We start from the raw sequence: 56,661 nt of genomic DNA on the forward strand, positions 1-56,661 counted from the left end.
CGTGAGGCGAGAAAGACCAGCGCCGGCACGTCTAGGCTTTCAAGCTCCACCCCGGCGCCGATCGCCACCACCGCGGTGGTGGCGTAGATGATCAGCGCCTCCCAAGCGTTGGACTGGGCCGCCTGCAGCCGCGCACCGACGCCTTCAAGACGCGCCTGCTGGGCACGCGGGTGGCGATTGTCCAGGTGGCCGAACTGGCGCACACGCCAGGCGGCGCCGATCCAGGCCAGCAGGATCGGCAGCAGGGAGGCAACAAAGAGGGTGACGAGAAAGATCGACATGGGAGGCTCCGAGGGCGAATTGTCCCCAGCATGGCACAGGGAATGGCTGACAGGCGAAGGGCCAGGCGTCAGCATGGCGGTAGTTGCCTGACACCGGGCAATACCGCATCCCCGAGGTTTCCTTCATGCCAGCGAGCCGAGCCCACGACGTCACCCACGCCCCCGATGTCCACCCTGCCCGTCATGCCGTGACCAGCCGCGCCCTGCACGCCTCGCTGGCGTTCACCATCGGTCTTCTCTACCTCACTGCCTATGGGCGCAAGTGGGCGACCACCCAGCTCGAGTCTGCCAACTGGTACCTGCTGGTGGTCCACGTCAACCTGGGGCTTTTGAGTGTGGTGCTGTCGCTCGGGCTGCTGGTGGCCCACCTGTGGCTGCCGCAGCCGCCACCCCTGGGTCTGCCACGGGTGACTCGCCTCGCCCACCGTGGCCTGCTCGCTGTGCTCCTGGCGCTGCCCGTGGCGGCCTATATCGGTACCGGCTTCGACCTCAGGGTGCTGGGCCAGTGGACACTGCCCTCGTTTCAGCGCCTGCCATTGGCGGCGTCGCTCGCAGCCTTGTTCGAAGTACCGCTGATCACCCTGATGGAGCCATTTGGCCGCTTTCATCGGGACTGGGGCGCCGATCTGCTGCTGCCCTTTTTGCTCGGTGGCCACATCACGGCGGCCCTGTTTCACCATCTGGTATTAAAGGACGGCGCCCTTGGCCGAATATGGTCGCTGCGCCGTTGAGCGATGCCCCATGCTCCTCGCAACCGCGGCAGACATGCGAAGAAGCCCGCGCAGTCACCTGCGCGGGCTTTTGTGCTTCGGCCTGGAGAGCGGTCTTCAGGCCTTGGCGGGCCCCTTGCGCAGCGGCACGTCAGGCACCGCCTCCATGCGCTCGCGCTCTTCTGTGATCAGCTCGAGTGCCTGGTCTTCGCTGAGCTCGGAAGCCGGGGTCAACAGACTGACCACAATACCGGCGGCCATGGCCAGGCCCACCGCCGGGATGCTCGGGTTGCCCCAGTAGTCACTCCAGCTCTCCACCGAGATGACCGTCAGCGAGGTGGCGGACGCCACCACCAGCGAGGCAATCGCGCCCTGCCAGTTGTAGCGCGACCAGAAGCGTCCCAGCACGCCGCACACGAACATGCCCGCCAGCACGGTCGCCACCATCTTGGTGATGTAAGCGATCACGTTGTCGGAGGTCAGGGCGAAGGCCAGCGCCAGACTGATGGTGCCGACCAGGCCGAACCGCGACAGCATGACCACGCTCTTGGCCGACGGCGCGCGGCCCTTGACCAGCACGTAGAGATCGCGGATCAGGGTGGTGACACCGGCGATGGCGTCACTGCTGGCGCTGGACATGGTCGCCGATAGACCGGCCACCAGCAGCAGCAGGCCCAGCCACAGCGGCAGCACCTCGGTGGCCAGATACGGGAAGGCGAAGTTGCTGTTTTCCAGGTCGGGGTTGAGGGCGTAGGTCGCCATGCCGATGATCGCCGGCACGATGGAGAACAGCATGTAAAGGCAGCCGGTCACCAGGAAGGAGCGGCGTACCGAGCCCACCGAGGCGCCGGAGTAGATGCGCTGGCGGAAGGACGGGGTCGCCAGCACGCCGACGGCGATCACCGTGATCAGCGACAGGGCGGGCACCAGGCCGACCTTGTCGATGGCCAGAAAGCTGGTCGCCGCGGCGTCCATGGAGGCGGTCATCTCGGAGAAGCCGCCGACCTCGACCACGGCCACCGCCGCCATCAAAAAGAAGCCGACGAACAGCACGATGGCCTGCACGGTGTCGGTCCAGACCACCGCCATATAGCCGCCGATGACGCAGTAGACACCGAAGCCCAGGGCCACCACCATCTTGGCCTGCCAGGCGGGGATATCCGCCATCCAGGCCAGATACAGGCCGCCGCCGAGGATATGGGCGCCGAGCCAGCCGATGCAGGCAACGTAGATGAACAATGCCACGACATTGCGCACCAGGCGGTTGGCCCCGACGTAGAACGACAACTCTTCGCTCATGGTCATGAAGCGGTAGCGGCGCACACCGGCGAAACACAGCGCCAGCAGCAGCACCCCGATCGAACCACCCAGACCATAGAGTGCGCCGCCCCAGCCGTTGGCGTAGCCGAAGCCCACCGCCCCCATGCTGGAACCTGTTCCCACCATGGTGGCCACGGTGGTACCGATGGTCAGGAATATCGGTACGCTGCGCCCGCCAAGGAGAAAGTCATCGCCGGTGCCGCGATCGTTCCGCGACATCCACCAGCCGAAGCCGATCATCAGGACGATGTAGACGCAAAAGGTAGCAAGGAAAAGATGACTGTTCATACAGACCTCTTATACTTGTCGTCTCGGTCGTTGCCGCGATCGAGACAGTGAACGTGAACGTGAACGTTTGCTGTGCCTGGCGTCGGGTCCTTGCCGGGATCCGGCGCCTTCCTGTCGCTACGATGCGGGCATCCCTGCCCCGGTCGAGTTGCCGCTCGACGCAATATCCCTGGTTTAAGCGCGGTCGGCGCGGTAGCAGGTCAGGTCCACCTCGACCTTGCAGTCCACCACCAGATCCTGAACGCTGCAGATGCGCGCCGGCGGGTGATCCTTGAAGTACTCGGCGAACACCTTGTTGAACGACTGGAAGTAGCGCGAGTCAGTCAGCACGGCGGTGACGTGGACCACGTCCTCGATGTCGTAGCCCGCCTCGCGGGCGATGGTCAGGGCATTCTCGAAGGCCAGTCGGCTCTGCTCGACGATGCCGCCTTCCACCACTTCTCCATCGGTCATCGGGGTCTGACCGGACACCTTCAGCCAGCCGCCGGCTTCCACAGCGCGGGAGAAGGGAAGTTTCTGGCCGCCGGTACCGACGCCGCCTTCGGCGCCATAACGCTTGATCGTCATGTCAATGTCTCCTGAAAAATACTGATGCAATAAACGTGGCTAGAGTGGCGTGGCCGCAAGGCGCACGCTTCGGCGCAACATGCGCCCGGATCGTTGGCCCGACGCCTGACCGTTGGCGTAGGCCGTCGTGCCGTTGACCAGCACCCGAAGGATGCCGCTGGCGGGCGTCTTCGGCTGGTCATAGGTGGCGCTATCTTCCAGGCGCTCGAGATCCAGAAGGACCAGATCGGCGAAGGCGCCTGGACGAATCACACCGCGGTCTTCCAGGCCAAAGGTGGCGGCGGAAAGACCGGTCATCTTGCGTACCGCCTCGGCCGGCGGCATCAGTGCCAGGTCGCGGCTGTAGTGGGCCAGCACGCGGGGAAAGGCGCCCCACAGGCGCGGGTGCGGATGCGGGTCATTGGGTAGGCCGTCGGAGCCGACCATGGTCAAGGGGTGCGCCAGCACCTGGCGCATGTCGTCCTCGCTCATGTTGTGATAGACCGCGCCGGCGGGCTGCAGGCGCCTGGCCGCGTCCATCAGTGACAGCCCCCAGTCGGCGGCGATGTCGGCCAGCGGCCGACGCGCCTGCTCCGGATGCGGCTTCGACCAGGTGATGGTGATGTCGATCTCGTCGGTGACCTGCCCCAGATCCAGGGTCGAGGAACCGGCGGTATAGGGGTAGCAGTCGCAGTGGACACGCTGGCGGCTGGCGGCCTCGGTCAACTGCGCCAGGGCCCGTGGCGCCTGGCCCCAGTTACCGGCACCGGCGCACTTCAGGTGCGAGATCACCAGCGGTGCACGGGCCTCGGCGGCGGTGGCAAAGGCCTCGTCCATCGCCTCGGCCTGTCCGGCGAACTCGTCACGCAGGTGGGTGGTGTAGATGCCGCCCGCCTCGCTGACCGCGCGCACCAGGGCACCGACCTCGGCGCTTGGCGCCTGACGGGCGTTGCGATAGGCAAGCCCGGTACTCATGCCGATGGCCCCCTCGGCCAGCGCCTGTTCCAGAGCAAGGCGCATGGCGGCGATCTCGTCATCGCGGGCCGGGCGCTCGAAGTCATCCATCACCAGTGAGCGCAGGCTGGTATGCCCCACCAGCGCCGCCACATTGACCGCCGGGCAGGCCGTCGCCACGGCATCGGCGTAGGCGGAGAAGCTGGGGTAGGCGAAATCCTCGGCGTCGCCCAGCAGGTTCATCGGATCGGGCACCTCGCTGCCGCGCAGCCTGACCGGCGAGGCGCTGATGCCGCAGTTGCCGACCACCACCGTGGTCACCCCCTGGCTCAGCTTCGGCAGCATCTCGGGGGTGCGCACCACATTGGTGTCGTCGTGGGTGTGAACGTCGATGAATCCCGGGGTCAGCACCAGCCCCTCGGCCTGCACCACCTCGCTGGCCTCGTGCCCGGCGAGATCCCCCACCGCCACGATACGATCCCCCTTGACCGCGACATCCGCGATACGAGGATCTGCGCCGGTGCCATCCAGCAGCGTGGCGCGACGAATCAAGAGGTCATGGTGCATGTCAGTCTCCCAGCGGCTGGCGATTGTCGCCGCCGCGATGGTCATCAAGTGCAATCTTCAAACGCCTGAGCTTGGTGCGTGCCTGGTCGCGATGACGCATGGCCAGCTCCAGCGCCAGCACGTCGATGGCGGCCATCAACGCATAGCGCGACGCCGAAGGGTGAAGAATGAAATCGGTCTCCCGGGCGGCGATGGGCAGCACCACGTTGGCGGCGGCGGCAAGCGGAGACCCAACGGCGGTGATGGCGATCACCTGGGCCCCGTACTGACTGGCGATCTGGGCCGACTCGACCATCTCCGGCGTATAGCCGGACACCGACAGCACCACCACTACATCCTCGGGCTCCAGGGTGGCGGCCACCATCCTCGGCAGCAGACCGTGAGGATAGGCGCTGACCGCATAGCCCAGGCGCATCAGGCGAAACTGCAGCTCCTGGCACATCACGCTGGAGCCACCACCACTGCCGAAGGTCAGGATCTGGCGGGCATTGTCGAGTCGCTCTACCGCGCCTTCGATATCGGCCTCGAACAGCAACTCGCGGTTGAGCGCCAGGGTCTGGGCGGCAACGTCGTAGACGATGCTCGATCCCCGGGCGGGATCGGCGTCCTCGATAAAGCGACGACCGGCGGCCAGGGCACGGGTCAGGCGCAGCTTGAGGTCACGCACGTTGTCGCAGTCCACCGAGCGGGCGAAGCGGGTCACGGTGGCGTCACTGACGCCTGATCGCCGGGCGATCTCGCTGATGCTGGCCTCTGCCACGAAGTCGATGTCGTCGAAGATCAGCTCCGCCACCTTGCGCTCCGACTCGCTCAGGGAGCGAACCACCGCGGTGATGCGCGACAGGATATCGATCTGTTGACTCACGGCTTGCCTCCCTCCGTTGCGACGTTGCCAGATCACGAAGCCTGTCCAGGGCCCTCGTCATCTGCGGTATCCTTACGCTATGTTAGTTTCTAACAACCATCCACCGTTTTTTGAAAATTTCCGACAATGGTCGTAGTCAGATCAATCTTCGAACATTGCCAATCGTCCGGCGCGGCGTAACATGAGCCGCGTTCCGCCTTCAGGAGAACTTCCATGGCCCACTCCCCCTCTTCTTCCTCCTTCGATGCCAAGGGCTGCCACAAGGGCACCCTGGAAACCGGCGACCGGCTGCTGGCCGACGTCAGCCTGCCGGCGGCGGTGATCCACCAGGCGCCGCTCGCCCACAATCTGGCATGGATGCAGGACTTCGCCCGCCGCCACGGCGCCGAGCTTGCGCCCCACGGCAAGACCACCATGACCCCGGCGCTGTTCCGGCGGCAGCTCGAGGCCGGCGCCTGGGGCATCACCCTGGCCACCCTGCCCCAGTGCCGCGCCGCCTTCGCCGAGGGCGCCCAGCGACTACTGGTGGCCAACCAGATGGTCGGTCAGGCCAACATGGCCATCGCCGCCGACCTGATCCGTGCCGGCGCCGAGCTCTATGTCACCGTCGACAGCGCCGAGAACCTGGACCAATTAGGCGCCTTTTTCGGGGCGGCCGGCATCTCCCTGAATATCCTGATCGAGGTAGGCGTCGAAGGGGGAAGGTGCGGACTTCGCGATGATGACGAGGTAATGGCGCTGGCGCGCCGGGCGGCTACCCTGCCCGGCATAGCCCTGGCGGGTCTGGAGGGGTATGAGGGCGTAGTCCATGGCGACGATCCGGTGGCCGGTATCCGTCGCTACGCCCAGCGCCTGGTCGACGGCGTCAAGCGACTGGCCGACGAAGGCCTGGTCGAGCGCGACAAGCCCATCGTCACAGCCTCGGGTTCAGCCTGGTACGACCTGATCGCCGAAGAGTTCCGCGACGGTGGACTCGAAGGCCGCTTCACCCCGGTGCTGCGCCCGGGCTGCTACGTGGTCCACGACCACGGCATCTACCGCGAGGCCCAGGCCGGCGTGCTGTCCCGGCGCCAGGACCTGCACCAGGGGCTTGAGCCGGCGCTGGAGGTGTTCGCCCAGGTGCAGTCGCTGCCCGAGCCGGGGCTGGCCATCGTGGCACTGGGCAAGCGCGATATCGGCTTCGACCTGGCGCCCGAGGTGCTCAGGCGCTATCGCGAAGGCGGACAGGCCAGCGAGCGTCTGTCGGTGGAAGGTTGGCAGGTGGTCAAGCAGATGGACCAGCACACCTTTATCCAGTTGCCCGACAGCGCTCGCGACGTGCGCATCGGTGACGTCCTGGCCTTCGGCGCCTCACATCCCTGCATGACCTTCGACAAGTGGCGCCAGCTCCATCTGGTCGATGACGCGCTCAGGGTCGTCGATACCTGGGCGACGCGCTTCTAGACATTCTGACAAGCGAACGACCAAGGGGGGGGCGGAGGCCATCCACCCGCCCCGCTCCTGCAATCTTTGCCGCAGCGCTGACGGCACGACCGATCGACGCCCTTCGCCTCTGCGCTCAATTTTCTGGCCACGCCCCCGACATACACTGACAGCGACCACCGGGCATCGCTCGGATCAAGAGGGCTGACAGCAAGGGAAGCCGATGGCCAAGAATGTCGCGCTGTTCTTCGATGGCACCTGGCAAGTGCCGGACATGGACCTGGAAGACGGTGACACCAACACCAACGTCAGCCGGCTCTACCAGGCGGTGGCCGACAATCCCATGGCCGAGGGCGGCACCGTCAAGCGCTACTACCATGGCGTCGGCAGTGACCTGCACTGGTACGACCGCCTGGTGGCAGGCGCCACCGGACTCGGGCTATCGGAAATTCTGGTCGAGGCGTACGTCGAGCTGGTCGAACTGTTGCGCCCGGACGACCGGCTGTTTCTGTTCGGCTTCAGCCGAGGCGCCTACACCGCGCGCAGCCTGAGCGGGATGCTTCACACCAGCGGTCTGCTGCACCCCGAACACCGGCAGTTGGCGGGACGCGCCTACGCGCTTTACCGCGATCGAAGGCGTGGCCCGCAATCCGCCGAGGCTCGACGCTTCGCCTCGCGCTACGCCTGGGTACCGGAGATCCACATGATCGGTGTGTGGGACACCGTGGGCAGCCTGGGGATTCCACTCAGGAGCTTTGCCGCCTTCAACCGCCGCCGGTTCGAGTTCCATGACACCCGCCTGAGCCCGCTGGTGCGCCACGCCTACCAGGCGCTGGCGATCGACGAGCATCGCAAGGCCTTCGCCCCCACCCTGTGGTCACCGCAGACCACCACCGCCACCCTCGAGCAGGTATGGTTTCCCGGCGCCCACTCCAACGTCGGCGGCGGCTACCGGGACCGCGTGCTGTCGGACGTCAGCCTGGACTGGATGATGGGCCGCGCCTGCGATCAGGGGCTGCCGCTGCTGCCTGACAGTCGCCCCTTGCTTGGTTCACCACCGCGCGAGGACGACATCGTCGACTCCTACCAGAGGTTTCTTTCGCGCCTCTATCGACTGATCTCGCCCCGGCGCTATCTGCGGCGCATCGGCTTTGCCTCCTTCGGCAACGAGACGCTGCACCCGAGCGTCGCCACCCGTCGTCTTGCCCTGCCCGGCTATCGCCCCGCCAACCCTATCCACCCGCGTCTTGCGGCGACGCCGCCATCCACTTAGGGCTTGTCTGAAAAGTGCCTGCGCTCGGTAATACGGCGTTAAAAATCGGATCAACATGCTCATTTACACCCCGTAAACTGCGCTTTCTCACCGATTTTTGCCTTGTCTAACCTTCGCTCGTCGACTTTTCGGACAGCGCCTAGACACTGACAGCCCCCGAGTGATGGCGCGAGCGCCTGCCACGGATACGACAACGCCCACTCGCAAGGAGTGGGCGTTCGCGGTGGCCTGAGGCGCTCTCCCTCGTCGGGGGGCCGAGGCCGGCGCTGCGCTTGCAGGACGAGTCTGGCCTCGAGAGCGCGCTAGTTCGAGGGGAAGTTGAACTGCGCGCTTTCACTGTCCTGGCTCCTCGGCCAGCGCTGGGAGATGGCCTTGCGCCGGGTGTAGAAGCGCACGGCGTCGGGGCCATAGGCATGCAGATCGCCGAACAGCGACTCCTTCCAGCCGCCGAAGCTGTGGAAGGCCACCGGTACAGGCAGCGGTACGTTGATGCCGACCATGCCGACCTCGATGGCGTCGGCGAAGCGACGCGCGGCCTCGCCATCCCGGGTGAACACGCAGGTGCCGTTGCCATACTGGTGGGCGTTGATCAGCGCAATGGCCTCATCGAAGCTGGCGACACGCACGACGCACAGCACCGGTCCGAAGATCTCGTCGCGATAGACGCTCATCTCGGGCGTGACCCGGTCGAGCAGGCTCGCACCGAGGAAGTAGCCCGGTGACGACGCGACCAGCGGATGCTCGCGCCCATCCACCACCAGCTCGGCCCCGGCGTCGACGCCCTGCTGGAGATAGCCCGCCACCTTGTCACGGTGCCCGGCGTTGACCAGCGCGCCCATATCCAGGCCGCGCTCGGTGCCGGCACCGATCTTGAGTTCCCGGGCCTCCTGCGAAAGCCGTTCGACCAGGGCATCGGCGGTGTCATCGCCGACACACACCGCCACGCTGATCGCCATGCAGCGCTCACCGGCGCTGCCGTAGGCGGCCCCGATCAGGGTGCTGGCGGCGTTGTCCAGATCGGCATCGGGCAGTACCACGGCGTGGTTCTTGGCGCCACCGAGCGCCTGCACGCGCTTGCCATTCTCGGCGCCACGCTGGTAGATCGCCTTGGCCACCGGGGTCGAGCCGACGAAGGACACCGCCTTCACATCCGGCGCATCGATCAGCGCCTCGACCACCTCCCGGTCGCCGTGGACCACGCTGAACAGGCCGTCGGGCAGACCGGCTTCGGTGAGCAGCTCGGCCATCTTGAGCGCCGCCGACGGCACCTGCTCGGAGGGCTTGAGAATAAAGGCGTTGCCGCAGGCCAGCGCCATCGGATACATCCACAGCGGCACCATGGCCGGGAAGTTGAACGGCGTGATCCCGGCCACGATGCCCAGCGGCTGATGATTGGACCAGGTGTCGATGGCCGGCCCGGCGTTGTGGGAGTACTCGCCCTTGAGCAGCTCCGGCACGCCGCAGGCGTACTCGACGTTCTCGATACCGCGCTTGAGTTCGCCCATGGCGTCTTCAAGCACCTTGCCGTGCTCTTCGCTGACCAGCGCGCAGATCTCGTCGGCGTCACGCTCGAGCAGCGCCTTGAAGCGGTACATCACCTGGGCGCGCTTGGCCGGCGGCGTGTCGCGCCAGGCCGGCTGGGCGCGGCGGGCCGCCTCGATGGCACTCTCGACGGTAGCAGCGTCCCCCAGGGCGACACGACCGACCGGCTCGGCGGTGGCCGGGTTGATGACATCCAGATGGCGCTGCGACGGCTGTGACTCACCGCCGATCCAATGATTCACGTCTTTCATCAAAACTCTCGATATGACTTTCTGAAAAGGCGTCAGCGCCGGGCGGCCATCTCGCATGGGGCCCGGCGCAGCATGGTACACAGATGATGCGGCTCAGAACTGGCGGTCGAGCAGCGCCTCGTCGAAGGGATAGCGGGACAGCTTTTCCACACCGCTGTCGGTGATCAGCACTTCTTCTTCCAGCTTGACCCCGTCGGCGGCACCCACCTCGCCGATGTAGCTCTCCACGGACACCACCATGCCGGGTTCGAGAACGCCATCCTTGGAGAAGCGATCGAAGTCCATATGGTGAGCGACCAGCGGGGTTTCACCGTGCATGCCGACGCCGTGGATGATGGAGGGATAGCGACGGTCGAGGAAGCGCTCGGGGATCTTCCAGGCCTGCTCGGCGATCTCGCGATAGCTCATGCCCGGCTGCAAGATGCCCATGTTGTGGTGCACCTGGTCGTAGGCCATGCGATACAGCTCCTTCTGGTAGGCGCTGGGGCGATTCGGGCCGACGTGGAAGGTACGCGAGAAGTCCGAATAGTAGCCGTGACAACCGATGGTATCGGTGTCCAGCGCCACCAGCTCGCCCGGACGAATGACCCGGTCACTGGCCTCATTGAACCAGGGATTGGTGCGCGGGCCGGACGACAGCAGACGGGTCTCGATGAACTCTCCGCCCTGGCGGATGACGTTGCCGTACATGATCGCGAACAGCTCGTTCTCGGTGATGCCCGGCTTGATCGCCGCCTCGACCTCGGCCACCGCAGCCTCGCTGCCGGCCATGGACTGGGCCAGACAGGCGATCTCCTCGGGGGTCTTGATGCGCCGGCAGTGCAGCGTGTCCTGCATGCAGTCGAAGACCTCGAGGCCCTGGGCCTCGAGTGAGCGCGCCAGGTTGAGCGCACAGCGATCCAGCCCGATCTTGCGGTTGCCGCGTCCGTGCTCTTCGATCAGTTCGGCGATCTCCACACCGAAGGGGTCCGAAGAGAGGTTGTCGCGCTGGTTGACGGCGGACCACACCACCTTGGAGGTGCGCGATTCATCGATGGTCTCGAGCCAGGTAGAGACGTGGGCGCTGCCCGGGTACTCGAACAGGATCACCGGCCCTTCCAGGGGCACATAGATGTAGCGGGTCGAGTTGCGCAGGAAGTAGCCGAACATGTTGCGCGAACCGGTGGCATAGCGCTGGTTGTTGGGGTCGAACAGCACCATGGCGGCGTAGCCTTGCTCCGCCATCGTCGCGCGCAGCCGCGCCAGGCGCCCGGCGCGCAGCTGCCTGGGATCGAAGGCGGTGGGGATGCTGTCGCCGTTGGCCATCGGCGCAGAGGGCACGACCGGAATATGGTCCGGCTCGTTGTCGGTCAGGTTGTCGAAATCGACGATGCTCATGTCAGGGTCCTGTTCGAATATGGCGGGGTCGCAAGGGGCACAGGCCGAGCCTCTACGTGCTCGGCTTCGATGTCATCGGCGTGGGCTCAGTCGGCCAGCGAATCGCTGCGATTCATGCCTTCCTTCAACAGGGTCTCGTGAATCGGCGCCATGCGCCCGAAGATGCGCTGGGCACGCTCGGGGCGACCGATGAAGCCGGGTTCCTTGGCGTAGGCGAAGATCACGGTGTGACGCTCCTTCTGGCCTTCCACCGGCGTCACCCGGTGCAGCGAATAGCGGCCGAAGAACACCTGCAGGTCACCCGGTTGAAGGTCCAGCGCCTTGAGCCGCGAACGATCACCGTCCAGCACCTGCTCGACCTCGTTGAAGTTCTCACCCTCGGGGCTGCGGATGCCCGGGGCATACTCGAACCGGCCACCGCCGTGGGACTGGCGGGTCATCATGGTGACGATGAACTCGTTGGTGTCGTAGTGCCAGGGATGCTGGCAGCCCTCTCTCAGCACGTTGACCACCAGGTCCGCCAATGGGTCGGCGTACTGGTGAATCTCTTCCATGCCCACCACGGTGGCGATAAAGCGCTGGAAGTCCGGGTGCTGGTAGACCTGGCGAATGATGGTGTCTTCGCCGATGCGATCGCCGGCGACAAAACCGTTGGTGCGATCGTCGAAGCGATTGAGCGGATGGCGGGCCGGGCGCTCGGGATCGCCGGCATTGTTGTAGGGGTTGGTCTCGGTCTGGTTGTAGTGCGCCTCGGGCGACAGCCGCTCGGTCTCGCGCTCCAGCCGCGCCAATGCCTCCTCGGGGACAAAGTTCTTGAGTACCACACAGCCATCGTCGGCCAGCTGTTCGTGACAGCGCTGGATCAGCGCCCGTCCGGACTCGCCGTCCAGGTCATGAATCGGGTAGTGCTCAAGGTCGATCAGACCGTCCAGCGAGGAAGTGGTGGGCGCATCGGTGGCCTGCATGAGGAACTCCTGCCTGTCTCAAGTGATGTTGGACAGGATAGAGAGCGCCTCTTCATAATAGAAATGAATGGTTGAGATATCACTTATTTCAAAGGCTCATCGATTATGGATACCGACCTGCTCCGCGCCTTCGTCACCGTGGCCGAGTGCCAGGGCTTCAGCGCCGCCGGCCGCGTGCTGCACCGCACCCAGTCCGCCGTCAGCCTGCAGATCAAGCGACTGGAGGACCAGATGCACAAGTCGCTGTTCGAGCGCACCAGCCGCAGCGTGCTGCTGACGTCCGACGGTGAACGGCTGCTGCCCTATGCGCGACACATGCTGACGCTGGAGGACGAGGCCAGGGCGGCACTCGGCGACCGCCAGCACGGCGAGAAGATTCGTATCGGCACCTCCGAGGAACAGGCCAGCGCCTACCTGCCGGAACTGCTGCCCCGGTTCGCCGAGGCCTATCCGCATACCCGCATCGAGGTCATCTGTGGCATCAGTGCCGACCTGGTGGACAGCTTCCAGCAGGGCCTGCTCGACGTGGTCCTGTCGATCCGCCACGGACCGACGCAATCGGGCCAGTTGCTCGGCTGGGAACCCATGGTGTGGGTCGCGGCAGAAGATGCCGATCCTACACGTGGCAGCCGACTGCCCCTGGCACTGAATCCCGAAGGCTGCATCTTTCGCGCCCACGCCCTCGCCGCCCTGGGGCGTCAGGAACGCGCCTGGGAACTGCGTTACTCGAGCCAGTCCCCCACCGGCATCAACCTGCCGGTCCAGGCGGGGCTCGCGATCACCGTCAAGACACCCCGCAGCGTACCGGCGGGCTGTCGGATTCTCGGCGAGGAGCAGGGCCTGCCGGCGCTCGGCCAGGTGGAAATCGAGATGCACCGGCGCCCCGGACATGCGAGCGACGCCTTCAACACCTTCTGCCAACAGCTCGAGGAGGTCGTCACCCACAACGACGCAGTCGCCGTGCCCGAGTTTCAGGACCAGGCCTAAGCCTGGCTCGACCGCGTGTCGGTCGAATGCCTGAGTCGCAATATCATGATCGTGACGGATTAATGGTTTGATTACCTCGTCATTACAGGCGAACTACCCCCTGATCCCTATATCGCCACAAGGAGAGATACGCCACACTTCAATAACCAGGATTCTCCGATGGTCTCGCCTGCCCGGCGGTGCCCTTGTCCTGGTCCGGAGATGACAGTGACCACGCCATTTGACGACTCCCTCGAACCTCGGGCTTCCCAGTTTTCATCGGTTGGAATGGATGGAATGGAGCTCCTTGAACAGGAACTCGAACACCTCAGAGCTCGGCATCTAAAGCTTCGCGAAGAGGTCGCAGCCATTCGCCACTATGCCGGCGACAACCTGCCCGCCAAGGCCGGCCTCGTCATCGTAAAGATGCTGGAAGACGCCTTGAAATCCTGACCGTCTTCTCTTCCCGAGAACCAACATTCTTGCCGCTGCCAATGCATCTTCTTGCTCGTTTATCGGGGAAAGGGCCTCGACGACCTTGCCGCTTTGTCGCGCCTCGGGATTACCCGCCAGCGGGCAATAGTGCGCCTCTGGCCTCTCCTTTTCTTGCCGCTGCCATAAGGTATAGTCACGGCTATATGTCTTTGTTTTGGCTTAAACTTGCAGCCTTGGTAAAGAGTTGCATCTGTCAGCCTGCGCGCTAATATCGCCATGCAAATTCGCTATCGTGTCCATAGCCAATGCCCGGAATATCGGTCGTAACGCTGCGCACGAGGCTCTTTCAGCGACATCACGTATTTTCAACAGGCAACCGCCGGATTCGCACCTTCATGACGCCCACTTCGACCCTGCTGCTCGCCTTCTCGCTATCTTCCGATGCCTTTGCCGCCTCGGTCAGCAAGGGTGCCTGCGTGCGTCGGCTGCGTTTCGTGGTGGCCCTGCAGACCGGCCTGCTGTTTGGTCTGGTGGAAGCCACGACGCCAATTATCGGCTGGCTGCTCGGCACCAGCGCCTATGACACCATTGCCCACTGGGATCACTGGATCATCTTCTTCCTGCTGCTCGCCCTGGGCGGCAAGATGATCCACAGTGGCCTCGCTCCCGCCCCCAAGGACTGCGCCAGCTGCGATTGCGGCACGACCAGCGATCGCACCCGCTGGTGGCTGATCATCGCCACCGCGATCACCACCAGCCTGGACGCCATGGCGGTGGGCGTAGGTCTGGCGTTCATGAACGCCAACATCTGGGTGACGGCACTGGCGATCGGTGGCGCCACCACCCTGATGGCGACCCTGGGCATGCTGCTGGGACGCCGGCTCGGCAAGACGGTGGGGCCGCGTGCCGAGATCCTCGGGGGGCTGGTCTTGATCGCCATCGGCGCCACCACCCTGTATCACCACCTGCTCGCCTGATCCTCTTGCCCGGTCGACCCTGTCGCGATCCCGGGCAGGTTAACTGCCAATGACTCGCTCCTAGCGCTCATCCATGCCGGCAACACGCCTGCTCTAGCAAAGTTCGTCCACGATCTCGCCCGTTTTGTCGATAGTCTGGTGCACTATTGCCGGTATCAGACGGCTGGACACCTCATGATCCTCAAGCCCAGCGCACAGGCGGCTCGATTGCCACGATGGATAGCGGTAACCGTTCTGGCCGTTCTGCTGACCGGCTGCGCTGAGCACTCCCCTTTCTCGCCAGCAGCATCCGCCACCAGACCAGCCACCGAGATGACGTCAGCCCCCCTTGCGGGTCACGGCTTCCAGTCGTCGGTACAGATCGTTCAGCGTGATCAGATTTCCGGCGACCGACAGCACCTTTCGGCCAGCCCGGCGCTGCCCAGCGCCTCCCGTTCCGCCGAGCTGGTGGCCGGGGGGATCGGACGGATGACCGCCAACCAGCTCACGACTCAAGGAACCGCCGTGGCCCGTGCTGTCGGTGCCAACGGATGGGCCAGCGCTACTGAGTCCGCCCTGGCAAGCACCGGGGCCTACCTTGAGGGACCACTGGGGGGATCTCTGGAAGCGGTTGAGGGTGTGCTCGACAGCGTCGCTGCTCTGCCGTTACTGCATCGCTTCGATGACCGGCTGCAGCGGGTGCTGTCACTGGACCGCTATCGACGTCGCCTGACCAGCACGCTGGGCATCGGCCAGCAGGAACTCGATCTCGAGGAGCCATGGGGTGATCTTGAGCAGTCACTGACCACCCGAGTGGCTAGCGCTATCCAGCTCGGCCTGGAACCGATCCTGATCACCTCCGACTCCTTGCTGTGGCCAAGCCTGGCGGCGGACCTGATCGTCGCCGGAGGCGATGCGCTGTCAGACGTCAGCGCCACCACCGGCAACGCCCTGGTCGACGCCTCCGCCAGTGGGCTGAGTCGTGCCGGCCAGTGGGTCGCCCTGGCCGGTCAGGTGCTGGGAGGCCAGCGTGATGAGACCAGCCTGCAAGGGGTGGCGGCGCGCACGGCGCTGCGCCATGGCGGGATCAGCCACAGCGGCATCCCCCGGCTGGATGAGCAGGCCGTCGTCGGACTGGTCGAGAGTATCGGAAACGATGAGCGCAGCACGCTCACGGCAGCGGCGGACCTGGGCCGAGGCAGCCTGAGTCAGATGCTGGCCACCGAGGCGGTGGGCCTGACCGGTGAGTTCGGCGTCATGGTCACGCGTCCCGGCGACATGCTCGACGACCGGGTGACACTCGCCCTGGCCCCGGCCCAGCAACTGGGCGACATGTCGGCCAATCTGTCATCGCTGGTAGGCGACACTCGCACCACCCTTGAGGAGGTCGGACGGCTGGTCGATGCCGGCCAGGACCTGTCCGGGCGTTTGCAGGGTCTGGTGCTGGCGGACAGCCTGGACAGTGGTGTCACGACCCTTGGGCGCGTCGATCAGGGCCTCGACAGGACCGGCAACCGGCTGCTGCCCCTGGCCGACACCCTGGTCGAGGGGCTGGCGCAGGCCGATACCCGCATCGAGACGCTGGCTGATCGCTTGGGAGGCACGCTTGACCCCGTCACCAGCGCCCAGCAGGACGGCGTCAACCGCCTGGCGGACGCCGTGGTGCAGGCGCCGATGTCCAGTCGCCCGTTAAGCGAACTGGGAGACGCCGTGGTCGCACTGGGCGACGGCATGCGCCTTGCGCCGATCGCCGCCGGGCTCGACTGGATGATGGTGGTGCCGGTACCCGGGCGCGAAGGCCCGCTCGCAGGCGACACACCTGCCGACTCGTCCACCGCCGGCACAGACACCGACCAGAGTCCCGGCCACCCCACCGTCGACGGCCACGCCCTCGCCGGCTCCCGCGCTGACCATATGCCCTGAGAAGCCGTTGCCCTTCCAGCATCATCACAGCGCCGCCGGCGTGCAAGGGTCACCCTCTCCACCAGGACGACCCCGGCTATTGAGGCGCTGCCTATTGCCGTGCTGCCTATGCCAAATCTCCCCAGGGCGAATGGGCCAGAGCGCTGGCCGGCGTCGGCGCCAGCGGCAGCGGCAGCGGCAGCGGCAGCGGCAGCGGCAGCGGCAGCGGCAGCGGCAGCGGCAGCGGCAGCGGCAGCGGCAGCAGGGTCGCCTGGAAGGCGTGATAGATGTCCGCCGAGCCGGCGTCGATGATCGTCCTTGCGCAACACACAGTCATCCGGTGCAGCGAAGTTGACGGAGTGCGGCATGGCGCCCCCGGGGTGACGATGATGGTGGCGAGGCGAGACCAAAGTGCTACACGCCCAGGCCGGACAGCACCTACTAGCTATGCTAGCATGACTACCATACAAGCCATACCAGACCGGAACTCAAAGGCTCAACAGTACAAGAGCTAAAAAGCTCAACGACAGGTAGGTGCCCCCATGCTGACCCCCGCAATCGCTGAACTCTGGGAACAGGATGCTACCGGAGGATCGGTGCGTCAGCGGCTCTACCGCGTGCTTAGACTCGCCATCATCCGGATGCAGTTCGCCCCTGGCCAGGCACTGTCCGAGAAGGAGATTTCCGACGCCTTCTCGGTCAGCCGACAGCCGGTACGCGAAGCCTTTATCCGCCTGTCCGAGGCAGGCCTGGTCGACGTTCGACCACAACGCGGCACCTACGTCGTGGGCATCTCGCAGAAGTCGGTGCGTGAAGCGCGCTTCGTCAGGGAGGCGGTCGAAACCGCCGTCAGCGCCTCCGCCGCCAGGCAAGGGCTCGCCGACAAGGTGATCTACGAGCTGCGGGATCTGATCGAGCGACAGGTTCGCTGCGCCAGCAGCGGCCAGTATGACCAGTTCTTCATCCTCGACGAGGACTTCCACCGCGTGCTCGCCCTTGGCGCCGGACACGAGACCGCCTGGCGCGTCATCGAAGAGGTCAAGGCACAGCTCGACCGGGTGCGCTACCTCAGCGTGCCTGACACCACGCCCTTCGAAAAGCTGGTCCAGCAGCACGCCGACATTGTCGATGCCATCGAACAGAGAGACGAAGACAAGGCCCGCCAAGCCATGCTGGTGCATCAAAGCGAGATCCTGATCTCCCTGCCCCAGATGGTGCAGCGCTTTTCGCCGATCTTCGAGGACACCAACGGCTGATAGTTATCTAACCGGCAGACGTCTCTCATGGGCAAGGGCCACCCGCCCCCTGCCCTGCGGCCATCACCGTTCCGCCCTGTGACAATATTGAGCACAACGGCAAACGCACCTGCAAGGCCATCGATCACCTTCATCGCCCCGCGCACAGCGAGCGAACTGGCAGACTGGACCAGCGACCAGGTCGACTGCACCGCACCGGGGCTGGCCGCCTGGGTACGCTACACCTCCGGCGTCTCGCTCGACGACCGACGACATGAGGTGAGTGACCCGCTGGCATCGCGCTTCATCGAGCTGCATGAACGTCACTGCGATGACCCTGAAGCGCTGGTGGCGGCCTTTCTGGCCCAGCAAGACATCGTCCCTGCGGCCCTGGCAGCACAGCAGGGATTTGCCGATGCTGTCACCGATGGCTACCGCCGACTGATCAATACCGGGCTTGCGGCGTCACTGAGCACCCTCTAGCCGGACCCGAGAAAAGGAGATTTCCATGCAACACACCTGGCGCTGGTTCGGCCCCAAGGACCCGATCCGACTCGAGGAGATTCGCCAGACCGGCGCGACCGGCATCGTCACCGCGCTGCACGAGGTGCCCAACGATGAGGTCTGGTCCCGGCAGGCCATCGCCGAGCGCAAGCAGATGATCGAGGACGCTGGCCTCGAATGGTCGGTGGTGGAGAGCGTGCCGGTGCACGAGGCGATCAAGAAAGGACTGCCCGAGCGCAACGCCCTGATCACCCGCTACTGCGACACCCTGCGCAACCTGGCGGCCTGCGGCATCGATACCGTGTGCTACAACTTCATGCCGGTGCTCGACTGGACCCGCACCGACCTGCGCTGGGCGATGCCGGATGGCGCCCTGGCGCTGCGCTTTGACCAGACAGCCTTTGCCGCCTTCGACCTGTACCTGCTCGCCAGACCAGGCGCCGAGAACGAGTACAGCGACGACGAGAAGACCGAAGCCAGGAGCTACCTCGATAGCCTGGACGCCGAAGCCCGCCAGTCACTGGTCGATACCCTGATCGCCGGCCTGCCCGGCGCCGAAGAGCACTACACCCTGGAGCGCTTTCGCGAGGTACTGGCCGGATACGCCGAGATAGACGCCGCGCGCCTGCGCGAGCACCTCGGCTACTTTCTGAAAGCGGTCATCCCGGTCGCCGAAGAACTCGGCATCAAGATGGCGATCCACCCCGATGACCCGCCCCGGCCGCTGCTCGGCCTGCCCCGGGTGGTCTCGACGGCGGCGGACGCCGAGTGGATCCTTGCGGCCGTCGACAGCCCCGCCAATGGCCTGACGCTGTGCACCGGGTCCTACGGCGTGCTCGCCGCCAATGACCTGGCCGCCATGGTTCAGCGCTTTGGTCCCAGCATCCACTTCGTGCATCTGCGCTCGACCCGGCGCGAGTCCCCCGACCCTCGCTCCTTCCACGAGGCGCCGCACCTGGACGGTGACGTCGACATGGTCGCGGTCATCAGCGCGCTGGTCGCCGAGGAACGCCGTCGCGAGCGCGAAGGCGGCCGACGCTTACCGCTGCGCCCCGACCACGGCCACCACATTCTCGACGATCAGCACCGCGCCACCGCCCCGGGCTACCCGCTGTACGGCAGGCTGCGCGGCCTGGCCGAGCTGCGTGGCGTCGAGACCGCGGTACGCCAGCTCACCTGACGCCCTGGCGTTCTACCAGCCGCTGCGCTGGCGGCGCTCGCCGCAATCGGCATCCGTCGCAGTGGCTGTGGCCCTTCACAACGAAAACGACCAGGCGGGGAGGCGCATTCCCCGCCTGGTCGGCTCAGGACACCTTCAGCCCGCCTGGTCGGCTCAGAACACCTTCAGCCCACCTGGTCGGCTCAGCGCCAAACCCTGCGCAGAGCACCCCTAGGTCGGCAGATACTCCTCGCTCCAGCTCTCCGACACGACGCCTTCGGCGATCAACCGATCGATCTCCTCTGGGCTGTGCCCCAGCTCTTCGAGCACCTGACGGCTCGAGCTGCCGTACTTCTCCGACGGCGCCAGCGGATAGATGCGACCTCGCTTGGGACGGATGGCGTACGGATCGAGCTGCGTGATGACGTGACCGCTGGGGTGCTCGTCGTAGACGGTGAAGGAGTAGCTGCCACGATCGATGCCCGGGGTGTTGTCCCAGCGCCGCGAGTTGTAGGAGCGCAGGGCCTCGATGTTCTCGCACACCGCCGCGGCGATGCCCGCCTTCTGCAGCCGTTCCACCCAGTCGGTGGCCACCGCATTGATAAAGCGAGGTGCCAGATAGGCCGCCCGCTCCTCCGGCGGAACATCGACCACCCCTTCGATCCCCGGCACCTGGGCGAACTTGTGCAGGTCCCGCTCGTAGGCGCTGATCAGCACCACCCCGTCGGCGGTGAAATAGAAGCGTGACAGATCGTCGTAGCCGTTGAGTTCACGGCCCGAGGGCTCGTCGAACAGGCCGCGCCGCTCGTAGTCGTAGCAGAACGGCATCTGGGCCAGGCCACTGAGCGCCGACAGCGAGGTCTTGACCCGGCTGACCCGGCGGGTACGCAGCTTCTGGTACAGGGCGGTGGCGACACCAAGAGAGGCACCGAAGCCGCACATCACGTCGATGGTGCCGACGTGGGCGTGCTCTTCTGGCGTGTCCATGCTGCCCCCGAAGCGCAGCATGATGCCGGTGGTGGCCTGCACCAGGTCGTCGTAGCCCAGGTAGTTGGTCCGGGGGCCCGGCTTGACCCCGCTGAAGCAGTCGAGCTGGCAGAAGATCGCCTCGGGATTGATGCGCTGCATTTCCGCCTCGGTCAGCCCCATCCGCTCCACCTGCCTGTCGGTGGCATTCCACACAACCACGTCGCTCTGGCGGATCAGCTCGTCGAGGATTTCACGCCCCCGAGGCACCTGGATATCGGTCAGCAAGGAGCGCTTGGAGCGCATATGCGACAGGCCGAAGATGACCGTGTTCCAGCAGTCGTAGAACGGCTTGGCGGGGTCCACCTTGATGATGTCGGCGCCGAAGCGTGCCAAAAAGGCCACCGAGTGGGGACCGGCGATGACGTTGCACAGATCCAGCACCTTGACGCCTTCGAGCCAACCGTCCTTGGCGTTGCGCGCACGAACCCGTGGCAGCTTGGTCTCGATGCGATGCAGCACTGCCAGCGCCTGGTCGAACGACACCCAGCGGCGCGGCGTCGGGGTGAGCATCTCGTGGCCGCTGTCGTGCAGCCAGACCATCGGGCCGGGCTGGGTCATCAAACCGAATTCGGGATCATCCACTTCGATCATCAGCCCGGCGGTCTCGGCGTGGTCGTCGTGGATCCACTCCTGCAGCCAGCGCTGCGGCGCGCCGGGGAACTTGCCACGGCCGAAGATCTTCTCCCACTCCTTGGAGGTGCGGGTCAGGAAGACCTCCTTCATACGCGCGGCGATATGATCCGCCCACCGCTTGGGCAGCGGGTAGACGCCAAGTGACACGTCACTCTGCCACTGGCTGGTGGGCGCATAGGTGTCGGGCTCTTCCACCAGCCCTTCTTCCACAAGTTCATCGTAGAGACCGAGCACCTTGAGGCAACGCTTGGCGTGCTCCTTGTGACTCGGGCAGACCACGTAGAACATGCGCCCGTCCTTGCACTTGTAGCTGCGATAGAAGGGGTCGAGCAGTTCCTGCAGTTCGTCGTAGTCCAGGTTCATCGGCGCGCCTTCGATGCGGCGACGCTCGATCTCCTTTTCGCGCTGGGTCTTGTAGCGCTCCGGCAGGCCCTCGATCTTGATCGAGTTGTAGCAGAGGCCTTCCATCAGGGCGCAGGCGATGGGCACTTCGATCTCGTCGCCGAGGCCGGTACGCTCACGCGCCTGCAGCGCCAGGGTGACGGCGGTGGCCGCCAGCATGGTGCCGTAGGCCGAGCCCAGCGGCAGCGGCGAGAACGACGGATTGATGCCCATCAGCACCCGGTTGAGCCCCATGTCGGTAAACACCCCCGAGTGGGCGGCGATGACGCTCTCGAAGGCCCGCCAGTCTCGGCGCAGCTCGTCGTTGGAGGCAAAGCCCGGCATCGACAGGGTGATCAGCTCCGGACGCTCTTCGCGCAGCGCGCTGAAGTCGATGCCCATGCGCTGCATGACGCCGGGCCGGAAGCTTTCGATCACGATATCGGCCTCCTCGATCAGCGCCAGCGCCTGTTCGAGGCCCTCTTCAGTCTTGAGGTCGATCGTCACGATCAGCTTGTTGCGCTGCAAGGTGGCGTTGGCCGGCGACTCCCACATGGGCCCCGTGGGCGGGTCCACGTGAATGACCGTGGCGCCCAGGTCGGCGAGGATCATCGCCACCGCAGGGCCGGCCATGTACTGACCGAAGTCGATGACCTTGACGTCCTTGAGCGGCAGTTGGGAATGGGGATTCGGTGACATCGGGGTCTTCCTGTAGAGCAAGGGTGGCAACGTGAGGAGGCCGAAGCCTCCCCGGTGACGTCAGTGTTTGCCGTCTTCGATGACCAGGTGGGGTTCAAGGACCTTCTTGGCGAAGTCCTGGCGCAGCCAGCGCACCAGTGACCATGCCAGGATCGCCAGCACGGGAATCATCGGCAGCGCCACCACGATGGTGGAGGTCTGCACCGGCTTGAGCCCGCCAAGCTGGATCAGCGCTACCCCGACGCCGGCGATCAGAAACGCCCAGATCAGGCGGATCTTGCGCTGCGGTTCCTGATAGCCAGACAACTTGCGCGAGGTCACCGACGCCAGCACGTAGGCGGAGCTGTCCAGGGTCGTCGCCAGGAAGATGAAGCACAGCAGCACGAACAGGGTGGTGATCACGCCGGACATCGGCAGGGTGCCGAGGATCGCCTCGACCGCGGCGGGGATGCCTTCGGCCGAAAGAATGGCTGCCACGTCCAGGGTGCCGGAGATCTGCAGGTCCAGCGCATAGCCGCCCCACACCGCGAAGAACACCCAGCAGCCCAGGGAACCGAACACCATTTCGGCGATGATCAGCTCACGGATGGTGCGACCACGCGAGATGCGGGCGACGAACAGGCCCATCATCGGGGCGTAAGCGATCCACCAGGCCCAGTAGAACACCGTCCAGTCGCGCCAGAAGCTGGAGTCCCCCACCGGGTCGGTCCACATGCTCATGGGCACGAAGTTGGAGACCATCTTGCCGAGGCTGTTGACCCAGCCCTCCACCATGAACAGGGTGTCGCCCACCACCAGGGTGAACACCAGCAGTACTCCCGCCAGCAGCACGTTGATGTCCGACAGGATCTTGATGCCCTTGGCCAGGCCGAACCACACACTGGCGGAGAAGATGGCGGTCCAGATCAGCAGCACCGCGATATCCAGCATGAATGACGGTGACACCCCGAGCAGTCCGCTCAGCAGTTGCGATACCAGCGGCACCGCCAGCCCCAGCGAGGTACCGACGCCACCGACGATGCCGAACACCACCACCGCATCGAGAAGCGCGCCCCACCAGCCGTCGGCATGACGCCCCAGCACCCCGCGGGCGGCCACGGACAGCCTGACGCCCGGGCGGTTGTGGACGAACATGGAGTAGGCGATCGGGATGGCCGGCAGGCAATAGAAGGCCCAGGGCGTGAATCCCCAGTGGAACTGACCGTAGGTCAAGGCCCACTCGGCTGCTTCCTGTGAGCTCGGCTCGACGCCGAAGGGAGGCCCGGTGAAATAGTAGATGGGTTCGACCCAGGCCCAGTTGACGATGGCGATGCCGATACCACCGGCAAAGATCATCGCCACCCAGCTGAAGTAGGAGAACTCCGGCTTGTCATCGGGGCCGCCGAGCCGCACGTTGCCGTAGCGACTGATGGCCAGGCCCACCAGAAAGACCACCACGGCGATGCCGGCGAGCAGATACAGCCAGCCGAATCGCCCGGTGGCAAAGGCAAAGGCCGCATTGACCAGTGCGGCCCCCGACTCCGGGAACACGATGATGGGCAGGATCAGGCCTGCGATGACCAGCACGGCGGGTACGAAGACCCGCAGGTCGAGCCGATCGGAATGGGACTCTGGCGCGTTCATCAGGGATACCTTTATCGTTTGTTGTTGTCACGCTTGCTGCGCAGGACGCCGGCGTCAGCCGGCGGCCTCGAGCATCCAGCCCGCCGCTCGCTCGGCGATCATCAAGGTCGGCGAGTTGGTATTGCCGCTGGTGATGGTCGGCATGACGCCGGCGTCCGCCACGCGCAGGCCCTGGATGCCCCTCACCCGCAGGCGTGAGTCGACCACCGCCATGGGATCGTCGGGCTGCCCCATCCGGGTGGTTCCGACCGGGTGGAAGATGGTGGTGCCGATGTCACCGGCCAGCCGCCACAGCTCTTCATCGGTCTGGTACTGGACGCCGGGCTTGACCTCCTCCGGTTCGTACCTGGCGAACGCCTTCTGCTCGGCGATCCTGCGGGTGACGCGCAGCGAGTCCGCCGCGACCCGCCGGTCCTCGTCGGTGCTCAGGTAGTTGGGGGCGATGGACGGCGCCTGGGCCGGATCGGCGCTCTGAATCCTGACGCTGCCGCGGCTGGTCGGATTCAGGTTGCAGACGCTGGCGGTGACCGCCGGATAGGGATGCAGCGGCTGGCCGAAGGCCTCCAGACTCAGGGGCTGGACGTGGTACTGGATGTTGGGGTGCTCGTGCTCGTCGCTGCTGCGGGTGAAGATACCGAGCTGAGACGGCGCCATGCTCATCGGGCCTGTGCGCTTGAACACGTATTCCAGACCGATGCCGGCCTTGCCCCACAGGGTGCTGGCCATGGTGTTGAGGGTCTTGGCGCCCTTGACCTTGTACACCGAACGAATCTGCAGATGGTCCTGCAGGTTCTCGCCGACCCCCGGCAGTTCGTGGACGACGTCGATGCCGTGCTGCTTGAGCAGCTCACCAGGCCCGATACCGGAGAGCTGCAGGATCTGGGGTGAGCCGATGGCGCCAGCGGACAGCACCACCTCACGGCGCGCCCTGGCCAGCTGGGTGGTGCCCTCGCGCTTGACCTCGACCCCTTCACAGCGCTTCTCGCCGTCGGGCTCGCCGCCGGCGACGATCAGCCGGTTGACCTGGGTGGAATGCCACAGCGTCAGGTTCGGCCGCTTGAGCGCCGGGCGCAGGAACGCCTTGGCGGTGTTCCAGCGCCAGCCGGAGCGCTGATTGACCTCGAAGTAGTCGACGCCCTCGTTGCTGCCACGGTTGAAGTCCTTGGTCCGAGGGATACCCGCCTGGACCGCCGCCTCGGCGAAGTCGTCCAGCACCTCCCACTTGAGCCGTTGCTTCTCGATGCGCCACTCGCCGCCGTGACCGTGAAAGTCCCGGTGGGCGGCGTCGGCGTCGCCGCCCTCGTCCAGACGATAGTGATCCTCGTGCTGGATGAAGGCCGGCAGGCAGTGCTCCCAGCGCCATTGGTCGTCACCGGTGACCTCGGCCCAGTGGTTGTAGTCCCGGGCCTGGCCGCGCATGTAGATCATGCCGTTGATGCTGGAGCAGCCGCCGAGGGTCTTGCCGCGCGGGTAGAGCAGCGAGCGCCCGTTGAGGCCCGCGTCCGGATCGGTGCGAAAGCGCCAGTCGGTGCGTGGGTTGTCGATGCAGTACAGGTAGCCCACCGGCACGTGGATCCAGTGGTAGTTGTCGCGACCACCGGCTTCGATCAGCAGCACCCGGTTGTTGGGGTCGGCGCTCAAGCGATTGGCCAGCAGGCACCCGGCGGTGCCTGCTCCGACCACGATGTAGTCAAACTCGCTGTCGTATTGTTGTGCGGTTGTCATCGCAGATCCCTCGATTCAGGGCGTTATTTGGCGGTCGGCATCACGAACTCCGCGCCCGCCTCGATGGAGTCGGACCAGCGCTGCATGATCGACTTCTGCTTGGTGTAGAAGCGCACGCCCTCTTCGCCGTAGGCGTGCATGTCGCCGAACAGCGAGCGCTTCCAGCCACCGAAGCCATGCCACGCCATGGGCACCGGAATCGGCACGTTGATGCCGACCATGCCCACCTGGATGCGACGGCCGAACTCGCGGGCGACCTTGCCGCTCTCGGTGAAGCAGCTGACGCCGTTGCCGAACTCGTGGTCATTGATCAGCTCGATGGCGGTGGCCACGTCCGGCACGCGCACGCAGGCCAGCACCGGGCCGAAGATCTCCTCGCGGTAAATCGTCATCTCAGGGGTGACGTGATCGAACAGGGTGCCGCCCATCCAGAAGCCCTCGCTGCAGCCTTCGCCGGTATTGCTGCTGTCGAAGCCACGGCCATCGACCACCAGCTCGGCACCCTCCTCGACGCCCTTGTCGATGTAGCCGGTAATACGCTGATGGGCCTGGGCGGTGACGATCGGCCCCATCTCGGCGTCCAGCTGCATGCCGTCCTTGACCTTGAGACCCCGGGCGCGTTCGGCCACGCGTGCCACCACGTCATCGGCCACGTCGCCGACCAGCACCGCCACACTAATGGCCATGCAACGCTCGCCGGCGGAGCCGTAGGCGGCACCGATCAGCGCGTCCACCGCCTTGTCGAGGTCGGCGTCGGGCATCACCACCATGTGGTTCTTGGCGCCACCGAGGGCTTGCACACGCTTGCCCAGGGCCGCACCACGCTGATAGATCAGGTTGGCGATGGGAGTGGAGCCGACGAAGGACAGCGCCTTGACGTCGGGGTGGTCGATCAGCGCGTCCACTGTTTCCTTGCCACCCTGGACCACGTTGAACACGCCGTCGGGCAGCCCGGCCTGCTTGAGCAGGTCCGCCATCATCAGCGAGGCGCTGGGATCGGTGGGGCTGGGCTTGAGGATGAAGCTGTTGCCGGCGGCGATGGCGACCGGGAACATCCACATCGGCACCATGGCCGGGAAGTTGAACGGGGTGATGCCGGCGACCACACCAAGCGGCTGGCGCAGTGTCCAGTTGTCGATGCCGGTGCTGACCTGGTCGGTGAAGTCGCCCTTGAGCAGCTGCGGGATTCCGCAGGCGAACTCGACGATGTCGATACCCCGTGCCACCTCGCCCTGGGCGTCGGTGAAGACCTTGCCGTGCTCACGGGTAATCGCCTCGGCCAGGGCGTCCTTGTTGGCATTGAGCAATTCGAGGAAGCGGAACATCACCCGGGCGCGGCGGATAGGCGGGGTGTCGGCCCAGCTCGGGAAGGCCGCCTTGGCCACCTCCACCGCCTTGTCGATCTCGCTGGCGGAGGCCAGCGCCACTCGGCCACTGACCTGGCCGGTCGCCGGGTTGTAGACGTCCTGATGGCCCAGGGAGGCGCTTTCGTCGATCTGGCCGCCGATGAAGTGAGGAATCGTCGAGGTCATGGAGTGCTCCTTTATAAGCGTTGTTTAAGTTATTCGAGCGTGGCCGTATGAGGAAAGGTGCCCAGCCTGCTCGTCTTGTCGCTGTACAGCCTATCTCTGGTGGCGATCTGAGCAATTGAGTTATTTGAAACCCAGATATAAAGTTCTCAAATAACACGCTCTGTTGAAGGAAGGCGCCATGCAGGACTACCCCACGCTGCGAGCATTCGTCACGGTGGCGCACCTCGGCAGCGTCTCCCGCGCCGCCGAGGCGCTGCATCTCACCCAGCCGGCGGTTAGCCTAAAGTTGAAGCAGCTGCAGGCAACGCTGGGACTGACGCTGTTCCACCGCCGCCCCCAAGGACTGGAGCTGACGGCCCACGGTCAGGCACTGCTGCCCACCGCCGAAAAGGCCCTGGAGAGCGCTCGGGTGTTCGATCAGATGGCCCGCTCGTTGCACTCGACGGTGCGTGGGCTGTTGAGGATCGGCACCATCATCGACCCCGAGTTCATCCGTCTGGGCAGTTTTCTCAAGGTGCTGGTCGAGCGCGCCCCCGAACTCGAGACCGAGCTGCACCACGGCATGAGCGGTTACGCCCTGTCGCGAGTGGAGCGCGGCGAGCTGGATGCAGGTTTCTATCTGGCGCCCCCCGGAACAGGCAGCACCCACGCCGACGGTACCGGCGAACTTGCGTTTGTCGAGCTGACCCACTTTCGCTACTACGTGGTGGCGCCCTCAGGCTGGGAATCACGGGTCGAGGACACCCGCTGGTCGACGCTGGCCACCCTGCCCTGGATCGTCACACCCCCCGACTCGGTCCACCATCGACTGCTCAAGCGCGCCATGCAGGACAGCGGAGAGACGCCCCGGCGGGTCGCCCAGGTCGACCAGGAGGCCTGCATGCTCGATCTGGTACGCGCCGGGGTGGGGTTGAGCCTGGCCCGGGACTCGCTGGCCTTGACCGAGCGCCAGCGCAGCGGCCTGACCATCGTCGAGGGGGTGACGCTGGACTGCGCCCTGTGCTTTGTATGGAAGAAGGAACGCACCCGCGAGCCGCCGCTGCAGGCCGCGCTTGCCACCCTGGAGAGCGTCTGGCCCAACCGCCCTGGGTGAGGCTTGTAGGAAAAGTGCCTGCGGTCGGTGGCTTTTCGTACAAGACCCAGGGCCTGAAAAGCCCGGGGGTAGACCCCGCGGGCTGGCGCCCGAACCTGCTAATAGGCGCCCGAACCCGCCGATACGCGCCCGAACCCGCTTTGGCAGCAGCGCCAAATGCACCAGAGTTGCGCCTTTCTGCGCCTGGCGACGCTCGAATCCGTCGTCGGGTGCTACCCTCCAGACGTTGGCTGACGGCTTTCCCCGGTTCAGGTCAAGGGCGACGCCTGTCTCGATCGCTCCTTGCTCGCACCGTCAGTTCGTACTTCCAGCCACCAGATGTCAGCGTCACGCTCCCTTCGTTCTTCACCACAAGGAATGTCCCCATGACCGACCTTTCCCGCTTCCCCATCACTGCCAAGTGGCCGGCGACACACCCCGAGCGCCTGCAGCTCTATTCGCTGCCGACCCCCAACGGGGTCAAGGTCTCGATCATGCTGGAGGAAGTCGGGCTGGACTACGAAGCGCACCGGGTCAACTTCGATACCAGGGACCAGCACTCTTCCGAGTTTCTCTCGCTCAGCCCCAACAACAAGATTCCCGCGATCCTCGATCCCGACGGCCCTGAAGGCCAGCCGATCGGACTGTTCGAGTCAGGCACGATTCTGCTGTACCTGGCCGACAAGACCGGCCAGTTGGTGCCCCAGACGCCCCAGGCGTACTATCAGGCCCTGCAATGGCTGATGTTCCAGGTCGGCGGCGTGGGCCCGATGTTTGGCCAGATCGGCTACTTCCACTTCTTCGCCGGCAAGGAACTCGAGGACAAGCGCCCTCTTCAGCGCTACGTGGACGAGGCCAAACGCCTGCTTGGGGTGCTGGACAAGCGCCTGGAACAGCGCGAGTGGATCATGGGCGAGGATTACTCGGTGGTGGATATCGCCATCCTTCCCTGGGTACGTAACCTGGTCTACCGCTACGACGCCGGGGATCTGGTCGAGTTTGCCAACTTCCCCCACGTCGACCGCACCCTCCAGGCGTTTCTCGAGCGCCCCGCCGTGCAACGAGGCCTCAAGGTCCTGGCCTGAGGCGATATAGCAGGCACTACCAGGGTGAAGGTGGCGATCGGTAAACGTGGCGATCGGTAGAGGTAGAGCGAGACGAAATGAGGTGAGAGCCGCACGATTGAACCTCAGCCCACGGGTGACTCGCCGCCGGGTTCAGGCGATGATTGTGCCGGCACAGCAGACTCCGTGAGCCTTCAAGGCGCGCCGTCCTGTGCCTGTCCGCCTGCCCCTTGGCCCCACTGCCTCGGGCAACACCCCCACACGACGGAATCACCGCTCATGCCCGTTCGCCCCGTTCATCTTCTGCCCCTCGTCCTCGCCGTGGGGACCACCTCCGCCCAGGCAGCCTCCGCGCCAAAAGACGCCGACCGGAGTACCGTCGAGCAGCAGAGTAGCCGATCCTGCGAAAACCCGACCATGGACCAGCAGATCGAGGCACTGATGGATCACCACGGCATCCCGGGCGTGTCGGTGGCACTGATCGACCACGGCAACATCTGCCTGAGCCACTACGGCGTCGCCAGCCGGGAGTCCTCGACCGGCGCCGCAGTGAACGACGACACCCTGTTCGAAATCGGCTCGGTCAGCAAGACCTTCACTGCGGCGCTGGGCGCCTGGGTGCAGCAAGGCGGAGCCTTCTCCCTGAGCGACAGCGCGGCCAGCATCGAGCCCGACTTCGAGGGTCGTCCGGTAGGCGAGGTCAGCATGGTAGAGCTTGCCACCTACACCGCCGGCGGCTTCCCGCTGCAGTTTCCCGCAGGCGTCGACGACGCCACCCTCCACGACTACTTCGTGAACTGGCAGCCGGACTTTGCCGCCGGCACCAAACGCCTGTACTCGAACCCCAGCATCGGCCTGTTCGGCCTGCTCGCGGCCCAGAGCGAAGGCTCAAGCTTCGCTGAGCTGATGCAGGACAGCGTGCTGCCCACACTTGGCCTCGATGCCACCTGGCTTACGGTGCCCGACGACCAGGCCCGCCACTACGCCCAGGGCTACAACAGCGACGATCAGCCTGTGCGCGTCAATCCGGGCCCGCTGGACACCCAGGCCTACGGCATCAAGACCACGGCACGGGACCTGGCACGCTTCGTTCAGGCCAATATCGACGCCTATCAAGGCAGCCAGGACGACCAGCGCATGGCACAAGCCCTGCTGGCCACCCACCAGGGCTACGCCGCCGTCGGCGAGATGCAGCAGGGACTCGCCTGGGAAAGCTACGCCCTGCCGACGACCCTCGATACGCTGCAAAACGGCACCACCGCAGAGATGGCGCTGGAGCCCCAGCCTGTCACCATGCTCGAGCCGTCAGGCGAGCCACAGCCCCAGCGCTGGTACCACAAGACCGGCTCCACCGGCGGCTTCGGCGCCTACGCCGCCTTTATGCCGGCGCATGAACTCGGCATCGTCATCCTCGCCAACAAGCGCTACCCCAACGGCGAGCGCGTCGAAGCCGCCTGGCGGATACTGGAGGCGCTGGAGCACTGACGATCACGTTTGGATCACTGGATCTCAGTGATACTCCTGGGCCGAATCAGACGCAGGGCCTCATCCTGGCCCCACACGCGACGCCGCCGCCCTATGGGCGGCGGCGTGATCGATGACATGGTGGGCGGAAGCTCAAGGTTAAGCAGATGTCTCGTTCATCAAACTCTCGTAGGGGATCCGTAGCCCATGATGCAGCCGGCGGATCATGGCCAGGCTGAGCCCACGCTTGCGATTCAGCACCTCCGAGACCCGTCCGCTACCGCCGATATAGGCTTCCAGGTCTCTTGGCGTCAGCCCTTGCTGTTCCATGCGAAACTTGATCGCTTCGATGGGATCCGATGGACCGATCGGGTAGTGCTCGTCTTCATAGTGCTCAATCAGAATCGACAGGACCTCAAGTTCGTCGGCCTCGGGACTGCCGTCTTCGGCATTCCATAGCGCCTCCATCCGAGCGAAGTCCCGCTCCAGATCGGCATCGTTGTGAATCGGCTGGATATTCATTCACACAGGCTCCACGTCGATGTGATCGTACTGGGCGTGAGTGCCGACAAAGCGTACCCAAGCGATCTGCTGGGCATATCGGATCGCAACGATGACCCATACTCCACACGATGAAAACGCACCCTTGGGGCTGGCACACCACGCGCTCTCTCCCGCCCGATCTCTTGATGCCGATGGCTGACCGAGATCCCCTTGCCCGCATCAAGAGGATACCGCTCGAAAGCGTAAAATCAGTCGAGCGCATCGATCTGACCTTCCCCTGACATATCGCCTGTGCCTTGCAAGAGGCTATTGAGCCCCCTTATCGAAAGGCGCACAGTCGGATGTGCTCGACTCAATTCTCCTCATAGGCATCAGCCACCGCACGCTCGATAAGTTCCGGAGCCACACCGCGAGCCTTCAACGCCTCCACCAAACGCCGCACACCATCATCGAGATAGCGAGCCTCGTCGCGACGCAGTCCCTCGCTGACGTAGGCTTTCAGCAGCGTCTGGTAGCCTTGAAACCCCTTCAGTGGCGCTATCGCCTTCAGCGACTCCACCACATCAACCGGCACCCGCAGCGTCACTGTCGTCATGGGACGGTCCTTCGCCAATCGCCTTTTCAAGGTCTCATTGAGCATAAATCGCCTCCTCTCGCCTGGTGGCCCGTCGCGCCGAGGTAAGGCGCAATCCCTCGTCGGTACCACGATACTCGCGTCGCCGGAAGGCCAGCGCCAGCAGTCCTCAATCTGCAAAGTTTTCCTCGCTGCTCCAATTTGGCGGTAGAACGCAAGGCCAGGGGCAGACTGCGAAGCACCTCTGCTCCGACTCGTACCCGCCGCACAGGCACCACACCAACAATGAAAACGCCCCCTTGGGGCTGGTACACTACGCGCCCTCTCCTGCCCGACCTCTTGATGCCGATGACTGACCGAGATCCCCTGGCCCAGGCCCGCCGCTTTTCTGTGGCGCCGATGATGGACCTAACTACCCGCGACTACCGCGTTTTCGCGCGCACCCTGACGCGCCGGACGCTCTTGTACACCGAGATGGTGACCACTGGTGCGATCCTTCACGGGCGTCCGCGCGAACGCTTCCTCGGCTACGACGAGGTGGAGCATCCGCTGGCGCTGCAGTTAGGTGGCAGCGATCCGGGAGAACTCGCCGAGTGCGCGGCGATCGCCGAGGAGTGGGGCTACGACGAGGTCAATCTCAACGTGGGTTGCCCCAGCGACAGGGTCCAGAACAACCTGATCGGGGCCTGCCTGATGGGTCATCCGGACAAGGTGGCACTGGCGGTGGCGACGATGCGCGAGGCGGTGTCGATTCCGGTGACGGTGAAGTGCCGTATCGGGATCGACGATCAGGACGAGGACGCCGATCTCGAGCGCTTTATCACCCAGGTGGCCGACGCCGGCTGCGAGGTGTTTATCGTGCACGCGCGCAAGGCCTGGCTGCAGGGGCTGTCCCCCAAGGAAAACCGCGACGTGCCGCCGCTGAATTATCCGCGGGTGCATCGCTTGAAGACCAGTCGCCCCGACCTGCATATCGGCATCAACGGCGGCATCAAGAGCCTCGAGGAGTGCCAGACGCAGCTTAATCACGTCGACAGCGTGATGGTGGGTCGCGAGGCCTACCAGAATCCCTGGCTGCTGGCCCAGGTGGACCAGGCGATCTACGGCGAGCCGGGGCCTGCTGACAGTCGCCACGCCGCCGCCATGGCACTACGCCCTTACATCCAGCGCCGCCTGGAAGAAGGCGCCAAGCTCAACCATATCACCCGCCATCTTCTTGGCCTGTTCCAGGGCTGCCCCGGCGGGCGCCGCTTCCGTCGACATCTGTCGGAGAACGCTCATCGCGACGGCGCGGGCCTGGCGGTGTTCGACGATGCCCTGGGCCTGGTGCCGGAACCCGTCAGCGCCTGACAACGGCTGCACGACACTCCGCTGCACGGGAAAAATTGCCCTGCAAAAAAGACAACGGCCGAGCGATCTGCTCGGCCGTTCTTTATTGGGTCCGGGGTTGGGGACTCGATCTTCATCAAGCCCTCCGGACATCTGTCTCGCTAGCCCTACCGCTACTGCTACCGCTACCTCTGCCGCCACCCCTATCGCCACCCTCATGCCTTAAGGTAAGCGAGTGCTCACCTGCATGTGCAACCTTGGCTCCTGGGTGAACCGCGTCACGCCTTGAGGCCTAGTAGAGTGAATCGGGCGGCGGCTCCAGGCTCGAATGGAAGGTCTCGATGGCGCTTTCGGCTTCTTCGATGGCGTCGAAGCGGGCGATATGGAACAGCGCCTCGCCTTCGTTGGCCAGGGGCAGCCGGCTCATGCCGATGACGATGCCGTCGGCCATGGACAGGATCTCGCCTTCGGTCTCGCCGAAGGGATCGGCGACCTTGCCCAGCACCTGCCCCTTGGCGACCCGGGCACCCAGGCGCACCTTGGGCCTCAGGATGCCGTCGATGGGCGCACGCGCCCAGCTCGACCCATTGGCGACCTCCGCTGCCGGTGGCTTGCGACGGCGTTGCTCGCCGGTCAGCATGTCGAGCCGGCGCATCACCCGCAGCACCCCTCGGACACCAGCGGTGATCGCCCACTCGTCGAAGCGCAGCGCCTCGCCGGCCTCGTAAGTGAGTACTGGCGTACCGCGAGTCTGGGCGTAGTGGCGAAGGCTGCCTTCGCGAAGCTCGGCGTTGAGGATCACCGGAGCGCCGAAGGCGTCGGCCATGCGCCGGGTCTCCTCACCGGCGTCACCCAGCTGGGCGCGGATCTGCGGCAGGTTGGTGCGGTGGATGGCGCCGGTATGAAGGTCGATGATGTGGGTCGCGTGATCGACGATCTGCTCGCGAAACAGTGCCGCGATACGCCCCCCGAGAGAGCCTGATTCACTGCCGGGAAAGCAGCGATTGAGATCGCGCCGATCCGGCAGATAGCGAGAGTGCTGAACGAAGCCGAAGATATTGACGATCGGCACCGCGATCAGGGTGCCGCGCAGACGGTTGATCTGGCGCGAACGCAACAGACGCCTGACGATCTCGACGCCGTTTATCTCGTCGCCGTGGATGGCGCTGCACACCAGCAAGGTGGGGCCGGGCTGGCGTCCGTGAACGACCTCCACCGGGATATCCAGCGGTGCATGGGTGTAAAGTTTGGCCACCGGCACGTCGATCTGGGCACGCGTGCCCGGCTTGACGGTAATGCCGGCCAGTTCGAAGGGGGCTCTTGCCATGAAAGTTCCTTAGTCGCCATGCCGCGCCGTCGAAAACACGACAGCACCTGTCGTCCTTATACCTTTGTGACGTCGCCAAAACGAGCCCAATTTACCTCAGTGCGCGTATCGATGCCGCTGATCTCGCGGGGCCAGTCCGGTAGAATACGCGGACTGACCCACCGCCGGAGCGCCCCGCCCCCATGGCCCGCCGTACCAAGCAAGAAGCCGCCGCCACCCGAGCCGCATTGCTCGATGCCGCCGAGGAAGTGTTCCTCGAGCGTGGTGTCTCGCGCGCCTCGCTCGAGGTCATCTCGCGACGGGCCGGCGTTACCCGGGGCGCCCTGTACTGGCATTTTCGCAACAAGGGCGATCTGTTCCGGGCCATGCTGGAGCGAGTCCATCTGCCGTTCGAGGACCTGCTCAATGAGCTCGACGACTCCTCGGTCGATCACCACCCGCTGGAGGCCATTCGCTTGAGCTGTCATGTCGGGTTGCGTCAGGCCGATACTCCGCGCCACCGCCGGGTTCACGGTATCCTGCTGCACCACTGCGAGCGTACCGACGATTTCGACCCGCTGGAGGCCAAGGCCGAGATCGCCCGAGAAACCTGCCAGGCCTTGCTGCGCCAGTTCAAGCAGGCTGATCTCAAGCAGCAGCTACGCCCCGGGCTTAGCCCGGAGCGTGCCACCGACCTGTTTCACTATGCCCTGAGCGGGCTGTTCTGGGAGTGGCTGCGGGCGCCCCAGGCCTTCACTCTCAGTGAACGAGGCCCTGCCCTGGTCGATGACCTGATCAGCCTGATCGGTCGCGACTGACCCGTCGTCGCGAACCGCTACTCGATCGACTCGAGAAGGGCTCGACACGCTTCAATGCTGATGGCCGTGGGAGTGACGATGGCCGTGGTAGTGGTGCCCGTGCGTCGACGCCTCATGGGGTGGTACCGGCTCATGACGCTCGATCAGCTTGAGCCTTACCAGCCGGGTACGCGCATCGAGAAACTCCTGCTCGGCCACCGAGCGGAAGCTGTCGTGCTCTTCCAGGTACTTGACCAGCACCCGTACTTCCCCTTCCCGCGGCATCGCCCCCGGCTTGCCCCTTAGGCAGATCTCCCGGGTTCCGTCCGAGCAGAGCACCGCACGGCAGCACCCCTGGCCATCGATGAAGCCGACCACCTGGACACGCTCGCCCAGCAGGCAACGGCGGTTGAACGAGGGCCGATCGCGATAGCGCTTCAACAGTACCCGACAGAAGCGGGATGCCAGCGGGGACGACAGCGCAAAGGCTCCCCACAGCACCACGATGCCCAGCGGCACGATCACGATCGCCAAGTTGACCCACTGCAGAATCAGCAGTTCCGCCACCAGCGTGAAGACAGCAGCGAACAGGATCAGCGCGGTCAAGGCCACCGTCACCGGCACCCCGGCAAACCCCAGCGATACCATCGTGCTGGCCATATGATCGTCACGCAGGCTGTCACGTTCGAACAGCTGCAGCGGCACCAGCTCCAATGCCACCAGGATCCAGTAGAGCGCGACGAGTGGAAGCAGCACCGTGAACAGAATCAGCGGAAAACTCAGGGCAATGTCCCTGATCAGCGTTATGTCCATACCACCTCCCGTGGCGTTGCCACTTGCGTACTTGCTACCCGCAGCATAGCGCCATAGGCCACAAACCTCGACCCGCACATCCCAATTTTTCCTTTGGCGACAGCATGTTGCGATGCACAATATGCTGCACTGCACACTTCCCCCAGGCCCGCCACAAGCGTGTAATAGGCGATAAAAAACTCCCTGCCACCAGCGACTCACCGCCTCTGCAGCATAAAAAAAAGCGCCGCCTGGAAAGGCGGCGCTTTGACCTGCATCAACCATTCTACCGATGAGGGGCGGTCATGTTGACCCGCCCACCCCGTTCAATGATCGGTGGCAGTGCCCTTGGCTTCGGAGGCGTTCTCGTCCTCATCGTCGTCGGAACTACGCTCTCCGAACAAGCGCAGGGAGAGGGACGCGATCATGGCGTAGAACGACGGCACGAAACAGCTACCCAGTATCGCCACCGAGGCCATGCCCATGGCCACCGTGGTACCGATGTGGTGGCTGCTGGTGTCACTGGCGCCGGTGGCCATGGCCAGCGGCAGGGTGCCGAAGATGAACGCCATGGAGGTCATCACGATGGGCCGGAAACGCAGCTCCGCCGCGGTGATCGCCGCCTCGCGGATGGTCTTGCCCATCTCCTTGCGCTGCAACTCGGCGAACTCGACGATCAGAATGGCGTTCTTTGCCGCCAGGCCGATGACCACCAATACCCCGATCTGGACATAGACGCTGGTATCCAGGCCACGCATGGCGATACCGGCGATGCCCCCGAGGAAGGCGAACGGCGTGGCGGTCAGTACCGCCAGAGGCAATGACCAGCTCTCGTACTGCGCCGCCAGGATCAGGAACACCATGACCATGCCGAAGATGATGGCGATGGTGCCGGCGTTACCCGCTTCGCTCTCCTGGTAGGCGGTACCGGTCCAACCCATGCCCCAGTCGCTGCCAAGCGTATCCTGGACGATCCGCTCCATGGCCTGGAGCGCCTGGGTCGAGGAGTAGCCTTCCGCCGGACCACCCTGGAACTGGGCCGCCGAGTAGACACCGAAACGGGTGACTACCGCAGGTGCGGCCTTGCGCTCGAGGGTCACGAACTCCGACAGCGGAATCCGCTCACCAGTGCCGCCGCGCACATAGACGTTGTTGATATCGTCCGGGGTGTCGCGGTACTCCGCCTCGTTCTGCAGGTAGACCTGGAAGTTGCGGTTCTGGTAGCTGAAGAAGTTGACGAAGCCATTGCCGAAGGTGTTCGACAGAGTGGCATTGAGGTCGGTCAGCGACACACCGTAGCTCAGCGCCTTCTGCTGGTCGATCTCGGCGCGGAAGGACGGCACGTTGACGCTGAAGGTCGAGAACACCTGGTTGAGCGCCGGATCCTGATTAGCCGCCTGCATCACCTTGAGTGAGGCCTGGTAGATCTCCTCGGGGGTGGCACCGGAGAACGACTGCAGGTAGCCGGTGAAGCCGCCGGTGGTGGACAGGCCGATGATCGGCGGCATGTTGAAGGCCATGACGTTGCCTCCGTCGACCTCGGCACCGATCTGGAAGATCCGGCCGATCAGGTCATCCACCGTGGTCTCGCGCTCGGACCAGTTGTCCATGTTGATGAAGATGATGCCGCGCGCGGTGTTGACCGAGCTGGTCAGCATGTCGTAGCCGGCGATGGCCGAGGAATAGCGCACACCGGGCACTTCCTCGATGCGCTTGCTGACCTCGGCCATATAGGCCTTGGTGCGGCTGAGCGATGCCGAGTCCGGCAGGCTGACCGCCGCCAGGGCGATGCCCTGGTCGGTTTCCGGCACCAGCGTCGAGGGCGTGTTCTCGTAGAGCCAGAAGGAACCGGCCCCGACCAGCCCCACCAGCAGCAGGGTCAGCACCCAGGCCTTGACCAGCGCCTTGACCGCCACCATGAACACCCTGGTGACGCCGTCGAAGAAGCGGTCGAACAGGCGCAGCGGGGTGCGCACCGCCCGCATGAAGGAGGATTCCTTCTTGTGCAGGTCGTGCTTGATGAAGATCGCCGACAGCGCCGGGGTGAAGGTCAGCGCCATCAGCGCCGAGAACGCCACCGAGATGGCGATGGTCAGGGCGAACTGCTGATAGATCTGCCCGGTAAAACCGCCGAGGAAGGCCACCGGCACGAACACCGCCGCCATGATCAGCGAGGTGGCGATGACCGGCCCACCGACCTCCTTCATGGCCTGGATGGTGGCCTGGCGAACCGTGATCTCCTCGTCCTCCGACAGCACCCTTTCGACGTTCTCCACCACCAGGATGGCGTCATCCACCACGATGCCGATGGACAGCACCAGAGCGAACAGCGTCAAAAGGTTGATCGAGAAGCCGAACACGTAGAAGCCTGCGAAGGTGGCCAGTACCGATACCGGCACCACCGACATGGCGATCACGGTAAAGCGCCAGTTCTGCAGGAAGATGAACAGGATGACGCCGACGATCAGGAAGGCTTCGATAAAGGTGTGGAAGACGGTTTCCACCGAGGCGTCGATGAACAGGGTGGTGTCGTAGGGCACCACGTACTCGAGGCCCGGCGGGAAGCGCACCTCCAGCTCGTTCATCTTTTCCTTGACCATGTCTGCCGTCTGCAGGGCATTGGCGCCCGGCTGCTGCTGGATCATGATCGGCGTCATGATGGCGCCGTTGAGGCGTGCCTCGACGCCGTAGAAGGAGGCGCCCAGCTCGATCCGCGCCACATCATCCAGGCGCAGCGCAGAGCCGTCCTCGTTGGTGCGCAGCAGGATGTCGCGGAAGTCGTCGGCGCTGGACAGACGTCCGCCGGCGGTGATGGTGTAGGTGAAGGCTCGCGGGCTGTCGATCGGCGTGGACGCCAGGCTACCCGCCGGTACCTCGGTGTTCTGGGCACGAATCGCCGCCGCCACCTCGGTGGGGGTCAGGTCGTACTCGGCCAGCTTGTTGGGGTCCATCCAGATGCGCATGGCGAACTCGCCACCGCCCAGCACCTCGGCCTCACCGACGCCGGGAATCTGGCGCAGCTCGTCGAGAATGTTCAGGGTGGCGTAGTTCTGCATGTAGATGTTGTCGTAGTCGTCCTGGGGCGAGATCAACGACACCAGCATCAGGATAGAGCTGGAGCGCAGCTCGACCTGGACGCCCTGCTCCTGCACCGCCTCGGGCAGCTGAGACAGCGCGCCCTGGACCCGGTTGTTGACGTTGATGGTGTTGATATCACCGTCGGTCCCGATGTCGAAGGCCACGCTCAGGCTCATGGAGCCGTTGTCGGAGCTGGTCGAGTTCATGTAGAGCATGTTCTCGACGCCGTTGATCGCCTCCGCCAGCGGCGCGGCCACCGTCTGCGCCACGGTCTCGGCGTCGGCCCCCGGGAAGGTGGCGCTGACCGACACCGTGGGCGGCACCACGCTGGGATACTGCTCGATCGGCAGTACCCGCATGCTCATCGCCCCGATGATGGTCAGGATGATCGCCAGGACCGAGGCGAAGATCGGCCGCTTGATGAAGAAGTTGGCGAAATTCATTCGTTACCCTCTCCTCGAGCCTCCTCGGCCTCCTGATCGCCCTGCGGCGCGTTCATCGGCGCCTGTTGAGCGGCCTGGGTGGCACTCGCGGCGTCCTCGCCCTGACCATCGCTCTCGGCAGTGCCCTGCCCGCTCTGATCGGCCGCTGGCTCGCCCGGTGACGCCGCTTCCTGCTCAGCTTGCTCGGGCGCGGCCTGGCCGGCGCCCTGCCCCTGCTGCTCGTACTGGGCTTCTTGCATCAGTGCCTCGGCGTCGCCGTCGAACGGCTGGGGATCGATCGGGGTACCCGGCTTCAGGCTGCCCGGATCACCGACCACCACACGCTCGCCGGGTTCGACGCCGTCGAGGATGATCTGCCAGGCGCCCGCCAGCTCGCCGAGCTGCACCGGACGCGCCCTGGCGACGTTGTCTTCATCGAGCACGTAGACCTGCGGGCCCATCAGGCCCTGGGTCAACGCCAGCTCCGGCACCGCCAGCACGCCGAAGCGAGCCAGCCCCTCGATCTTCACACGCACGTACTGACCCGGCAGCACCGCGCCGTCCGGGTTGGCAAAGGTGGCCTCCGCCTGGACGGTGCTGGTCTCGGGATCGACACGGGAGCCAAGGAAGTCCAGGTGGCCGCTGAGCACGGCAGGCTCATCCCCACGCGAAGAGAACGCTTCGAGCGAGGCGGCGATGTCCTCGATGCTCATGTCCTTCAACTGACGACGCAGCTCGAAGGCGTCGTTCTGAGGCATCTGGAAACGGACCTCCAGCGGGTCCAGCGGAGTGATGGTGGCAAGTTCGGTATTGGGTGACACCAGGTTGCCGACATTGACCTCACTGAGACCGATCACGCCAGACACCGGCGCCGTGACCTCGGCGTAGTCCAGGTCGAGCTGGGCGCTCTTCAGCGCCGCCTCGGCCTGGGCCACGCTGGCCCGCGCGACGCGCGCGTCGGCCAGGGCCTGGTCGACCTGCTGACGGCTCACCGAGTTCTGGGCTGCCAGCTGCTGGAAACGATTGGCGTCACGCTCGGCCCGCGACAGCTCGGCCTGGGCGCTGGCCAGGTCGGCCTCGCGCTGGGCCACGGTGGCCTCGTACAGGTCCGGCTCGATGGTGTAGAGGCTCTCCCCCTGCTCGACCTGATCGCCGGGTTCGAACTTGCGCTCCTCGAGCACACCGGTGACACGTGCGACCAGGGTGACTTCCTGCTCGCTCATCAGCTTGGAGGGGTAGGACTTGTCCAGTGGAATGTCCTGGTAGGCCAGCTCGGCCACCTCGATGGCCTTGGCGGGTGGCTGACCACCGGCCTGGCCGGCGGACGGGTCTTCTTCCTGACCACAGCCGACCAGCAGCAATGCTGCCGCCAGGGCGGCCCAGAGGCGGCCGCGATAGATGGTGGTTTTCATCCCTTGATTCCTTCGGGGTAATTGGATCGTCAGATGCCGGGCGCTGACCGCCTCGAGGGAGGAAGCGGTCAGCCTGGACGCCTAGGCGTGCGTCAGCCGTCCTGACTCGGCGGTGCGCCGATATCGAGAACCGCGTCGTATTCGTCGGCCTCGCCCTGCTCCGGCAGGGTGAAGTTCACCTGCCCTTCCTCGACCAGGAAGGCGTTGAGCTCGGCGATATCCTGGGCGTCGAGCACCCCCGCCTGACGGTGCAGACTGAGCAGGTTGATCACGTAGTTGAAACGGGCATCGGCGTAGTCAGCGATGGCGTTATACAGGTTCTGCTCGGCGTTGAGCACGTCGACGATGTTGCGGGTACCCACCTCGTAGCCCGCGCGGGTGGCATCCAGGGCACTCTGGTTGGAGACGATGGACTGCTTGCGCGCCGCCACCGTGGAGACGTCATTGCTGACCTGTGTGTACAGCGAGCGCACTTGCAGCACCGTCTCGCGGCGCTGGGACTCGAAGTCGTACTGGCTGGACTCCAGGTCGTAGGTGGTCTGGCGCACCGAGGCGCTGGTCCGACCGCCGGTGTACAGCGGCATGCTGGCGCTCACGCCCACCTGGCTGTTGGAGTTGTAGTCCTCGAAGTTGTCACGCTCGTCGTCGCTGTAGGCGTAGTTGGCAAAGGCCTCCACCACCGGCAGATCGGCGGCCCTGGCCACATCGATCCGCTCACGCGCCACATCGACGCCCGCCTGCTGCGCCAGCAGTTCCGGATTGCGCTCGATGGCAAGCTCGATCCAGGCATCACGACTGGACGGCTCGGGCAGCGCAATAGGCAGATCGTCCTGGAGCATCTCGATGCTGTCGTAGCGCTTGCCGGTCAAGCGCTCCAGCGCCTCGAAGGCAACCTGGAGGTCGCTCTCGGCGACGATCCGGTCGGCCCGGGACTGGTCGAAGGTCGCCCGCGCCTCCTCGACCTCGGTGATCGCGATCAAACCGACGTCGAACTGCTCCTGGGCCTGCTCGAGCTGACGCCCGATGGCACGCTCCTGGGCCCTGCGTGCTTCGAGGATCTCGTAGGCGCGCAGAATATCGAAGTAGGCCGACGAGGTGTCGATCAACACCTGCTGCTCGGTAGCCGCCAGGGTGTAGGTCTGCTGCTCCAGCTGGGCCTCGGCCACGTTCACTTCGCGGCTGTTGAGGGCGTCGTAGAGCTTCTGGGTCGCCTGCAGGTTGAGGCCGTAGCTGAGGTAGTCGTCATCGCTGCCGGTGCCGCTGAAGCCGGACTGCGACTGGGTCTCGAAGATATGGTTGTAGGCCGCCTCGCCGGAGGCGGTCACCTGAGGATTGAGATCCGCCTGTTCGACGTTGATGCCTTCTTCCGCACTACTGGTGGTGGACCGCTCGGAGGCCAACTCGGAGTTGTTGTCCAGCGCGTCGCGGGTAATGGTCAACAGATCGGCGGCCTGGACCTGGCCCATCATCAGGGCGGCGACAGCGGCACACAGAAGGCGTCGGCGAGAAGGAACCCGCGAGGTCAGAGTGACGGGGACTGGTCGGGAAGGCGTCATTGATAGCATCCTCGGATCTGTTGCTCGGCGTTGTCCACAAGTCCCTTTGACCAGGCCACAGAGACATCACACCAAGGACGCCGCGCGACGCGAGCACGACCTCCCTGACACACTGTCCTTGCCATTTCCTGGGCGCCTCGACTTCCTGGAAAGCACCGGGTGGCGTTCGAATCTAGGGGTATTCGATATACATACATTGTCGCATGTTTGGCGTCGTATTCTACCGCCCTTCATGCAAGGATGGTGAAAAATTCGCAATTCCGCACTATATTGCTGGCTAAACCACAATGCTGCACTGCAACATAGCCAAGATCGCCCTCCCCTGCAGGACCATCACCAGGAGCCACCATGGACACTCTGAGACTGGTCACCTTCCGAGAGCTCGAGATCGCGGTACGCGTGTTTCATCCCGAGGCCCCCAGAACCGTCATCGCCTGGCACGGACTGGCACGCCACGGCGGTGACTTCGCTGCCCTGGCCCGGGAACTTGGCCCCGAATGGCGAGTCCTGGCACCCGACACACCGGGGCGAGGACTGTCGAGCTGGTCGCTGTATCCTGCCAATGACTACTTGTACTCCCACTACATGACAGTCGCGTTGGCCGTCATGGACCACTTCGAACTCGACCGGGCAGCCTGGGTGGGTACCTCCATGGGAGGGCTGCTCGGCATGCTGCTGGCCGCCGATCCATCCAGTGCAGGCCGCATCGAACGACTGGTGCTCAACGATGTCGGTCCGGAACTGGTGCCACAAGGCCTGGCCGAACTGGCCACCTACTTCACCGTCCCCCACCGTTTTTCCCGCTTGAGCCAACTCGAGGCGGAGCTTCGCCGCCACTACGCCGGCTTCGGCATAGATGACGAGGACGCCTGGCGCCAGCTCACCCTGGAGAGCGCCCGCCGCCTGCCGGACGGTAGCTGGACCTACCACTACGACCCGCGCATCGGCGAGCAATTCGTCCACGACACGCCCAGGGACACCTGGGCCGACTGGAAGGCCATCCGCTGCCCCTTGATGGTCGTGCGTGGCGAAGACTCACCTTTGCTGTCCGAGGATATCGTCACCCGCATGGGCGAGGCCCAGCCACAGCTCGAGACGCTGGCGGTCCCGGGCTGCGGCCACGCCCCGATGCTCGATCGCCCGAGCCAGGTTGCACCGATCAAGGCCTTTCTCGAGAAAAGCCTCGCCGAGCAGCCTCACGAGCCGTCCAGGGCGGTTGCGCGTCCCTGGTGGCGGCGCCTGCTGGGGCTCGGCGCCTCCTGAAGCCCGCTCTGTCTAGGCGCTGTCCGAAAAGTCGACGAGCGAAGGTTAGACAAGGCAAAAATCGGTGAGAAAGCGCAGTTTACGGGGTGTAAATGAGCATTTTGATCCGATTTTTAACGCCGTATTACCGAGCGCAGGCACTTTTCAGACAAGCCCTAGTCGTTGGAGTCCTGCTCCAGCCGCGTGATCGTTCGCAACACTGCCGCGTGATAGCCACGGCCGAACAGCAGCAGGTGATTGAGCAACGGATAGAGCTGGAAGGCGGCTTCGCGCCGGGGCCAGTCGGCGGGCGCGCGCTCCCGCCCCTGCGCCTGCCAGTAGGCCTCGAAAAATGCCTCACCCGGCGCGCCGAACAGCGTCAGCATGGCCAGATCCACCTCCGGGTAGTGGCGATAGACCGCCGGGTCGATCAATGCCGGGCCCCGCGAACTGTGGATGACGTTGCCGGACCACAGGTCCCCGTGCACCAGACTTGGCGCCTGGTCAGGCAGCCACGCCTCGAGCTGGTCGGCCACCTGCCTGAGGCGGGCAAGTTCACTGCGCGACAGCAAGCCGCGGCCGTGGCAGGCCTCGCCCAGGGGCATCAATCTTCGCTCACGCTGGAAGGCGCGTCCGTCGTGAAGCGGCGCATTGGGCTGGGGCGTCGCCCCGCAGGCGTTGTCGTGCGCCCAGCCGTGGGCGGCCTCGCAAGGCGCGTGCAGCTCCGCCAGCCCTCGACCCAGCGCCGTCCAGTCGGCGGGCCCAGGCTCCAGCGCTTCCATCACCAGCCAGGAGCCGACCTGGCCCATCACTGCGGGTATCACCAGCGAGCTACCGGCATCGCCGAGCGCGGCAAGGCCCTCGGCCTCTCCTGCCAGGCGTTCAGGATCGTCGCGCTTGGCCACCACCGCGCCCTGGGCTGTCTCGATCCGCCACACCTCGGCCATATCACCGCCCGACAGGGCACGTGGCGGTGCCGTGGCGGCTAGCCCCAGCGTCTCGAGGGCGTCATTGAGTTTCATGCTGGCTCCTGCTGGCTGCTGGCAGATTCGCCGGGCGCAGGTTGCGCGTCGCCACCCTCGGGTGGTACACCCGGCTCGATCATTCCCCAGCTTACGCAAGGAGACCCCATGTACAAGCTTGCCTTCTTCGTGCCCAGAGACGACGCCGAGGCGGTCAAGGAAGCCGTGTTTGCCACGGGTGCCGGACGCATCGGTGAGTACGAGGCCTGCTGCTTCCAGACCGCCGGTCAGGGCCAGTTTCGCCCGCTGGACGGCGCCGACCCGCACATCGGGCAGGTGGGTGAGCTTGAGCGGGTAGAGGAATACAAGGTGGAGCTGGTGTGCGAGGACGAGCTGATCGGCGCCGCCATCTCCGCGCTCAAGCTGGCCCACCCCTACGAGGAAGTGGCCTACGACGTCTGGCGGCTGGCAGATCTGTGACGCGAACGAAAGCGGACGAGCCGGCCGGTGGCCTTTCGAATCTGCGGTGGGCCACCGGGGGCAACCCTGGCCCCGGCAAGCCTTGGACGTATGGCGTCAGGCGCTGCCGAAGAAGCGCCTGCGCTGATCCGGTGTGATATCGCTGATGTGCAGCGGGTAGGTCGCGCTTGCGCGGTCCTCGAAGAAGTGACGCAGGGTACGCTCGATGGTGGGAAAGGCCAGTTCGTCCCAAGGCACCTCGTGCTCCTCGAACAGCGCAACTTCAAGACTCTCGGGACCGGCGGCGTAACCTCCATCGAGCTCGGCGAGAAAGATCATGAACACCTGATTGATATGGGGCAGGTCGATCATGGTGTAGAGCCCCGACAGCGCTACCTCGGCGCAGGCCTCCTCGCGAGTCTCGCGCCGTGCTGCGTCCGGGGTGGTCTCGCCGTTTTCCATGAATCCCGCCGGCAGCGTCCAGTAGCCTTCACGCGGCGCGATGGCGCGACGACACAGCAGCACCCGTGACCCGCAAACCGGCAGCGTGCCGGCCACGATGCGCGGGTTCTGGTAGTGGATGGTGCCGCAGTCGTCACACAGGTAACGCGGACGGTCGTCCCCCTCGGGGATGACGAAACGGACGGTCTGCCCGCAATGGCTGCAAAAATTCATGGGCTGCAATCGTTCATGTCGCTCCCGGCTCGGGAATGGAGGACGGGCTTGACGCCACTGCACGGGGCTGGGTACAAGGAGTGAAACCCTGCGGATCCCCCATGTTAGAGAAACTTCGCAAACGCCTGCAAGCGCATTCCCCCCGCCGCCTGACGCTGAAGCTGCCCGAGGCGGCGGTACTCATTCCGTTGGTCGATCGGCCCGAGCCCGGCCTGCTGTTCACCCGCCGCGCAAGCCACCTGTCGACCCACAGCGGCCAGGTCGCCTTTCCGGGCGGCAAGCGGGAGCCTCATGACGCCGACCTGCTGGCCACCGCCCTGCGCGAGTCCGAAGAAGAGATAGGCCTGCCCCCCGGCCAGGTAGAGGTGCTCGGCCAGCTCTCGGATGTGCTGTCGCTGCATGGTCTCAAGGTCACCCCTTTCGTCGGGCTGATTCCGCCGGATCTGCCGCTGGTCCCGGACCAGGGTGAGCTGGACGCGATCTTCGAGGTGCCGCTGTCGCACTTTATCGATGACCAGCGTACCCACACCGACGTGATCCCTGTGGACGGCAACGACATCTATGTGCCGAGCTACCTGATCCCCGCCGATCAGGGCGACGACTACGTGATCTGGGGGCTGTCCGCCATGATGCTGGTGGAGCTGCTGGCCAAGGGATGCGACCTGGACATGAGCCTTTCTCGCCGCCCGGAGGGTAGACTACGCCATCTGCCTCCGAGAAGAGCGCCAAGATGACCAGGCACGGCCCCGCGATGACAAGACGAGCACCGATTTCATGAGCTACCCCGATCCCTGCCCCCTGCCGCCGCAACGGATGGAGGAGCTGGTGGACGCCCTGGTGGAACGCGGCTTCTATGTCGGTGAAGCGATGATCGACGCCGAGCTGTGCCAGGCCTTGCACGCCGAGGTCGAGGGCCGAGCGCACCAGCAGGCCCTGGCCCGGGCCGGCATCGGCCGCGGATCCGACTTCGATACCCGCGAAGACATTCGTGGCGACGCCATCCACTGGCTCGATCGGGAAACCCTGGCCCAGCGCCGCTATCTCGACGCCATGGGCGAACTTCAGCAGAGACTCAACGAGAGCCTGTTTCTCGGCCTGTTCGAGTACGAGGCGCATCTGGCCCGCTATCCTGCCGGAGCCTTCTACCGTCGACATCTCGACAGTTTCCGAGGCCGCGCCAACCGCGTGGTCTCCACGGTAGGCTATCTCAATCCCGACTGGCCGGAAGATGGCGGTGGCGAGATGGTCATCTACGCTGAACAGGACCCGCAGAGGGAGCTCACCAGGGTCGCCCCCAGGGCCGGCACCCTGGTGTGCTTCTTGTCCGAGCAGGTGCCGCATGAAGTACTGCCGACCCGCCAGCCCCGCGCCAGCATCGCCGGCTGGTTCAGACGCAATGCCTCGCTGGGTGGCGTGGTAGACCCGGCTCGCTAGGGCCTGATGACCATGCGCCACGACAGCAACGACGCTAAAGCCTCCAGCGCCGAACCGCGAACCGAAGAGGAACGCTTGCGCCAGCAGGTAGAGGCGCTCAGCGAACGGGTACAGCAGCTCGAACAGGAGAAGCGCCACTATCAGTGGCTGGCCGAGAGCACCACGGATCTGATCTCGCGCCACGACCACAACGGCGTCTTCCTTTACGCCTCCCAGGCCGCCAGGACCCTGCTGGGCTATGATCCTGACGACTTGATCGGTGTATCGGCCTACGACCTCTTCCACCCGGACGATCTGGCGGCGCTGCTGTCCAAGTCCCCTCGTATCTACTACCACGAGGGCTTCTACGAGCAGACCTACCGTTTTCGCACCCGCAGCGGCCACTACATCTGGTTCGAGACCACCAGCCGTACCCGTCGCGACCCCGCTACCGGCGAACTCACCGACGTGCTGTGCGTCTCCCGCGACGTCAGTCGGCGGGTCGAGTCCGAGGCACGCCGCGAGCGTCTGGCAAGGGTGGTGGAATCGACCACCGATTTTGTGCTGTTCTGCGACCAGGACGAACACGTGGTCTACTGCAATCAGGCCGCACGTAGCCTGTTCAGGCTCGACGAAGAAGGCGCAAGCACGACCATTGCCGAACTCTTTGTGCCAACGTCGGCACAAAGATGGCGTGAACAGGTGCTGCCTGCCGTCACCCTGGAGGGGCGCTGGAGTGGCGAGCTGGCCCTGGCGTCACCCTCGGGCGAGATCCCGGTGCTCAGCGTGGTCCAGCTGCACCGTGAACAGGGAGGGCAGACGCGACTGTCGATCCTCAATCGAGATCTCAGTCTGCGCCTGGAGGCGGAGGCCCAGGCACGCCGCCATCAGGAGCAGATCACCCACGCCAATCGCCTGGCGAGCCTGGGTGAACTGGCCACCAATATCGCCCACGAATGCAATCAGCCGCTGGCGGCTATGGGCAACTACGCCAGCGGCGCGCTGATGCAGCTCGAGCGCGACCCCGACCAACCCGCCCACCAACTGGCGCTACCCCTCAACCGCATCAACGATCAGATTCAGCGCCTATCCGAACGCTTCAAGCATATCCGTCGCTTCGTTCGCCGCGGCAGTCTTCACCTCGCGCCCCAGGATCTCGCCGAGATCATTGGCCAGGCCTGCGACCTGTGCGAGCCCCAGTGTCGGCACGAAGGCGTGCATCTGGCGTCACGCCTGGCCCCTGGCCTCGACCCCGTCATGGCCGACGCCATCGGCCTGGAACAGGTACTGGTCAACCTGATACGCAACGCTCTCGACGCCTGTCGCGACATCGCCACTCCGGCCAGGCCTCCGTGCATTCGCCTGGAAGCCTACCCTCTTGGCTCCCGCGAATGCTGCGTGGACATCGTCGACGACGGCCCCGGCGTGGCACCAGAGCAACGCCAGGGCCTGTTTACGCCCTTCGTCAGCGGCCGCAAGGACGGTCTCGGCATGGGGCTATCGATCAGCCTGTCGTTGATCGAGGCCATGGGCGGCAACCTGGTGCTGATCGATGACGTCGACCCACCGAGCGCAGACGCTCTTCCCCCCGCTACCGGTGCGAGACGGCCAGAAGATCCTGACGCGCCACAGGGTGCGCGCTTTCGTATTACCCTGCCCTCCGCCTGAGGGCTTGAACAGCTGATCCCTCGGCGCGTCCCCCGACTTGAGGCGCCAAGCGCCAGCCAGGCGGCGACCAGGCACCAGGCTTTGTACGAAAACCCGGCGACCAGGCATCGCCTGGCACGGTCCCCTTTGGCCAGGGGATCGGCTAGCATAGGGGCCTGCCCGCGAGACTCGCCCAACCAGCGAAGTGACCATCATGCCCGTCGACACTGCTGACCAGCCAACCATCGCCATCATCGACGACGACGATGACCTGCGCGAGTCGCTCGCCTGGCTATTGCAGTCGGTGGGACTTGGCAGTCAGGGCTACGCCAGCGGCGACGCCTTTCTCGCCTCGTCGCGGCACCATGAGGTGCTGCTGCTGGACGTGCGCATGCCCGGCCTCAGCGGTCTGCAGGTCCAGCAGCGGCTGGCCGAGCGAGACCGTTGTCCTCCCCTGATCATGATGACCGGTCACGGTGACGTGCCCATGGCGGTCGCCGCGCTGAAGGCGGGAGCCTTCGACTTCATCGAAAAGCCCTTCAATCAGCAGCAATTGATCGATGTCATCCAGCAGGCGCTGGCCCACCACCAGCACCGGCAGCGGGCCCAGGCCGATCTCGAAGAGCTGCGGCAGCGATATGAAGGGCTGAGGGCCAACGAACAGGCCATTCTGGTCGAGGTGGCCCGCGGGCTTACCAGTCGAGAGATCGCCGAGAAGCTGACGCTGAGCGCCAAGACCGTGGAGGTCTACCGTCAGCGCATCATGAAGACACTCGGCGCCGATAGCCTGGCGCATCTGGTCAGGCTGGCCGTGGCGCTGGGATTGGTGGCAGCACTGCCCGGGCAGGATAGCGACGTCGGCCGAGATGCCGGCGCGCCGTCATGAGTCTGGTGATAAGGGCAGAGTGAGAGGCCACCAACTGGCAGCCGACTCAGTTCGACATGCAGCAGGAAGTGAAGCAAAGCGGTTCAGGCCGAACGCCGTAGCCAGTCATCCGGACCCGCTAACCCCGGTCCCCTCAGCCGTGCCAGACGACTGGACAGCGGCTCCAGCCCGAGCGCCTGACGACGCCGATCGACGTCATCCGGCCGTTCGATGACGCTGGGCACGGGCCAGCCGTCGTCGCCGATCTCGAATTGGGTGCCATAGCGCTGAGGCCGACCGGTCAGGACCCTTATGCGATCCTCGAGAAAGGCCAGCTGCCACCCGGGCGCCTGGCCGGCGGCAACCGCCTGAATCAGTGCAGAACAGCAGCGTTGCATGAAATCCACGTCGAAAACCGCGTGCATCGCGATGTACCAGGCTGCTTCGCTGCCGTCTTCCCCGACGGTGTCCTTGCCCGGCCAGCCGTGACGATCGATGACCGCAGACAGACGCTCGGCGTTGGCCTGATGCAGCGCACGCACTCGCGGATGATAGTCGGCGGAGGGGATCTCCCCCGAGGCCGCGAGTTCATCCAGCAACGCTCTATCCTGCTCGGCCAGCGCCACCATCTGCTGGGCCAACATGGTATTCCTCGTGTTCATGCAACGCACCTCATTTGCAGGCCAGCTTGCCGACAACCTACAGCGTCCTAGGGTTACCCTTCGGCATCAATAGTCGATCCGCCGGGCGCTGCGTAGGAAAATGCCGACGCCAGAAGCATATTTCAGTGAAGAATCACGTATCTGGCTGTCCGTCATCTGACAACTTTGGTCCATGCTAGAGTCAAGCCAAGGCCACAGATATCCCTCCCCGGAGGCATCCTTCCCCAGGCAGGAGGCCGCCCGCGAATCATCTTTATGAGGAATACTGAATGAATTCGACCGATCGTCAGCACCTGCGCCGCTGCGTTGACCTGGCCAGGGAGGCCCTCGAGGCTGGTGATGAGCCGTTCGGCTCGCTGCTGGTGGATCCGCAAGGGCAGGTTCGCTTCGAGGATCGCAACCGCGTCGCCGGCGGTGACGCGACCCGCCACCCCGAATTCGCCATCGCCCGCTGGGCGGCCGAGCACCTCAGCGTCGAAGAGCGAGCGCACTCGACCGTCTATACCTCCGGTGAACACTGCCCCATGTGCGCCGCGGCGCATGGCTGGGTCGGACTCGGACGCATCGTCTACGCCAGCTCCTCAGAACAGCTCGGCCGCTGGCTAGGCGAGTGGCAGGTGGCACCTGCCCCGATCGCCCCGCTGCCGATCCAGACCATCGTGCCGAGTGCCGAGGTGGAGGGGCCGGTTGAGGAGTTTGCCGACGAGATTCGCGAGCTGCACCGGCGGCTCTACCGGAAGTGACGTCGTGATGGAGGACGGGAAGAACGTGAGAGCATCGAGAAGGCGGACAGCGGCGTCGAGTCGTTGGCCGACAACGCCGGTGATCAACCGTCAGCTCAGGCTCTCGAGCACGTCGCCCACACGCAGGATGGCCCCCACGCCCTGCTCGACGACGGCATTCTGGCCAAAGAAGGCGCCCTTCCAACCGGGCTGGGTATCCATTTCCACCAGGGTCTTCAACGGTTCCTTGGCCGAGGGCGCCTCACCGCTGCGCTGATCCAGGGTGATGATCTTGCAGCGCTTGCATGGCTTGCGCAGGCCGAGGCGATAGCCGGGCCCGGCCAACGAGGCCCAATCCCGTTCGGCGAAGGGATCACCGCCCGACACCACCAGGTTGGGGCGGAAGCGCTCCATCGGCACCGGCGCCTCCCCCTTGGCTTCCAGCCGCTCGTTGAGCGCCGCCAGCGAGGCCTCGGAGGCGATCAGCAGGGGGTAGCCGTCGGCAAAGGCGGTATGCACCACACCGCGTTCCGCCGGCGGCAGAAACTCGGTCTCTACCCAACGGCGCTGCTCGTGGGGCAGGCGCACCAGCCGCAACCGCCGGAAACGTCCCGCTTCGCCCCGGGGTTCTGGCAAGGACTTTGGCAAGGGCTCTGGCAAGGACTTTGCCAGCGCTTCTGCCAGCCAATTCGCCGCACCGTCGCCTTCGTCCAACGCCTGGCATTCGCTCTGCCAGACCCGCACCCGGCGCACCGCCGCCTTCGGCTCGTCCAGTGACAGCACGAGCGGCGCCATCCTCTCGTGGACCAGGCGCAGAGTGTCGGACGACAGTTCGACACCGATGGTCGCCAGGGCGGGGATCTCACGCTGGGTGACGAAACGACCGTCGTCGTCGACCAGCATCCAGCGCCGATCGAAGGCGAGCCCGCGCTCGGTGAGTTCAGCCCGGGACAGCGCGATGCCGCGCAGCGACTTGACGGGGTAACAGGCGAGAGTGGAAAGCTTCATGGGCATCCTTGCCAGAGGGGCATCGTCTCAAGTTGGTGGCATGGGCACTGCACGGTGCCAGTACCAGTGCTAATAACCAGTACCAGTATCAGCCTAGCGCCAGTTCGACGGCCCTGCGGGCGTGAATGGCCGTCGTATCATACAGCGGAATCTCGGTGTCGGCCTGAGCGACCAGCAAGGCGATCTCGGTGCAGCCCAGTATCACCGCTTCCGCACCACCGGCCTTGAGCTCTTCCATGATCGACAGCATCACCTGGCGTGACGCCTGCTCGATTTCACCATGGCAAAGTTCATCGTAGATGATCCGGTGGACCTGATCGCGCTGGGCCTTCTCGGGTACCTGTACCTCGATACCGTAGGCCTCGAGCCGGTCCTTGTAGAAGCCCTGCTCCATGGTAAAACAGGTGCCGAGCAGCCCTACCCGCTTGACCCCGTCGGCGATCAGGGCATCGGCGGTGGCGTCGGCAATGTGCAACAGAGGGATATCCACCGCCTTTTCGATGTCTCGGGCCACCTTGTGCATGGTATTGGTACACAGCACGATAAGGTCCGCGCCCGCCTCCTGAACGCGCCAGGCGGCGTCGGCGAGCAGCCCGGCGGCATCCTCCCAGCGGCCCTGATGCTGAAAGGCCTCGACCTCGGCGAAGTCCAGACTGATCAAGGCAATCTTGGCCGAATGATGTCCACCAAGTGCGCGGTTCACATCCCGATTGATGACCTGGTAGTAGCTCACCGTGGACTCCCAACTCATGCCGCCCAACAGCCCGATGGTCTTCATAGCGCCCTCCCGAGGACTTCCCTGGCCCAGTCAGTGTTGCGGTACCGTCTACTTCAGCATACAAGAGTCATCGGTGGCTCACAGCACCCTCACCCTCAACGGCTTTCCTGTTTCGCGCATCTCGCATACTCTTAGCGGGCTAGCAAAAGTGCTACCACTACCTCCTCCGTCCCACGACAAGGAATCTCGATGACGGCCTCAGACACCCTCAAGCTGGTCCTGCTGTCGAGCCTGTGGGGACTGTCCTTCATCTTCATGCGGGTGGCCTCGCCGGAGTTCGGCGCCGTCCCGGTGGTGATGATCCGCATGGGGGTCGGCGCCCTGCTGCTGCTGCCCCTGCTGGCATCACTGCACTACCTGCGCCAGGTGCGCGACAATATCGGACGCCTGGCGCTGCTCGGCTTCATCAACCACGTGGTGCCGTTTTCACTGCTGGCCCTGGCGACCACCCAGCTCGAGGCAGGCTTCACCTCGCTGATCAACGCCACCACTCCGATCTTCACCGCGCTTATCGGCGCCGCCTGGTTCGCCACGCCGATTCGCCGACGTCAGTACCTGGGTCTGGCGCTGGCCTTCGTCGGTGTCTACGTGCTGTCCGCCGATCGGCTGGACTTCCAGCTGGGCGGCGATGGCTGGTACATCCTGGCGATTCTCGGGGCCACCTTCTGCTATGGCATCGCCGGCAACTATTCGAAGACCCACCTCGGCCATCTGCCGGTACGCGTGCTGGCCGCCGGCAGCTGCTCGATGTCCGGGCTGATGCTGCTGGTACCTGGGCTCCTGATGTGGCCGCAGCAAGCCGTCAGCATCGAGGCCTGGGGCAGCGCCCTGGCCATGGCGGTGCTGTCCACCACTGTCGCCTTTCTGCTGTTCTTCAGCCTGCTGGCCAGCGCCGGGGCTACCGCCGCCTCTACCGTGACCTTTCTGGTACCGGTCAGCGCCCTGCTGTGGGGCTATGTGCTGCTCGACGAGACCCTGGGGCTGCGCACCCTGGTGGGCATGGCCATCACCCTGGCAGGCACCGCTGTGGCCACCGGCATGCTGTCGCCGGGCCGGGACAAGGCCACGCGACCATTGCCCCGCTAGGCGCCCCCAGAACCTTCGCGCCTGAATGACGAAGCGGCCATGGCGTTCGCCATGGCCGCTTCAGTGCTAGGCGCTGTCCGAAAAGTCGACGAGCGAAGGTTAGACAAGGCAAAAATCGGTGAGACAGCGCAGTTTACGGGGTGTAAATGAGCATGTTGATCCGATTTTTAACGCCGTATTACCGAGCGCAGGCACTTTTCAGACAAGCCCTAGCTGAAGGCTTGTGAAAGGGACTCAGAAGTTGGGCTTGCGCTTCTCGACGAAGGCGCTCATGCCTTCGCGCTGCTCGTCGGAGGCGAAGCACAGGGCAAACAGGCTGGTCTCCAGCGCCAGGGCGCTGTCCAGATCCTGGTCCATGCCGTCGTGGATCACCTGCTTGGCACTGCGCACCGCGCCGGGGCCATTGCCGGACAACTGCTTGGTCAGGGTGGCGGCGTAGTCCTCGAGCTCGGCCTGGGACATCACCTGGTTGACCAGGCCAATGCGCAGGGCCTCCTGGGCGTCGATCTTGCGACCGGTGGTGCAAAGGTCAAGCGCCATGGCCGGGCCAACCCGACGTGGCAGACGCTGGGAGCCACCGAAGCCGGGAATGACCCCAAGCAGTACCTCGGGCTGGCCAAACACCGCGTTGTCGCTGGCCACCGCCCAGTCACAGGCCAGCGCCAGCTCGCAGCCGCCGCCGAGGCAGAAGCCGTTGACCAGCGCCACCACCGGCACCGGCAGCGTCTCGAGGCGCTTGATGGTCTTAAGCGCCTGACAAGCGAAGTCGCGCGCCTCGAGCGGGTTCATCTCGCGCATCGCGGTGATGTCGGCACCGGCCACGAAGGACTTCTCGCCGGCGCCGGTGATCAGCACCGCGCGCAGGCCCTCGCGACCTTCGAGCCGATCAAGGATCTCGGCCAGCGCCTCGATGACCTCGCGATTCAGGGCGTTCAACGCCTTGGGACGGTTGATGGTGAGGCGTACCACGCCATCGTTGTCGACCATCTCGACCAGTTGTTCGCTCACGAAATGCTCCTTGTCAGAGTTGTCAGTTGTCGGCGAGGCCCGCCTGGCGTCGGCGGAGCCTGGCGCGTTCGTCACCTTTGGCCCAACCCTAGCGAACGCTTGGTAGGCTCACAAGCCATCCTTTCGGCGCATGCCACCGCCTCAACCGCTGTAGTCGTGAAAGCCGCGGCCACTCTTGCGTCCCAGATAGCCGGCGTCGACCATCCGCTTGAGCAGCGGGCAGGGACGATACTTGGGATCGCCGAAGCCATCGGCCAGCACATTCATGATCGCCAGGCAGACGTCCAGGCCGATCAGGTCGGCCAGCGCCAGCGGGCCCATCGGGTGGGCGGCGCCAAGCTTCATGGCGGTGTCGATGTCTTCAGCGCTGGCCACCCCTTCCTGCACCAGGAAAGCCGCCTCGTTGATCATCGGCACCAGCAGGCGGTTGACCGCGAAGCCTGGGGCGTCGCCGATCGCCACGGCGGTCTTGCCCATGGACTCGGCCAGGGCTTCGACACGGGCCACGGTCGCGTCGCTGGTCTGCTCGGCGCGGATGACCTCGACCAGCTTGAGCACCGGCACCGGGTTGAAGAAGTGCATGCCGACGACTCGTTCTGGCCGCTGGCACACCGCGGCCAGACGGGTCAGCGATAGCGAGGAGGTGTTGGAGGCCAGCACCGCCTCGGGGTTGAGCTCATCGAGCTCCCGGAACAGGCGTTCCTTGAGCTCCGGCGCTTCCGGCGCCGCCTCGATGATCACCCCGCAGTCGGCCAGGGCCTGAAGCGAGTTGACCGTGGTCAGGCGCGCGCGGGCCTCGTCCCGCTGTTCGGCACTTAGCCGCTGCTTTTCCACCAGCTTGGCAAGGCCCTTGTCGATCGCCGCGCTGGCCCGCTCCAGGGCGGCCTCGGCAACATCATAAAGGCTCACCTCGAAGCCGCTTTGCACCAGCACCTGGGCGATGCCCTGCCCCATGGTTCCACCACCGACCACACCGATCCGCGTCTCGCTCACTAGCTTTCTCCCTTGATGGATATTTCCCTCGATCATGACACAACCACGCCGCCCCCGGTCACCCCGACGGCGGCGTCTGATGATCTGCTCCCCGCCCTGTCTCGGGCGGGCTTACCCTGCCATCAGCGGATGGCAGGCGGCGATCAGCTCTCCTTGGCCTGCTGACGCAGCACGAACTTCTGGATCTTGCCGGTCGAGGTCTTCGGCAGTTCGGTGAAGACGACGCGCTTGGGCACCTTGAAGCGCGCAAGCTTGCCCCGACAGTGCTCGATGATGTCCTCTTCGGTCACCTCACCGCTGGTGGCCTTGAGCTTGACGAAGGCGCAGGGGCTTTCGCCCCACTTCTCGTCAGGCTGCGCCACCACCGCGGCCTCTTCCACCGCCGGGTGGGCGTAGAGCGCATCCTCGAGTTCGATGGTGGAGATGTTCTCGCCGCCGGAGATGATGATGTCCTTGGAGCGATCCTTGATCTCGATGTAGCCATCGGCGTGCCACACTGCCAGGTCGCCGGTGTGGTACCAGCCACCATCCAGCGCTTCCCGGGTGGCGGCCTCGTTCTTCAGGTAGCCCTTCATCACATTGTTGCCACGCATCATGATCTCGCCGATGCTCTCGCCGTCCTTGGGCAATG

General features: G+C 65.0%; 52 protein-coding genes (2 of these 52 cut by a window edge). 23 read left to right on the plus strand and 29 right to left on the minus strand.

Features of this window, described 5'->3' with window-relative positions:
* Positions 1-281, minus strand: the 5' portion of a protein-coding gene (locus tag NFH98_RS13535; protein WP_349622866.1) for an MAPEG family protein. It extends 109 nt beyond the left edge of the window; the window shows 281 of its 390 coding nt (coding positions 1-281); it begins with the start codon at positions 279-281; its stop codon lies beyond the left edge, outside the window.
* A gap of 125 nt (positions 282-406) precedes the next feature.
* Between NFH98_RS13535 and NFH98_RS13540 the strand changes: the two genes are divergently transcribed.
* The gene (locus NFH98_RS13540) at positions 407-1,012 is read left to right on the plus strand and encodes a cytochrome b/b6 domain-containing protein (protein WP_349622867.1); all 606 of its coding nucleotides are present in this window, start codon (positions 407-409) and stop codon (positions 1,010-1,012) included.
* Positions 1,013-1,108: 96 nt separating this feature from the next.
* Here NFH98_RS13540 and NFH98_RS13545 read toward each other — a convergent pair whose 3' ends face one another.
* The 4 genes from NFH98_RS13545 to NFH98_RS13560 all read right to left on the minus strand — a co-directional run bounded on the left by NFH98_RS13545 (position 1,109) and on the right by NFH98_RS13560 (position 5,531).
* The gene (locus NFH98_RS13545) at positions 1,109-2,599 is read right to left on the minus strand and encodes a sodium:solute symporter family protein (RefSeq protein ID WP_348826762.1); all 1,491 of its coding nucleotides are present in this window, start codon (positions 2,597-2,599) and stop codon (positions 1,109-1,111) included.
* Between the two features lie 174 nt (positions 2,600-2,773).
* Positions 2,774-3,166 carry a RidA family protein gene (locus NFH98_RS13550; RefSeq protein ID WP_045995074.1) on the minus strand — a complete coding sequence of 131 codons (393 nt, stop codon included), beginning with the start codon at positions 3,164-3,166 and terminating at the stop codon, positions 2,774-2,776.
* A gap of 39 nt (positions 3,167-3,205) precedes the next feature.
* Positions 3,206-4,666, minus strand: a complete 1,461-nt coding sequence (locus NFH98_RS13555; RefSeq protein WP_348826763.1) for an N-acyl-D-amino-acid deacylase family protein — start codon at positions 4,664-4,666, stop codon at positions 3,206-3,208.
* Between the two features lies 1 nt (position 4,667).
* Positions 4,668-5,531 (minus strand): MurR/RpiR family transcriptional regulator, encoded by an 864-nt coding sequence (locus NFH98_RS13560; RefSeq protein ID WP_045995075.1) that lies wholly within the window; start codon positions 5,529-5,531, stop codon positions 4,668-4,670.
* A 213-nt stretch (positions 5,532-5,744) separates the two neighbouring features.
* Here NFH98_RS13560 and NFH98_RS13565 point away from each other — a divergent pair, with 213 nt between their 5' ends.
* Complete coding sequence (locus tag NFH98_RS13565) at positions 5,745-6,974, plus strand: amino acid deaminase (protein WP_348826764.1); 1,230 nt, start codon at positions 5,745-5,747, stop codon at positions 6,972-6,974.
* Between the two features lie 202 nt (positions 6,975-7,176).
* The gene (locus tag NFH98_RS13570; RefSeq protein ID WP_348826765.1) at positions 7,177-8,226 is read left to right on the plus strand and encodes a T6SS phospholipase effector Tle1-like catalytic domain-containing protein; all 1,050 of its coding nucleotides are present in this window, start codon (positions 7,177-7,179) and stop codon (positions 8,224-8,226) included.
* 302 nt (positions 8,227-8,528) lie between these two features.
* On the opposite strand, the gene NFH98_RS13575 is transcribed toward NFH98_RS13570, so the two are convergent.
* The 3 genes from NFH98_RS13575 to NFH98_RS13585 all read right to left on the minus strand — a co-directional run bounded on the left by NFH98_RS13575 (position 8,529) and on the right by NFH98_RS13585 (position 12,361).
* Entirely contained in the window at positions 8,529-10,019 is a 1,491-nt protein-coding gene (locus tag NFH98_RS13575) for a CoA-acylating methylmalonate-semialdehyde dehydrogenase (protein ID WP_348826766.1), read from the minus strand.
* 93 nt (positions 10,020-10,112) lie between these two features.
* A complete protein-coding gene (locus NFH98_RS13580) occupies positions 10,113-11,396 on the minus strand; it encodes a M24 family metallopeptidase (RefSeq protein WP_124803985.1) in 1,284 nt (427 codons plus the stop codon).
* An 86-nt stretch (positions 11,397-11,482) separates the two neighbouring features.
* The gene (locus NFH98_RS13585; protein ID WP_349622868.1) at positions 11,483-12,361 is read right to left on the minus strand and encodes a HalD/BesD family halogenase; all 879 of its coding nucleotides are present in this window, start codon (positions 12,359-12,361) and stop codon (positions 11,483-11,485) included.
* 105 nt (positions 12,362-12,466) lie between these two features.
* On the opposite strand from NFH98_RS13585, the gene NFH98_RS13590 reads away from it, so the two are divergent.
* The 4 genes from NFH98_RS13590 to NFH98_RS13605 all read left to right on the plus strand — a co-directional run bounded on the left by NFH98_RS13590 (position 12,467) and on the right by NFH98_RS13605 (position 16,641).
* Positions 12,467-13,348, plus strand: a complete 882-nt coding sequence (locus tag NFH98_RS13590; RefSeq protein WP_045991825.1) for a LysR substrate-binding domain-containing protein — start codon at positions 12,467-12,469, stop codon at positions 13,346-13,348.
* 207 nt (positions 13,349-13,555) lie between these two features.
* The gene (locus NFH98_RS13595) at positions 13,556-13,780 is read left to right on the plus strand and encodes a hypothetical protein (RefSeq protein WP_222517197.1); all 225 of its coding nucleotides are present in this window, start codon (positions 13,556-13,558) and stop codon (positions 13,778-13,780) included.
* 377 nt (positions 13,781-14,157) lie between these two features.
* Positions 14,158-14,739, plus strand: coding sequence for a manganese efflux pump MntP (locus NFH98_RS13600; protein WP_045991826.1), 582 nt, complete (start codon positions 14,158-14,160; stop codon positions 14,737-14,739).
* 312 nt (positions 14,740-15,051) lie between these two features.
* Positions 15,052-16,641, plus strand: a complete 1,590-nt coding sequence (locus NFH98_RS13605; protein ID WP_348826768.1) for a hypothetical protein — start codon at positions 15,052-15,054, stop codon at positions 16,639-16,641.
* A gap of 106 nt (positions 16,642-16,747) precedes the next feature.
* Here the strand turns inward: NFH98_RS13605 and NFH98_RS13610 are convergent, their stop codons facing one another.
* Positions 16,748-16,957, minus strand: a complete 210-nt coding sequence (locus NFH98_RS13610) for a hypothetical protein (protein ID WP_349622869.1) — start codon at positions 16,955-16,957, stop codon at positions 16,748-16,750.
* Positions 16,958-17,162: 205 nt separating this feature from the next.
* Here NFH98_RS13610 and NFH98_RS13615 point away from each other — a divergent pair, with 205 nt between their 5' ends.
* The 3 genes from NFH98_RS13615 to uxuA all read left to right on the plus strand — a co-directional run bounded on the left by NFH98_RS13615 (position 17,163) and on the right by uxuA (position 19,539).
* Positions 17,163-17,876, plus strand: coding sequence for a GntR family transcriptional regulator (locus tag NFH98_RS13615; protein WP_349622870.1), 714 nt, complete (start codon positions 17,163-17,165; stop codon positions 17,874-17,876).
* Positions 17,877-17,963: 87 nt separating this feature from the next.
* Entirely contained in the window at positions 17,964-18,338 is a 375-nt protein-coding gene (locus NFH98_RS13620; RefSeq protein ID WP_348826771.1) for a hypothetical protein, read from the plus strand.
* Between the two features lie 25 nt (positions 18,339-18,363).
* Positions 18,364-19,539 (plus strand): mannonate dehydratase, encoded by a 1,176-nt coding sequence (gene uxuA, locus NFH98_RS13625; RefSeq protein WP_348826772.1) that lies wholly within the window; start codon positions 18,364-18,366, stop codon positions 19,537-19,539.
* A 210-nt stretch (positions 19,540-19,749) separates the two neighbouring features.
* Here uxuA and NFH98_RS13630 read toward each other — a convergent pair whose 3' ends face one another.
* The 4 genes from NFH98_RS13630 to NFH98_RS13645 are packed head-to-tail and all read right to left on the minus strand — an operon-like array spanning position 19,750 to position 27,140.
* On the minus strand, positions 19,750-22,260 hold the full coding sequence (locus NFH98_RS13630; protein ID WP_349622871.1) for a CoA transferase: 2,511 nt from the start codon (positions 22,258-22,260) through the stop codon (positions 19,750-19,752).
* Between the two features lie 60 nt (positions 22,261-22,320).
* The gene (locus NFH98_RS13635; protein WP_108133289.1) at positions 22,321-23,883 is read right to left on the minus strand and encodes a BCCT family transporter; all 1,563 of its coding nucleotides are present in this window, start codon (positions 23,881-23,883) and stop codon (positions 22,321-22,323) included.
* A gap of 54 nt (positions 23,884-23,937) precedes the next feature.
* Positions 23,938-25,608: a GMC family oxidoreductase gene (locus NFH98_RS13640; protein WP_348826773.1), complete on the minus strand. Its 1,671-nt coding sequence runs from the start codon at positions 25,606-25,608 to the stop codon at positions 23,938-23,940.
* A gap of 23 nt (positions 25,609-25,631) precedes the next feature.
* Entirely contained in the window at positions 25,632-27,140 is a 1,509-nt protein-coding gene (locus NFH98_RS13645; RefSeq protein WP_108133287.1) for a CoA-acylating methylmalonate-semialdehyde dehydrogenase, read from the minus strand.
* Between the two features lie 178 nt (positions 27,141-27,318).
* Here NFH98_RS13645 and NFH98_RS13650 point away from each other — a divergent pair, with 178 nt between their 5' ends.
* From NFH98_RS13650 to ampC, 3 genes are all read left to right on the plus strand, one after another.
* Positions 27,319-28,233: a LysR family transcriptional regulator gene (locus NFH98_RS13650; protein WP_108133286.1), complete on the plus strand. Its 915-nt coding sequence runs from the start codon at positions 27,319-27,321 to the stop codon at positions 28,231-28,233.
* A 365-nt stretch (positions 28,234-28,598) separates the two neighbouring features.
* Positions 28,599-29,297, plus strand: coding sequence for a glutathione binding-like protein (locus tag NFH98_RS13655; RefSeq protein WP_045991839.1), 699 nt, complete (start codon positions 28,599-28,601; stop codon positions 29,295-29,297).
* A 258-nt stretch (positions 29,298-29,555) separates the two neighbouring features.
* Entirely contained in the window at positions 29,556-30,761 is a 1,206-nt protein-coding gene (gene ampC / locus NFH98_RS13660; protein ID WP_502878747.1) for a class C beta-lactamase, read from the plus strand.
* Positions 30,762-30,899: 138 nt separating this feature from the next.
* Here ampC and NFH98_RS13665 read toward each other — a convergent pair whose 3' ends face one another.
* From NFH98_RS13665 to NFH98_RS13670, 3 genes are all read right to left on the minus strand, one after another.
* A complete protein-coding gene (locus NFH98_RS13665; RefSeq protein ID WP_348826775.1) occupies positions 30,900-31,262 on the minus strand; it encodes a helix-turn-helix domain-containing protein in 363 nt (120 codons plus the stop codon).
* Positions 31,263-31,355 (minus strand): type II toxin-antitoxin system HigB family toxin, encoded by a 93-nt coding sequence (locus tag NFH98_RS21015; RefSeq protein ID WP_502878763.1) that lies wholly within the window; start codon positions 31,353-31,355, stop codon positions 31,263-31,265.
* Between the two features lie 241 nt (positions 31,356-31,596).
* Positions 31,597-31,839 carry a regulatory protein RecX gene (locus tag NFH98_RS13670; protein ID WP_205254685.1) on the minus strand — a complete coding sequence of 81 codons (243 nt, stop codon included), beginning with the start codon at positions 31,837-31,839 and terminating at the stop codon, positions 31,597-31,599.
* A gap of 321 nt (positions 31,840-32,160) precedes the next feature.
* Between NFH98_RS13670 and dusA the strand changes: the two genes are divergently transcribed.
* Positions 32,161-33,168 carry a tRNA dihydrouridine(20/20a) synthase DusA gene (dusA, locus tag NFH98_RS13675; RefSeq protein WP_502878748.1) on the plus strand — a complete coding sequence of 336 codons (1,008 nt, stop codon included), beginning with the start codon at positions 32,161-32,163 and terminating at the stop codon, positions 33,166-33,168.
* A 271-nt stretch (positions 33,169-33,439) separates the two neighbouring features.
* On the opposite strand, the gene NFH98_RS13680 is transcribed toward dusA, so the two are convergent.
* Positions 33,440-34,474: a succinylglutamate desuccinylase/aspartoacylase family protein gene (locus tag NFH98_RS13680; protein ID WP_045992886.1), complete on the minus strand. Its 1,035-nt coding sequence runs from the start codon at positions 34,472-34,474 to the stop codon at positions 33,440-33,442.
* A 182-nt stretch (positions 34,475-34,656) separates the two neighbouring features.
* Here NFH98_RS13680 and NFH98_RS13685 point away from each other — a divergent pair, with 182 nt between their 5' ends.
* Complete coding sequence (locus NFH98_RS13685; RefSeq protein WP_286984991.1) at positions 34,657-35,271, plus strand: TetR family transcriptional regulator; 615 nt, start codon at positions 34,657-34,659, stop codon at positions 35,269-35,271.
* 51 nt (positions 35,272-35,322) lie between these two features.
* Here the strand turns inward: NFH98_RS13685 and NFH98_RS13690 are convergent, their stop codons facing one another.
* The 4 genes from NFH98_RS13690 to NFH98_RS13705 form a co-directional block, all read right to left on the minus strand.
* Positions 35,323-36,063 (minus strand): hypothetical protein, encoded by a 741-nt coding sequence (locus NFH98_RS13690; protein WP_349622872.1) that lies wholly within the window; start codon positions 36,061-36,063, stop codon positions 35,323-35,325.
* 305 nt (positions 36,064-36,368) lie between these two features.
* A complete protein-coding gene (locus tag NFH98_RS13695; protein WP_349622873.1) occupies positions 36,369-39,563 on the minus strand; it encodes an efflux RND transporter permease subunit in 3,195 nt (1,064 codons plus the stop codon).
* Complete coding sequence (locus NFH98_RS13700; RefSeq protein WP_349622874.1) at positions 39,560-40,954, minus strand: efflux RND transporter periplasmic adaptor subunit; 1,395 nt, start codon at positions 40,952-40,954, stop codon at positions 39,560-39,562. Before NFH98_RS13700 ends, NFH98_RS13695 begins: the two co-directional genes overlap by 4 nt.
* A gap of 92 nt (positions 40,955-41,046) precedes the next feature.
* Entirely contained in the window at positions 41,047-42,510 is a 1,464-nt protein-coding gene (locus tag NFH98_RS13705) for a TolC family outer membrane protein (protein WP_108133278.1), read from the minus strand.
* A gap of 348 nt (positions 42,511-42,858) precedes the next feature.
* On the opposite strand from NFH98_RS13705, the gene NFH98_RS13710 reads away from it, so the two are divergent.
* Positions 42,859-43,773: an alpha/beta fold hydrolase gene (locus NFH98_RS13710; RefSeq protein ID WP_222568540.1), complete on the plus strand. Its 915-nt coding sequence runs from the start codon at positions 42,859-42,861 to the stop codon at positions 43,771-43,773.
* 155 nt (positions 43,774-43,928) lie between these two features.
* Here NFH98_RS13710 and NFH98_RS13715 read toward each other — a convergent pair whose 3' ends face one another.
* A complete protein-coding gene (locus tag NFH98_RS13715; protein WP_045992891.1) occupies positions 43,929-44,774 on the minus strand; it encodes a fructosamine kinase family protein in 846 nt (281 codons plus the stop codon).
* Between the two features lie 108 nt (positions 44,775-44,882).
* Between NFH98_RS13715 and NFH98_RS13720 the strand changes: the two genes are divergently transcribed.
* Positions 44,883-45,194 carry a YqfO family protein gene (locus tag NFH98_RS13720; protein WP_286985616.1) on the plus strand — a complete coding sequence of 104 codons (312 nt, stop codon included), beginning with the start codon at positions 44,883-44,885 and terminating at the stop codon, positions 45,192-45,194.
* A 96-nt stretch (positions 45,195-45,290) separates the two neighbouring features.
* Here the strand turns inward: NFH98_RS13720 and NFH98_RS13725 are convergent, their stop codons facing one another.
* Positions 45,291-45,848 (minus strand): NUDIX hydrolase, encoded by a 558-nt coding sequence (locus NFH98_RS13725; RefSeq protein ID WP_348826817.1) that lies wholly within the window; start codon positions 45,846-45,848, stop codon positions 45,291-45,293.
* Between the two features lie 101 nt (positions 45,849-45,949).
* On the opposite strand from NFH98_RS13725, the gene NFH98_RS13730 reads away from it, so the two are divergent.
* From NFH98_RS13730 to NFH98_RS13745, 4 genes are all read left to right on the plus strand, one after another.
* Positions 45,950-46,582 carry a CoA pyrophosphatase gene (locus NFH98_RS13730; protein WP_052704359.1) on the plus strand — a complete coding sequence of 211 codons (633 nt, stop codon included), beginning with the start codon at positions 45,950-45,952 and terminating at the stop codon, positions 46,580-46,582.
* Between the two features lie 40 nt (positions 46,583-46,622).
* Positions 46,623-47,282, plus strand: a complete 660-nt coding sequence (locus NFH98_RS13735; RefSeq protein ID WP_045992895.1) for a 2OG-Fe(II) oxygenase — start codon at positions 46,623-46,625, stop codon at positions 47,280-47,282.
* 12 nt (positions 47,283-47,294) lie between these two features.
* The gene (locus tag NFH98_RS13740; RefSeq protein WP_348826818.1) at positions 47,295-48,929 is read left to right on the plus strand and encodes a PAS domain-containing sensor histidine kinase; all 1,635 of its coding nucleotides are present in this window, start codon (positions 47,295-47,297) and stop codon (positions 48,927-48,929) included.
* 193 nt (positions 48,930-49,122) lie between these two features.
* The gene (locus tag NFH98_RS13745) at positions 49,123-49,794 is read left to right on the plus strand and encodes a response regulator transcription factor (protein WP_045992896.1); all 672 of its coding nucleotides are present in this window, start codon (positions 49,123-49,125) and stop codon (positions 49,792-49,794) included.
* An 83-nt stretch (positions 49,795-49,877) separates the two neighbouring features.
* Here NFH98_RS13745 and NFH98_RS13750 read toward each other — a convergent pair whose 3' ends face one another.
* Positions 49,878-50,435 (minus strand): DUF6624 domain-containing protein, encoded by a 558-nt coding sequence (locus NFH98_RS13750; RefSeq protein WP_124804119.1) that lies wholly within the window; start codon positions 50,433-50,435, stop codon positions 49,878-49,880.
* Between the two features lie 269 nt (positions 50,436-50,704).
* On the opposite strand from NFH98_RS13750, the gene NFH98_RS13755 reads away from it, so the two are divergent.
* Positions 50,705-51,178: a nucleoside deaminase gene (locus tag NFH98_RS13755; RefSeq protein WP_124804121.1), complete on the plus strand. Its 474-nt coding sequence runs from the start codon at positions 50,705-50,707 to the stop codon at positions 51,176-51,178.
* 90 nt (positions 51,179-51,268) lie between these two features.
* Here the strand turns inward: NFH98_RS13755 and NFH98_RS13760 are convergent, their stop codons facing one another.
* Positions 51,269-52,165, minus strand: coding sequence for an MOSC domain-containing protein (locus NFH98_RS13760; protein ID WP_348826819.1), 897 nt, complete (start codon positions 52,163-52,165; stop codon positions 51,269-51,271).
* Between the two features lie 88 nt (positions 52,166-52,253).
* Complete coding sequence (locus NFH98_RS13765) at positions 52,254-52,943, minus strand: aspartate/glutamate racemase family protein (RefSeq protein WP_222568545.1); 690 nt, start codon at positions 52,941-52,943, stop codon at positions 52,254-52,256.
* A gap of 189 nt (positions 52,944-53,132) precedes the next feature.
* On the opposite strand from NFH98_RS13765, the gene NFH98_RS13770 reads away from it, so the two are divergent.
* Positions 53,133-54,029: a DMT family transporter gene (locus NFH98_RS13770; RefSeq protein ID WP_045992901.1), complete on the plus strand. Its 897-nt coding sequence runs from the start codon at positions 53,133-53,135 to the stop codon at positions 54,027-54,029.
* 234 nt (positions 54,030-54,263) lie between these two features.
* On the opposite strand, the gene NFH98_RS13775 is transcribed toward NFH98_RS13770, so the two are convergent.
* The 3 genes from NFH98_RS13775 to NFH98_RS13785 all read right to left on the minus strand — a co-directional run.
* The gene (locus NFH98_RS13775; protein WP_348826820.1) at positions 54,264-55,037 is read right to left on the minus strand and encodes an enoyl-CoA hydratase-related protein; all 774 of its coding nucleotides are present in this window, start codon (positions 55,035-55,037) and stop codon (positions 54,264-54,266) included.
* Positions 55,038-55,178: 141 nt separating this feature from the next.
* Positions 55,179-56,030, minus strand: a complete 852-nt coding sequence (locus tag NFH98_RS13780; RefSeq protein WP_045992903.1) for a 3-hydroxybutyryl-CoA dehydrogenase — start codon at positions 56,028-56,030, stop codon at positions 55,179-55,181.
* A gap of 143 nt (positions 56,031-56,173) precedes the next feature.
* A protein-coding gene (locus NFH98_RS13785; protein ID WP_045992904.1) for an acyl-CoA synthetase crosses the window boundary here: on the minus strand, positions 56,174-56,661 show its 3' end. 1,141 nt of this gene lie beyond the right edge of the window; 488 of the gene's 1,629 nt are visible here — the last part of the coding sequence; its start codon lies off the right edge, out of view; its stop codon occupies positions 56,174-56,176.

The sequence above is a fragment of the Halomonas sp. H33-56 genome (assembly GCF_040147035.1).
GTDB classification, from domain to species: Bacteria; Pseudomonadota; Gammaproteobacteria; order Pseudomonadales; family Halomonadaceae; genus Halomonas; species Halomonas litopenaei.

Excerpts from the sequence above, each read along its gene's own strand:
- NFH98_RS13770 (WP_045992901.1), top strand. The coding sequence starts at position 53,133 with ATGACGGCCTCAGACACCCTCAAGCTGGTCCTGCTGTCGAGCCTGTGG.
- NFH98_RS13545 (WP_348826762.1), bottom strand. The coding sequence starts at position 2,599 with ATGAACAGTCATCTTTTCCTTGCTACCTTTTGCGTCTACATCGTCCTG.
- NFH98_RS13715 (WP_045992891.1), bottom strand. The coding sequence starts at position 44,774 with ATGAAACTCAATGACGCCCTCGAGACGCTGGGGCTAGCCGCCACGGCA.
- NFH98_RS13755 (WP_124804121.1), top strand. The coding sequence starts at position 50,705 with ATGAATTCGACCGATCGTCAGCACCTGCGCCGCTGCGTTGACCTGGCC.
- NFH98_RS13680 (WP_045992886.1), bottom strand. The coding sequence starts at position 34,474 with ATGGCAAGAGCCCCCTTCGAACTGGCCGGCATTACCGTCAAGCCGGGC.
- NFH98_RS13760 (WP_348826819.1), bottom strand. The coding sequence starts at position 52,165 with ATGAAGCTTTCCACTCTCGCCTGTTACCCCGTCAAGTCGCTGCGCGGC.
- NFH98_RS13640 (WP_348826773.1), bottom strand. The coding sequence starts at position 25,608 with ATGACAACCGCACAACAATACGACAGCGAGTTTGACTACATCGTGGTC.
- NFH98_RS13695 (WP_349622873.1), bottom strand. The coding sequence starts at position 39,563 with ATGAATTTCGCCAACTTCTTCATCAAGCGGCCGATCTTCGCCTCGGTC.
- NFH98_RS13555 (WP_348826763.1), bottom strand. The coding sequence starts at position 4,666 with ATGCACCATGACCTCTTGATTCGTCGCGCCACGCTGCTGGATGGCACC.
- NFH98_RS13685 (WP_286984991.1), top strand. The coding sequence starts at position 34,657 with ATGGCCCGCCGTACCAAGCAAGAAGCCGCCGCCACCCGAGCCGCATTG.
- NFH98_RS13670 (WP_205254685.1), bottom strand. The coding sequence starts at position 31,839 with ATGACGACAGTGACGCTGCGGGTGCCGGTTGATGTGGTGGAGTCGCTG.
- NFH98_RS13725 (WP_348826817.1), bottom strand. The coding sequence starts at position 45,848 with ATGAATTTTTGCAGCCATTGCGGGCAGACCGTCCGTTTCGTCATCCCC.
- NFH98_RS13610 (WP_349622869.1), bottom strand. The coding sequence starts at position 16,957 with ATGACTGTGTGTTGCGCAAGGACGATCATCGACGCCGGCTCGGCGGAC.
- NFH98_RS13600 (WP_045991826.1), top strand. The coding sequence starts at position 14,158 with ATGACGCCCACTTCGACCCTGCTGCTCGCCTTCTCGCTATCTTCCGAT.
- NFH98_RS13735 (WP_045992895.1), top strand. The coding sequence starts at position 46,623 with ATGAGCTACCCCGATCCCTGCCCCCTGCCGCCGCAACGGATGGAGGAG.
- NFH98_RS13605 (WP_348826768.1), top strand. The coding sequence starts at position 15,052 with ATGACGTCAGCCCCCCTTGCGGGTCACGGCTTCCAGTCGTCGGTACAG.
- NFH98_RS13565 (WP_348826764.1), top strand. The coding sequence starts at position 5,745 with ATGGCCCACTCCCCCTCTTCTTCCTCCTTCGATGCCAAGGGCTGCCAC.
- NFH98_RS13710 (WP_222568540.1), top strand. The coding sequence starts at position 42,859 with ATGGACACTCTGAGACTGGTCACCTTCCGAGAGCTCGAGATCGCGGTA.
- NFH98_RS13630 (WP_349622871.1), bottom strand. The coding sequence starts at position 22,260 with ATGTCACCGAATCCCCATTCCCAACTGCCGCTCAAGGACGTCAAGGTC.
- NFH98_RS13705 (WP_108133278.1), bottom strand. The coding sequence starts at position 42,510 with ATGACGCCTTCCCGACCAGTCCCCGTCACTCTGACCTCGCGGGTTCCT.
- NFH98_RS13635 (WP_108133289.1), bottom strand. The coding sequence starts at position 23,883 with ATGAACGCGCCAGAGTCCCATTCCGATCGGCTCGACCTGCGGGTCTTC.
- NFH98_RS13720 (WP_286985616.1), top strand. The coding sequence starts at position 44,883 with ATGTACAAGCTTGCCTTCTTCGTGCCCAGAGACGACGCCGAGGCGGTC.
- NFH98_RS13585 (WP_349622868.1), bottom strand. The coding sequence starts at position 12,361 with ATGCAGGCCACCGATGCGCCCACCACTTCCTCGCTGGACGGTCTGATC.
- NFH98_RS13730 (WP_052704359.1), top strand. The coding sequence starts at position 45,950 with ATGTTAGAGAAACTTCGCAAACGCCTGCAAGCGCATTCCCCCCGCCGC.
- NFH98_RS13575 (WP_348826766.1), bottom strand. The coding sequence starts at position 10,019 with ATGAAAGACGTGAATCATTGGATCGGCGGTGAGTCACAGCCGTCGCAG.
- NFH98_RS13590 (WP_045991825.1), top strand. The coding sequence starts at position 12,467 with ATGGATACCGACCTGCTCCGCGCCTTCGTCACCGTGGCCGAGTGCCAG.
- NFH98_RS13690 (WP_349622872.1), bottom strand. The coding sequence starts at position 36,063 with ATGGACATAACGCTGATCAGGGACATTGCCCTGAGTTTTCCGCTGATT.
- NFH98_RS13550 (WP_045995074.1), bottom strand. The coding sequence starts at position 3,166 with ATGACGATCAAGCGTTATGGCGCCGAAGGCGGCGTCGGTACCGGCGGC.
- ampC (WP_502878747.1), top strand. The coding sequence starts at position 29,556 with ATGCCCGTTCGCCCCGTTCATCTTCTGCCCCTCGTCCTCGCCGTGGGG.
- NFH98_RS13570 (WP_348826765.1), top strand. The coding sequence starts at position 7,177 with ATGGCCAAGAATGTCGCGCTGTTCTTCGATGGCACCTGGCAAGTGCCG.
- NFH98_RS13645 (WP_108133287.1), bottom strand. The coding sequence starts at position 27,140 with ATGACCTCGACGATTCCTCACTTCATCGGCGGCCAGATCGACGAAAGC.
- NFH98_RS13765 (WP_222568545.1), bottom strand. The coding sequence starts at position 52,943 with ATGAAGACCATCGGGCTGTTGGGCGGCATGAGTTGGGAGTCCACGGTG.
- NFH98_RS13655 (WP_045991839.1), top strand. The coding sequence starts at position 28,599 with ATGACCGACCTTTCCCGCTTCCCCATCACTGCCAAGTGGCCGGCGACA.
- NFH98_RS13745 (WP_045992896.1), top strand. The coding sequence starts at position 49,123 with ATGCCCGTCGACACTGCTGACCAGCCAACCATCGCCATCATCGACGAC.
- NFH98_RS13615 (WP_349622870.1), top strand. The coding sequence starts at position 17,163 with ATGCTGACCCCCGCAATCGCTGAACTCTGGGAACAGGATGCTACCGGA.
- NFH98_RS13700 (WP_349622874.1), bottom strand. The coding sequence starts at position 40,954 with ATGAAAACCACCATCTATCGCGGCCGCCTCTGGGCCGCCCTGGCGGCA.
- NFH98_RS13650 (WP_108133286.1), top strand. The coding sequence starts at position 27,319 with ATGCAGGACTACCCCACGCTGCGAGCATTCGTCACGGTGGCGCACCTC.
- NFH98_RS13740 (WP_348826818.1), top strand. The coding sequence starts at position 47,295 with ATGCGCCACGACAGCAACGACGCTAAAGCCTCCAGCGCCGAACCGCGA.
- NFH98_RS13540 (WP_349622867.1), top strand. The coding sequence starts at position 407 with ATGCCAGCGAGCCGAGCCCACGACGTCACCCACGCCCCCGATGTCCAC.
- dusA (WP_502878748.1), top strand. The coding sequence starts at position 32,161 with ATGCCGATGACTGACCGAGATCCCCTGGCCCAGGCCCGCCGCTTTTCT.
- NFH98_RS13665 (WP_348826775.1), bottom strand. The coding sequence starts at position 31,262 with ATGAATATCCAGCCGATTCACAACGATGCCGATCTGGAGCGGGACTTC.
- uxuA (WP_348826772.1), top strand. The coding sequence starts at position 18,364 with ATGCAACACACCTGGCGCTGGTTCGGCCCCAAGGACCCGATCCGACTC.
- NFH98_RS13580 (WP_124803985.1), bottom strand. The coding sequence starts at position 11,396 with ATGAGCATCGTCGATTTCGACAACCTGACCGACAACGAGCCGGACCAT.
- NFH98_RS13750 (WP_124804119.1), bottom strand. The coding sequence starts at position 50,435 with ATGAACACGAGGAATACCATGTTGGCCCAGCAGATGGTGGCGCTGGCC.